The 57671-nt window shown below is 72.0% G+C and carries 45 protein-coding genes (1 of these 45 running past the window's edge); 27 read left to right on the top strand and 18 right to left on the bottom strand.

Features of this window, described 5'->3' with window-relative positions; translation table 11 throughout:
* Positions 1-749, bottom strand: partial view of a glycoside hydrolase family 18 protein gene (locus ACY34M_RS20935; protein ID WP_462719669.1) — the 5' portion only. It extends 508 nt beyond the left edge of the window; the window shows 749 of its 1257 coding nt (coding positions 1-749); it begins with the start codon at positions 747-749; its stop codon lies off the left edge, out of view.
* 309 nt (positions 750-1058) lie between these two features.
* Between ACY34M_RS20935 and ACY34M_RS20930 the strand changes: the two genes are divergently transcribed.
* From ACY34M_RS20930 to ACY34M_RS20920, 3 genes are all read left to right on the top strand, one after another.
* Entirely contained in the window at positions 1059-2222 is a 1164-nt protein-coding gene (locus ACY34M_RS20930) for an acyl-CoA dehydrogenase family protein (RefSeq protein ID WP_462719670.1), read from the top strand.
* 551 nt (positions 2223-2773) lie between these two features.
* Entirely contained in the window at positions 2774-3847 is a 1074-nt protein-coding gene (locus ACY34M_RS20925) for a hypothetical protein (RefSeq protein WP_462719721.1), read from the top strand.
* A 47-nt stretch (positions 3848-3894) separates the two neighbouring features.
* A complete protein-coding gene (locus ACY34M_RS20920; RefSeq protein WP_462719671.1) occupies positions 3895-5013 on the top strand; it encodes a phosphotransferase family protein in 1119 nt (372 codons plus the stop codon).
* A 19-nt stretch (positions 5014-5032) separates the two neighbouring features.
* Here ACY34M_RS20920 and ACY34M_RS20915 read toward each other — a convergent pair whose 3' ends face one another.
* On the bottom strand, positions 5033-5485 hold the full coding sequence (locus ACY34M_RS20915; RefSeq protein ID WP_462719672.1) for a hypothetical protein: 453 nt from the start codon (positions 5483-5485) through the stop codon (positions 5033-5035).
* 232 nt (positions 5486-5717) lie between these two features.
* On the opposite strand from ACY34M_RS20915, the gene ACY34M_RS20910 reads away from it, so the two are divergent.
* The 4 genes from ACY34M_RS20910 to fxsA all read left to right on the top strand — a co-directional run bounded on the left by ACY34M_RS20910 (position 5718) and on the right by fxsA (position 9825).
* Positions 5718-6158 (top strand): Lrp/AsnC family transcriptional regulator, encoded by a 441-nt coding sequence (locus ACY34M_RS20910; RefSeq protein WP_462719673.1) that lies wholly within the window; start codon positions 5718-5720, stop codon positions 6156-6158.
* A gap of 91 nt (positions 6159-6249) precedes the next feature.
* The gene (locus ACY34M_RS20905) at positions 6250-7863 is read left to right on the top strand and encodes an amidohydrolase (protein ID WP_462719674.1); all 1614 of its coding nucleotides are present in this window, start codon (positions 6250-6252) and stop codon (positions 7861-7863) included.
* Positions 7864-8396: 533 nt separating this feature from the next.
* Positions 8397-9170 (top strand): polyprenol monophosphomannose synthase, encoded by a 774-nt coding sequence (locus ACY34M_RS20900; protein WP_462719675.1) that lies wholly within the window; start codon positions 8397-8399, stop codon positions 9168-9170.
* 58 nt (positions 9171-9228) lie between these two features.
* Entirely contained in the window at positions 9229-9825 is a 597-nt protein-coding gene (fxsA, locus tag ACY34M_RS20895; protein WP_462719676.1) for an FxsA family membrane protein, read from the top strand.
* 108 nt (positions 9826-9933) lie between these two features.
* Here the strand turns inward: fxsA and ACY34M_RS20890 are convergent, their stop codons facing one another.
* The 4 genes from ACY34M_RS20890 to yczE all read right to left on the bottom strand — a co-directional run bounded on the left by ACY34M_RS20890 (position 9934) and on the right by yczE (position 13414).
* Positions 9934-10317: an RNA polymerase-binding protein RbpA gene (locus ACY34M_RS20890; protein WP_462719677.1), complete on the bottom strand. Its 384-nt coding sequence runs from the start codon at positions 10315-10317 to the stop codon at positions 9934-9936.
* A 256-nt stretch (positions 10318-10573) separates the two neighbouring features.
* Positions 10574-11929: an MFS transporter gene (locus tag ACY34M_RS20885; RefSeq protein ID WP_462719678.1), complete on the bottom strand. Its 1356-nt coding sequence runs from the start codon at positions 11927-11929 to the stop codon at positions 10574-10576.
* A gap of 46 nt (positions 11930-11975) precedes the next feature.
* Complete coding sequence (locus tag ACY34M_RS20880; RefSeq protein WP_462719679.1) at positions 11976-12743, bottom strand: glycerophosphodiester phosphodiesterase; 768 nt, start codon at positions 12741-12743, stop codon at positions 11976-11978.
* Positions 12740-13414 (bottom strand): membrane protein YczE, encoded by a 675-nt coding sequence (gene yczE, locus ACY34M_RS20875; RefSeq protein WP_462719680.1) that lies wholly within the window; start codon positions 13412-13414, stop codon positions 12740-12742. Before yczE ends, ACY34M_RS20880 begins: the two co-directional genes overlap by 4 nt.
* A gap of 100 nt (positions 13415-13514) precedes the next feature.
* Between yczE and ACY34M_RS20870 the strand changes: the two genes are divergently transcribed.
* On the top strand, positions 13515-15041 hold the full coding sequence (locus tag ACY34M_RS20870; protein WP_462719681.1) for an SCO1417 family PLP biosynthesis transcription factor: 1527 nt from the start codon (positions 13515-13517) through the stop codon (positions 15039-15041).
* 10 nt (positions 15042-15051) lie between these two features.
* Here ACY34M_RS20870 and ACY34M_RS20865 read toward each other — a convergent pair whose 3' ends face one another.
* Positions 15052-16635, bottom strand: coding sequence for a hypothetical protein (locus tag ACY34M_RS20865; protein ID WP_462719682.1), 1584 nt, complete (start codon positions 16633-16635; stop codon positions 15052-15054).
* A gap of 37 nt (positions 16636-16672) precedes the next feature.
* The gene (locus ACY34M_RS20860) at positions 16673-16867 is read right to left on the bottom strand and encodes a hypothetical protein (protein ID WP_266598445.1); all 195 of its coding nucleotides are present in this window, start codon (positions 16865-16867) and stop codon (positions 16673-16675) included.
* Positions 16868-17148: 281 nt separating this feature from the next.
* On the opposite strand from ACY34M_RS20860, the gene ACY34M_RS20855 reads away from it, so the two are divergent.
* From ACY34M_RS20855 to ACY34M_RS20810, 10 genes are all read left to right on the top strand, one after another.
* Positions 17149-17541 carry an ankyrin repeat domain-containing protein gene (locus ACY34M_RS20855; RefSeq protein ID WP_462719683.1) on the top strand — a complete coding sequence of 131 codons (393 nt, stop codon included), beginning with the start codon at positions 17149-17151 and terminating at the stop codon, positions 17539-17541.
* A gap of 280 nt (positions 17542-17821) precedes the next feature.
* On the top strand, positions 17822-19234 hold the full coding sequence (locus ACY34M_RS20850; RefSeq protein ID WP_462719684.1) for a HEAT repeat domain-containing protein: 1413 nt from the start codon (positions 17822-17824) through the stop codon (positions 19232-19234).
* 221 nt (positions 19235-19455) lie between these two features.
* Complete coding sequence (locus ACY34M_RS20845; protein ID WP_462719685.1) at positions 19456-20586, top strand: glycosyltransferase family 4 protein; 1131 nt, start codon at positions 19456-19458, stop codon at positions 20584-20586.
* Complete coding sequence (locus ACY34M_RS20840; RefSeq protein WP_462719686.1) at positions 20583-21734, top strand: glycosyltransferase; 1152 nt, start codon at positions 20583-20585, stop codon at positions 21732-21734. The genes ACY34M_RS20845 and ACY34M_RS20840 overlap by 4 nt, the downstream gene beginning before the upstream one ends.
* Positions 21731-22651: an SGNH/GDSL hydrolase family protein gene (locus ACY34M_RS20835; protein ID WP_462719687.1), complete on the top strand. Its 921-nt coding sequence runs from the start codon at positions 21731-21733 to the stop codon at positions 22649-22651. Before ACY34M_RS20840 ends, ACY34M_RS20835 begins: the two co-directional genes overlap by 4 nt.
* A gap of 42 nt (positions 22652-22693) precedes the next feature.
* Positions 22694-23896: a cysteine desulfurase-like protein gene (locus tag ACY34M_RS20830; RefSeq protein ID WP_462719688.1), complete on the top strand. Its 1203-nt coding sequence runs from the start codon at positions 22694-22696 to the stop codon at positions 23894-23896.
* Between the two features lie 114 nt (positions 23897-24010).
* Positions 24011-24703 carry a GntR family transcriptional regulator gene (locus ACY34M_RS20825; protein WP_462719722.1) on the top strand — a complete coding sequence of 231 codons (693 nt, stop codon included), beginning with the start codon at positions 24011-24013 and terminating at the stop codon, positions 24701-24703.
* Between the two features lie 92 nt (positions 24704-24795).
* A complete protein-coding gene (locus ACY34M_RS20820; protein WP_462719689.1) occupies positions 24796-26322 on the top strand; it encodes a hypothetical protein in 1527 nt (508 codons plus the stop codon).
* 73 nt (positions 26323-26395) lie between these two features.
* Complete coding sequence (locus ACY34M_RS20815; RefSeq protein WP_462719690.1) at positions 26396-27289, top strand: hypothetical protein; 894 nt, start codon at positions 26396-26398, stop codon at positions 27287-27289.
* 36 nt (positions 27290-27325) lie between these two features.
* Positions 27326-31951, top strand: a complete 4626-nt coding sequence (locus tag ACY34M_RS20810; RefSeq protein ID WP_462719691.1) for a coiled-coil domain-containing protein — start codon at positions 27326-27328, stop codon at positions 31949-31951.
* Positions 31952-31958: 7 nt separating this feature from the next.
* Here the strand turns inward: ACY34M_RS20810 and ACY34M_RS20805 are convergent, their stop codons facing one another.
* On the bottom strand, positions 31959-32498 hold the full coding sequence (locus tag ACY34M_RS20805) for a hypothetical protein (protein ID WP_462719692.1): 540 nt from the start codon (positions 32496-32498) through the stop codon (positions 31959-31961).
* 305 nt (positions 32499-32803) lie between these two features.
* Here ACY34M_RS20805 and ACY34M_RS20800 point away from each other — a divergent pair, with 305 nt between their 5' ends.
* From ACY34M_RS20800 to ACY34M_RS20780, 5 genes are read left to right on the top strand one after another with little or no spacing between them, the layout of a single operon-like run.
* Complete coding sequence (locus ACY34M_RS20800) at positions 32804-35536, top strand: sensor histidine kinase (RefSeq protein ID WP_462719693.1); 2733 nt, start codon at positions 32804-32806, stop codon at positions 35534-35536.
* Positions 35533-35970 (top strand): roadblock/LC7 domain-containing protein, encoded by a 438-nt coding sequence (locus ACY34M_RS20795; RefSeq protein ID WP_462719694.1) that lies wholly within the window; start codon positions 35533-35535, stop codon positions 35968-35970. The genes ACY34M_RS20800 and ACY34M_RS20795 overlap by 4 nt, the downstream gene beginning before the upstream one ends.
* Before the next feature lie 9 nt (positions 35971-35979).
* Positions 35980-36375 (top strand): DUF742 domain-containing protein, encoded by a 396-nt coding sequence (locus ACY34M_RS20790; protein ID WP_462719695.1) that lies wholly within the window; start codon positions 35980-35982, stop codon positions 36373-36375.
* 54 nt (positions 36376-36429) lie between these two features.
* On the top strand, positions 36430-40095 hold the full coding sequence (locus tag ACY34M_RS20785) for a hydantoinase B/oxoprolinase family protein (RefSeq protein ID WP_462719696.1): 3666 nt from the start codon (positions 36430-36432) through the stop codon (positions 40093-40095).
* Entirely contained in the window at positions 40076-40678 is a 603-nt protein-coding gene (locus tag ACY34M_RS20780; RefSeq protein ID WP_462719697.1) for a GTP-binding protein, read from the top strand. Before ACY34M_RS20785 ends, ACY34M_RS20780 begins: the two co-directional genes overlap by 20 nt.
* A gap of 100 nt (positions 40679-40778) precedes the next feature.
* On the opposite strand, the gene glpK is transcribed toward ACY34M_RS20780, so the two are convergent.
* The 5 genes from glpK to ACY34M_RS20755 all read right to left on the bottom strand — a co-directional run bounded on the left by glpK (position 40779) and on the right by ACY34M_RS20755 (position 46788).
* Entirely contained in the window at positions 40779-42296 is a 1518-nt protein-coding gene (glpK, locus tag ACY34M_RS20775) for a glycerol kinase GlpK (protein WP_462719698.1), read from the bottom strand.
* Between the two features lie 43 nt (positions 42297-42339).
* A complete protein-coding gene (locus tag ACY34M_RS20770; protein ID WP_462719699.1) occupies positions 42340-43083 on the bottom strand; it encodes an MIP/aquaporin family protein in 744 nt (247 codons plus the stop codon).
* A gap of 313 nt (positions 43084-43396) precedes the next feature.
* Positions 43397-45046: an EAL domain-containing protein gene (locus ACY34M_RS20765; RefSeq protein ID WP_462719700.1), complete on the bottom strand. Its 1650-nt coding sequence runs from the start codon at positions 45044-45046 to the stop codon at positions 43397-43399.
* 96 nt (positions 45047-45142) lie between these two features.
* Positions 45143-46333, bottom strand: coding sequence for a lipid-transfer protein (locus ACY34M_RS20760; RefSeq protein ID WP_462719723.1), 1191 nt, complete (start codon positions 46331-46333; stop codon positions 45143-45145).
* Positions 46330-46788 (bottom strand): Zn-ribbon domain-containing OB-fold protein, encoded by a 459-nt coding sequence (locus ACY34M_RS20755; RefSeq protein ID WP_462719701.1) that lies wholly within the window; start codon positions 46786-46788, stop codon positions 46330-46332. The genes ACY34M_RS20760 and ACY34M_RS20755 overlap by 4 nt, the downstream gene beginning before the upstream one ends.
* A gap of 364 nt (positions 46789-47152) precedes the next feature.
* On the opposite strand from ACY34M_RS20755, the gene ACY34M_RS20750 reads away from it, so the two are divergent.
* Positions 47153-47512 (top strand): STAS domain-containing protein, encoded by a 360-nt coding sequence (locus ACY34M_RS20750; RefSeq protein WP_462719702.1) that lies wholly within the window; start codon positions 47153-47155, stop codon positions 47510-47512.
* Between the two features lie 483 nt (positions 47513-47995).
* Here ACY34M_RS20750 and ACY34M_RS20745 read toward each other — a convergent pair whose 3' ends face one another.
* Entirely contained in the window at positions 47996-48808 is an 813-nt protein-coding gene (locus tag ACY34M_RS20745) for a M15 family metallopeptidase (protein ID WP_462719703.1), read from the bottom strand.
* 71 nt (positions 48809-48879) lie between these two features.
* Between ACY34M_RS20745 and ACY34M_RS20740 the strand changes: the two genes are divergently transcribed.
* Entirely contained in the window at positions 48880-49416 is a 537-nt protein-coding gene (locus tag ACY34M_RS20740; RefSeq protein ID WP_462719704.1) for an NUDIX domain-containing protein, read from the top strand.
* Positions 49417-49461: 45 nt separating this feature from the next.
* Here ACY34M_RS20740 and ACY34M_RS20735 read toward each other — a convergent pair whose 3' ends face one another.
* Positions 49462-51822 (bottom strand): glycoside hydrolase family 31 protein, encoded by a 2361-nt coding sequence (locus ACY34M_RS20735; RefSeq protein WP_462719705.1) that lies wholly within the window; start codon positions 51820-51822, stop codon positions 49462-49464.
* A gap of 213 nt (positions 51823-52035) precedes the next feature.
* Between ACY34M_RS20735 and ACY34M_RS20730 the strand changes: the two genes are divergently transcribed.
* Positions 52036-54009: an acetoacetate--CoA ligase gene (locus tag ACY34M_RS20730; protein ID WP_462719706.1), complete on the top strand. Its 1974-nt coding sequence runs from the start codon at positions 52036-52038 to the stop codon at positions 54007-54009.
* 96 nt (positions 54010-54105) lie between these two features.
* A complete protein-coding gene (locus ACY34M_RS20725) occupies positions 54106-55008 on the top strand; it encodes a hypothetical protein (protein ID WP_462719707.1) in 903 nt (300 codons plus the stop codon).
* Between the two features lie 97 nt (positions 55009-55105).
* On the opposite strand, the gene ptsP is transcribed toward ACY34M_RS20725, so the two are convergent.
* Positions 55106-56776 (bottom strand): phosphoenolpyruvate--protein phosphotransferase, encoded by a 1671-nt coding sequence (gene ptsP / locus ACY34M_RS20720; RefSeq protein WP_462719708.1) that lies wholly within the window; start codon positions 56774-56776, stop codon positions 55106-55108.
* 74 nt (positions 56777-56850) lie between these two features.
* Positions 56851-57300, bottom strand: coding sequence for a PTS sugar transporter subunit IIA (locus ACY34M_RS20715; protein WP_462719709.1), 450 nt, complete (start codon positions 57298-57300; stop codon positions 56851-56853).
* Between the last annotated feature and the right edge of the window lie 371 nt (positions 57301-57671).

Below are 57671 nucleotides of genomic sequence, written 5' to 3'. Positions count from 1 at the left end.
GCGTAGTCGGCGGCGTCCAGCTTGCCGCCCTCGGAGGCGTCGGCCGGGATGGCGGAGGTGATCAGGTAGTCGCCGCCGAACTTCGAACGCAGCGCCGCCATCAGGTTCTTGTAGGCGTCGCGCCCGCTGGTGTCGCAGGTGAGGCCGCAGGCGTTCGGGTACTCCCAGTCGATGTCGATCCCGTCGAAGACGTCGGCCCATTTGGAGTTCTCGACGAGGTCGTAGCAGGACTGGGCGAACCCGGCCGGGTCCTTGGCCGCCTCGCCGAACCCGCCGGACCAGGTCCAACCGCCGAAGGACCAGAGGATCTTGAGGTCCGGGTGCTTCTTCTTCAGCTTCAGCAGCTGGTTGAAGTTGCCGCGCAGCGGCTGGTCCCAGCTGTCGGCGACGCCGTCCACGGACTGGTCCGCGGTGTACGCCTTGTCGGTCGCGGCGTAGGAGTCGCCCATCGCGCACTTGCCGCCCTGGACGTTGCCGAAGGAGTAGTTGATGTGCGTGAGCTTGTCCGCCGAGCCCGAGGTGTCGATGTTCTTCACGTGGTAGTTCCGGTCGTAGACACCCCACTCGGTGAAGTATCCGACGACCTTGGAACCGGCCGCTTTCGGTTCGGCGCCGAGCTGTTGCCGGTCGGTCTGTTGCTGCGCGGTGGCGCTGCCCGCGCCGGCGAGCAGTCCGGCGCCGAGCGCGGCGCAACACGCCGCGGAGAGGAGGGCCTTGAAGGCCCTGCGGGGGAGGTGCGGTCTGAGCATCGTGTCTCCTCGTGGGGGAGGGGAGCGTGGGGGTTCGTGCTGTGGACCAACGCGCCGCACCTTAGAAGGACTAGACCAGTGGGGTCAATGGTACGAACCAATTCCGGCGCCTTCGAAAAACTTGGAGTAAGCGGTCGTTAACTAGTGACGAGGCGCTCCGGATCGGGAATACTCAACACGCCGCGGCCCGTTTGGTCTGCGCTTTCCGTGATCCGGGAGGGCAGCATCGGCCCGGCAGTGACCACCCGGCGTCGCCCGCCCACCCGGCGGTCGTCGCCGCAGTGCCCGCCCAGGGAGGAGAGCGTCGCCATGCCGGAGCCAGGAGTCGAGCGTCAGCTGCCGACGGACGAAGCTCAGGATCTGCTGCGGCTCGTCCGCGACATCGCGCAGCGGGAGATCGCCCCGCACACGAACGAGGACGAGGAGGCGGGCCGCTTCCCTCGCGAGACCTTCCGGCTCCTCTCCGCGTCGGGACTGCTCGGACTGCCGTACGACGCCGAGTTCGGTGGCGGCGAGCAGCCCTACGAGGTCTACCTCCAGGTCCTGGAGGAGTTCGCGGCCGCGCGCCTCACGGTGGGCCTCGGCGTCAGCGTGCACTCGCTGGCCTGTCACGCCCTCGCGAACTTCGGGACGAAGCAGCAGCGCACCGAGCACCTGCCCGACATGCTGGGCGGCGGACTGCTCGGCGCGTACTGCCTCTCCGAGCCGGCCTCGGGCTCCGACGCGGCCTCCCTGCGCACGAAGGCGGTGCGCGACGGCGACGAGTGGGTGCTCACGGGCACGAAGGCCTGGATCACGCACGGCGGCGTCGCCGACTTCTACACGGTGCTGGCCCGCACGGGCGGCGAGGGCGCGCACGGCATCACGGCGTTCCTGGTGCCCGGTGACGCGTCGGGGCTGAGCGCGGCGGTGCCCGAGAAGAAGATGGGCATGAAGGGCTCGCCCACCGCCCAGATCCACCTGGACGGCGTGCGGGTGAGTGACACGCGCCGCCTCGGGGACGAGGGGCAGGGCTTCCAGATCGCCCTCTCCGCCCTCGACTCGGGCCGGCTCGGCATCGCGGCGTGCGCGGTCGGCGTCGCGCAGGCCGCGCTCGACGCGGCGGTGGAGTACGCGAAGGGGCGCTCCCAGTTCGGCCGGCCCATCGCCGACTTCCAGGGGCTGCGCTTCATGCTCGCGGACATGGCGACGCAGATCGAGGCGGGCCGCGCCCTGTATCTCTCGGCGGCCCGGCTGCGGGACGCGGGCAGGCCCTTCTCCAAGCAGGCCGCCATGGCGAAGCTGCTGTGCACGGACGCCGCGATGAAGGTCGCCACGGACGCGGTGCAGGTCCTCGGGGGGTGCGGCTACACGGCCGACTTCCCCGTGGAGCGCCTGATGCGCGAGGCGAAGGTGCTCCAGATCGTCGAGGGCACCAATCAGATCCAGCGCATGGTCATCGCCCGTCACCTCGCCGGTCCTGAATCGCGCTGAACTGCCCGGTGCGCACGGTGGGCGCGATCAGTCGCGCCCACTCCGGGTCCTCGCGCCCCGGCAGCGTCCTGCCGCCCTCGGTCCAGGCCGTGATCATCGCCTGGTAGATCGGGGGATTGTGCGGGCGGGGCCGGGGCGGTTGCGGCTGCGGGGGCTGTGTGGACTGCTGAACCGATTCTGCGTTCGCCGACTCCGCAGCCGCGGATTCCGCGGTGACGGGTACGAGGATTCGCCTGCGTCGTCCTGTGGGCGCAGGTGCCGAGGTCTGCGTCGAGGTCATGCTCCTTCAACGAAAGAGGGATGACGGCGGTCACTGGTTGACGAATTCGAGCGTCAGTTCACGACATACCCGTACGCGTGGTGCGGCCCGGTCGAACGTCTGGCCAGCAACGCCGAGCTGACGTACCGTCAACTCGGCCGCCGGGCAGGCCGCACCCCTCCGGGCGACGTCAACCACCGTGCTCCCAGGGAGGTTTGCCGTGTCCGCAAACGAGGCCGTCGACCGCCCCGTCGCCCTCGACGAGTACCCCGTCCACCAGGTCCCGCTGTCGATGAAGCACGTCGCCACGGGCGACCGCAACGCCTACGACCGGTGCATCTTCCATCTCGTCGACCCCGAGGGCCGGTTCCTGCTCATCCTCGGCCTCGGCGTGTATCCGAACCTGGGTGTGATCGACGCCTACGCCACGCTGCGCGTCGGCGACACCCTGCACGCGGTCCGCTCCTCGACCGCACTGACCGACGAGGCACGGATGCACATGGCGGTCGGTCCGCTGCGGATCCACGTCGAGCGCCCGCTCAAGGACTTCGTCCTGACCTGCGCCGCCGATCCGGACGACCCCGACGGGCTCTCGTACGAGATCAACTGGAGCGCCGACTTCCCGGCCCTGTGGGAGCCGCACCACACCCAGCGCAAGGGGGCGCGGCTCACCCTGGAGGGCAAGCGGTTCGTGCAGGCCGGGCGGTGCGACGGGTGGTTGCGGATCGGGGGCCGCGAGATCCGGCTGAGCGACTGGACCGGGACCCGCGACCGCAGCTGGGGTGTGCGGCCGGTGCCGGGGGAGGAGGGCGGCCGGCTCGCGCAGGAGTACCCCACCGAAGGGTTCCACTGGATCTGGGCGCCGGTCCGCTTCGACGACCGCTTCCTCATGGTGATCACCCAGGAGGACGCCGACGGCTACCGCACCCTCAACGACGCCACACTCGTCCGCGAGGGCCGGCGCGACCGCCAACTCGGCTGGCCGCACACCGACATCACGTACCGCCCCGGCACCCGCCACCCCGAGCGCGCGGTCATCCACCTCATGGACCCGGTCGACCGCAAACCCCTCGAAGTGGGCGTCGAGATCCTCGCGTCCTCCCCGCTCGCCGTCGGCGCGGGCTACCCACCGGCCGACGACTGGCAGCACGGCACCTGGCAGGGCCACGACTGGTGCGACCGGCGCACGTACGACCTCGCTGACCCGGCGGCCCACCCACGGGCCGCGTTCGGGGTCGTCGACCACGCCGCCCGCTTCACCCTCGACGGGCAGGTCGGGCACGGAATCTTCGAGCACGGCAGCTTCGGCCGCCACGACCCGAGCGGCTTCACGGGTTTCGAATCGGTGGCCCCCGAACGGTCGTAACCAACCATCACGGCCCTCGGCGGCCGGCACGGACAGGGAGTTCGGCGATGGCGACAGCGCCCCGACAGCCCAGACCCCGCACCTCCACCCGCGAGCCCGAGGAGATCGCCCGGCGGCTGACCGCGTGGCTCGGCCGCCGACTGCCCGGCGCGAAGGCGGTGAACGTCACCGTCCCCGAGTCCAACGGCATGTCGAGCGAGACCCTGCTCTTCGACATCGAGCACCCCGAACCACCGCTGCGCGCCTGCGCGTTGCGCCTGGCCGCGGACCCCTCGGCGTACACGATCTTCCCGGTGTACGACATGCCGCGCCAGTACCGCACGATGCGGCTGGCGGCCGAGCGCACCGGACTGCCTGTGCCGCGCGTGCTGTGGCTCGAGGAGGACGCGGGACCGCTCGGCGCCCCGTTCTTCGTCATGGAACGGGTGGCGGGCGACGTACCGCCCGACGTCATGCCCTATACGTACGAGGGGAATTGGCTGCACGAGGCCACCGACGGCGAGCGGGAACGCCTGGAGGACGCGAGCATCCGCGTGCTGGCGCGGCTGCACGACGGCGTGCCGGTCGCCGAGGCGGAGTTCCTCGCGCTGCCGGGCGACGGCAGTGCGCTGCGCCGCCATGTGAGCGCCCAACGCGCCTATTACGACTGGGTGGTGGCGGGCAGGAGCCCCTCACCCCTCATCGAGAGCGCCTTCGCGCGTCTGGAGCGGCTGTGGCCGCAGCAGGAGGGCCCCTCGGTCCTCAACTGGGGCGATGCCCGCATCGGCAACATCATCTACGACGAGGACGGGTTCGAACCCGCCGCCGTCCTCGACTGGGAGATGGCATCGATCGCGCCGCGCGAGGTCGACCTCGGCTGGATGGTGTACCTGCACCGCTTCTTCCAGGACCTGACCGAGACCTTCGGCCAACGCGGACTGCCGGACTTCCTGCGCCGCGACCGCGTCGAGGCCCGCTATGCGCGACTGACCGGCCACATCCCGCGCGACATGGACTTCTACACGCTCTACGCGGCCCTGCGGCACGCCGTCGTGATGCTCCGCGTCGCCTACCGGCAGATCCACTTCGGCGAGGCCACCGAACCGGCGGACCCGGACAGCCTGATCCTGCACCACGACAGCCTGCGGGCCATGGTGCAGGGCGACTACTGGGCGGAGCGCCTGTAGCGGACCGGGTGACGCCGGATCAGGCGGCCGCGGCGCGGTGGGACTGGTCCGGCACCCGGATGGGGCGCGAGCCGGGGCCGCCGACGTGCGAGAACGGCTGGGTGCGCCAGTCGAGCCCCTGAGGGAGCGTCAACAGCAGTGCGGCGTCCTGCTCCTGAGCGACCGCCGGATCGCCGGTGGGCAGGGCCTCGGCGACGGTCCTGCCGCCGCCGACGCAGACGGTGAGCCCGAACGGGTCCCACGGCGACGTCACATGGGCGTGCTCCGGCAGCACGTCCTCCTCCGCGAGGAGGGCGATGGCCTTGCCGCAGTCCGGGCAGGCCACCCGGTACATCTCGAACGTCTCGTAGCCGTCCATGTCGTCCCCTTCGGTGTCGAAGAGGTCGCGTTCGACGCCCTCCGGCTGGGGCTCGGTGATCGCCTGTCGGCGACCGCGCGCGCCAGGACGTCCGGAACGCTTCACACTCTGCATGGGATTCTCCCCCTCGGGTGGGCCGGCCGCGGATGTCCATGGTGGCGGCCTCGGCCACAGCAAGCATTTCCCGGCTCTTCGTCCAGGTAATCGCCACATGCCGATGGACACGGCCGGATGTCTGTGGTCTTCGTCACATGTCGAATGGGCTTGCCCCTCTCGCGGTAGACGTATCGCCCATCTCGATCCTTCAGGTATCCGGGAGGATCAAGGGACGGGTAGGTTCAGCGGCATGGAGGAGCTCGACCGACAGATTGTGCAGCTGCTCGTCAAGGACGGGCGGATGAGCTACACAGACCTGGGCAAGGCCACCGGCCTGTCCACGTCCGCGGTGCACCAGCGGGTGCGCCGACTCGAACAGCGCGGCGTGATCCGTGGCTACGCCGCGGTGGTCGACCCGGAGGCGGTCGGTCTGCCGCTCACCGCGTTCATCTCGGTGAAACCGTTCGACCCGAGCGCCCCCGACGACATCGCGGAACGCCTCGCGGGCGTCCCGGAGATCGAGGCGTGCCACAGCGTCGCCGGCGACGAGAACTACATCCTCAAGGTCAGGGTGGAGACCCCCCACGAGCTGGAGAACCTCCTGGCCAGGGTCCGCTCCCTGGCAGGCGTCTCCACCCGCACCACGGTGGTCCTCTCCACTCCGTACGAGGCGAGGCCCCCGCGGGTCTAGCGCCTGTCGTCGCACTCCCGCCCGCGCGCTCCGGAGCGGACACATCCGACCCCGGCGCAGCCCCACCCCGCGGGCACGGGAAAATGTCCCCATGAGCACGCCCCCCACTCCCCGCACCGTTCTCCTGCGCCAAGGCGAGATCCACAGCCCGGCCGACCCCTTCGCCACCGCCATGGTGGTGGAGGCGGGTCATGTCGCCTGGGTCGGCTCGGAAGGTGCGGCGGACTCGTTCGCGGACGGTGTGGACGAGGTGATCGACCTCGAAGGCGCCCTGGTGACCCCGGCGTTCACCGATGCCCACGTCCACACCACGTCGACCGGCCTCGCCCTGACCGGCCTCGACCTCACGGCCGCCCGCTCCCGCGCCGAGGCCCTGACCCTCGTACGGGAGCACGCCGCGGCCAATGCCACCGACCGCGTCCTCCTCGGTCACGGCTGGGACGCCGCCCGCTGGCCCGACCGGACGCCCCTCACCCGCGCGGAGCTCGACGAGGCGACGACGGGCCGCCCGGTCTACCTCTCCCGTATCGACGTGCACTCGGCCGCCGTCAGCACCGCGCTCCTCGACCTCGTGCCCGGCGTCGCGGACCGGCCGGGATTCGATCCGGAAGGGCCCCTGACCCGCGACGCCCACCACGCCGTGCGCGCCGCCGCGTTCGCCGCCGTGGGGCCCCAGCAGCGCACGGAGGCCCAGCGCACGGCGCTCCAGCACGCCGCGTCCCTCGGCATCGGCTCGGTCCACGAGTGCGCGGGCCCCGACATCTCCTCCGAGGACGACTTCACGGGCCTGCTCGACCTCGCCCGCTCCGAGCCGGGCCCGCGCGTCGCCGGCTACTGGGCGGACCGCGACATCCAGCGCGCGCGTGCCCTCGGCGCGCTGGGCGCCGCCGGCGACCTGTTCGTCGACGGCGCCCTCGGCTCCCACACGGCGTGCCTGCACGAGCCCTACACGGACGCGTCGCACCAGGGCACCGCCTACATGTCCGCCGCCGACATCGCCGCCCATGTGGTCGCCTGTACGGAGAGCGGCCTTCAGGCGGGCTTCCACGCCATCGGCGACGCCGCCGTGACCGCCGTGGTCGACGGCATGCGCGCCGCCGCGGAAAAGGTCGGCCTCGCGCGCGTGCGCGCGGCACGGCACCGTGTCGAGCACGCCGAGATGCTCACCCCCGAAACCGTCGCCGCCTTCGCGGAGTTCGGTCTCACCGCCTCCGTGCAGCCCGCCTTCGACGCCCTGTGGGGCGGCGAGGAGGGCATGTACGCCGACCGCCTCGGTGTCGAGCGGGCGCGCACCCTCAACCCGTACGCGGCCCTCCTGAAGGCCGGTGTTCCGCTCGCCTTCGGCTCCGACAGCCCGGTCACCCCGCTCGACCCGTGGGGCACGATCCGCGCCGCCGCCTTCCACCGGACGCCCGAACACCGCGTCTCCGTACGGGCCGCGTTCACCGCCCACACGCGCGGGGGCTGGCGTGCCGTGGGCCGCGACGACGCGGGCATCCTCGTGCCGGGCGCACCCGCGGACTACGCCGTGTGGCGTACCGAAGAGCTGGTCGTGCAGGCTCCGGACGACCGGGTGGCCCGCTGGTCGACCGACCCGCGCTCCGGAACCCCCGGCCTGCCGGACCTCTCGCCGGGGGCCCAACTCCCGGTCTGCCTGCGGACGGTGGTGTTCGGTCAGACGGTCTTCGTACGGCCGGACGAGTGATAACCGGGGCGCCACGGCTTCGATCTTGGCGCGGCACGGTCCTGCGCGACCTGCGAATCCTCGGCGCTGACCAGGGGAGTTCGCGCAGAGGCGCAGGTCGAACGCCTGTTGACAAAGCGCGGAGGTCGACGGGTAGGTTCGGCCGAGTCCACCACCTCCAGGCACGACCGGGGAAGTCCAGGCAGTCGTAGAACGCAGCTGGGTCAGGGGGTGGTGCGCCGCACCGGCGTACCACCACTGGGAGCCAGGCCCAGCGCCCGCGCCACGGGGCGCTGGAACGTTCCAGCCGGTCGGCCAGGTGCGACCCGGGTGGGGCCCGGGCGTTCAGTAGACAACGGCTTGAGGTCGACCCGCAGCCAGCGGGCCCCCGGTCGGCCCGAAGGACGCCCGGCCCCGATCCGCAGTACATGCCGATCCGCAGCGATGCGTTTCGTGTCCCTCCCCCTCGCAGCTCACCCAGGGCGCCTTATCGGCGTGAACTGAGGTGCTCGCTATGGTGGTCCCCCTGTGGACGGAAGTTTTAAGGGGAATCTGTGAACGACGGCGGTGGGCGGACGTTCGGCCCTCTGGGCACGACCTTGGTGATCATCCCGACCTACAACGAGGCGGAGAACATCAAGCCCGTCGTGGGCCGTGTCCGGGAGTCCGTGCCCGCGGCGCACGTCCTGATCGCCGACGACAACAGCCCCGACGGCACCGGCAAACTCGCCGACGAGCTGGCCGCCGAGGACGAGCAGGTGCACGTCCTGCACCGCACCGGCAAGGAGGGCCTGGGCGCCGCCTACCTCGCGGGCTTCGCCTGGGGCATGGAGCACGACTACGGCGTCCTGGTCGAGATGGACGCCGACGGCTCCCACCAGCCGGAGGAGCTGCCCCGGCTGCTGACCGCGCTCAAGGGCGCCGACCTGGTCCTCGGCTCGCGCTGGGTGCCGGGCGGCCGCATCGTCAACTGGCCGAAGTCCCGCGAGTTCATCTCCCGCGGCGGCTCCACGTACTCGCGGCTCCTGCTCGACGTCCCGCTGCGCGACGTCACCGGCGGCTACCGCGCCTTCCGCCGCGAGACCCTGGAGGGCCTCGGGCTCGACGAGGTCGCCTCGCAGGGCTACTGCTTCCAGGTCGACCTGGCCCGGCGCGCGGTGCGCGAGGGCTATCACGTCGTCGAGGTCCCCATCACCTTCGTCGAGCGCGAGCGCGGCGACTCCAAGATGAGCAAGGACATCGTCGTCGAGGCGCTGTGGCGGGTCACCATGTGGGGTGTGGGGGCGCGCGTCGACAAGGTGGTCGGCCGCAAACCGGACGCTCGCTGAGAGCGATCATGATCCCCCGCTTACGCCAATCGGACCCGGTCCCAGGCAGACTGGGAGCATGACCACTGGCACTCCGCCTCGCAATCCGTCCGACGGAGCCCGGCGCTCCCCGCTCCGCCGCTATCTGCCGCTCGCCTTCGCGGCCTGGCTGGTCCTCGAGATCTGGCTGCTGACATTGGTGGCAGGGGCGATCGGCGGCTTCACGCTGGGCATTCTGCTGGTGGCCGGGATCGTGCTCGGCGCCGTGGTGATGAAGTCCGCGGGGCGCCGTGCCTTCCAGAACCTCACCGAGACGCTGCAGCGCCAGCAGAGCGGGTCTCCGGAGGCCGCCAAGCCCACCGAGCAGCGCTCGCAGGGCAACGGCCTGCTGATGCTCGCCGGGCTCCTGCTGATGATCCCCGGGCTGGTCTCGGACGTTCTCGGCCTTCTGCTGCTGATTCCGCCGCTGCGCACGGCGCTGAGCCGGTACACCGGGCGCACGGTCGAGCGGAAGATGGGCGCGTCGGCGGGCCAGGGCCCGCTCGGGGACGCGTTTCAGCAGGCCAGGATGCGGCAGTCCGGCGGCACCGTGATCCAGGGCGAGGTCGTCAGGGACGACGAGCGGCCGGGCCCGCGCGGGGACGACACGGACCCGCGCCCGCCGCTCACGCCCTGACCGACCGGGCGCACCGGCGATCCGGCGCGGTCGCACGACAAACGGCCGGGGGCCGGACACACAGGATGTGTCCGGCCCCCGGCCGTTGTACGCGGTGTCGAACCCGGGTCAGGCCGACTTGCGGTTGTTGCTGCTGTCGCGCGGGTGCACCGCGATGTTCATCGCGCCCGAACGCAGGACCGCCAGGCGCTCCTCGAGGACCTCTTCGAGCTCCTCACGGGTGCGCCGCTCCATCAGCATGTCCCAATGCGTACGAGCCGGCTTGCCCTTCTTCTCCTCAGGGCCGTCACCGTCGACGAGAAGTGCCTGGGCCCCGCAGACCTTGCACTCCCACTCCGGCGGAATTTCGGCCTCCACCGAGAAGGGCATCTCGAAGCGGTGCCCCTTCTCGCATGCGTACTCCACGGCCTGGCGCGGGGCCAGGTCGATGCCGCGGTCCGTCTCGTAGCTGGTCACTACGAGGCGTGTACCGCGAAGAGCTCGCTCACTCATGAATCGTGCCTCCCGGGCTTGTCGCCCACAGGACAGGTGTCGCTGTCGTCGTCATCCGGTCAACGTCCGGTCGGCGGTAAAGATTCCCGGTTTCCGGGTCATGCGTCGCCGTCGTAGCCGCCCCTTGTTGTACCCACCGGTGACCGGTTTGTCACATCTCACGCAGGATGTCACCCAGCGTTTTGCGATCTCGACGTGCAGTAACGGTACGCCTGGCAGGCCAACCGCGTACACTACCGGTCTTTGCCTTCAGGTGCTAAATCCGGGACGGTGTGGAATTGCCCGCGTCGCGCACCGCGCGATGGACCGGAACCCGCGCGAGCAGGACAAAACCGATCACGAAGAAGGCGACAAGGGACACGATCGCGTCGCGATAACTTCCTGTGAGCTGGTACGCGAGCCCGAACACCAGCGGCCCCACCCAGCTCATCCCGCGGTCGCTCATCTCGTAAGCGGAGAAGTACTCGGCCTCCTTGCCCGCAGGAACAAGATGCGAGAAAAGCGAGCGGGACAGCGCCTGCGTGCCGCCCAGGACGAGTCCGATGCCTGCGGCGAGCACGAAGAACCACGCCGGCGCCCCCGCGGGCAGGAAGTAGCCGGCCCCGATCGTCACCGTCCACGCCACAAGGGAACCGAGGATCGTCCGCTTGGCGCCGTACACGCGCGCGAGGCGGCCCATCGCGAGCGCCCCGGCCACCGCCAGGATCTGCACGAGCAGCACCGCCACGATGAGTGTCGACTGGTCGAGCCCGAGCTCCTCGGAGCCGTACACGGACGCCTGCGAGATCACCGTCTGTACGCCGTCGTTGTAGACGAGGTAGGCGAGGAGGAAGGAGAGCGTCAGCGGGTGGCGGCGCATGTCCTTCACGGTGGCCAGCAACTGACGCGGTCCGGAGGCCGTACCACCCGGCGTGGGCTGTGTGCGCCGGTCGCGCAGGCGGCGTAGCGGCACGACGGTGAACGCACCCCACCAGACGCCCGCCGACGCCAGGCAGATGCGCACGGCAGCCGACTCGGAGAGACCGAAGGTGTCGTGTGCCGTGTACAGCACCAGGTTGGCCAGGAGGACCAGGGCGCCCGAGGCGTATCCGAAGGCCCAACCGCGCGAGGACACCGCGTCGCGCTCCTCCGGGGGAGCGATCTGCGGGAGGTACGAGTTGTAGAGCACCATCGACACGGCGAGCGAGGAATTCGCGACGACGAGAAGCAGGCCGCCGAGCAGATAGCGGTCGCCGTCCAGGAAGAACATCCCGGCCGTCGCCGCGGCGCCTATGTAGGCGCAGAGCGCGAGCAACGGCTTCTTGCGGCCCGTCCGGTCGGCGGCCGCGCCCGCGAGAGGCATCACGAAGATCGACAGGATGACCGACAGGGAGACCGAGTACGCGAAGAAGGAGCCCGCGCGGACCGGGATCCCCAGGGGGTGCACAAAGCCGTCCGGGTCCGCCGCCGCCTTCGCGACCGACGTCAGATAGGGGCCGAGGAACACCGTCAGGACGCTGGTCGAGTAGACCGAGCACGCCCAGTCGTAGAAGTACCAGCCGCGCTGTTCGCGCTTGCGCTCCGCAGGCGCGGACGCCTCCTGCGCCGCCTCCGGCGCGATCTCGGTGCCCACCCGTGTCCCCTTGCAGTCCCCGCCGTACGGCGCCGCGGTGTGGCGATCAGACCCACGCCCCCCGGTCCTTGAGGACGTCCCGCAGCGTCTCGATGTGATCGGAAACTATGCCATCGACCCCGAGGTCGAGAAGTCGCCGCATCTCCTTCTGGTCGTTCACCGTCCACACGTGCACTTGCAGCCCGCGCGCGTGGGCGGCCCGTACGAAGCGGTGGTCGACCACCGGCACCCGCCCGTGCCGCACCGGCACCTGGGCACAGACCGCCGAGCGGCGCAGCGCGCCCGGAATCCCGTACGAGCGAAGGCGCAGGCCCAGCACGCCCTTGGTGCCGTACGACGTCGCGAGGCGGGGGCCCGCGAGCGCCTGCGCGCGGGCGACGCGCGCCTCCGAGAAGGAGCCGACGCACACGCGGTCCCACGCGCGCGTGCGGCGCAGCAGATCGAGGAGGGGGACGAGTGCGGGCTCCGCCTTGACGTCCACGTTCCAGCGCACGTCCGGGAAGGACTCCAGCAGGTCCTCGAAGAGCGGCACCGGTTCGCTGCCCGCCACGCGCGCGTGGCGCACCGCGGACCACGGGAGGTCGGCGATCCGGCCGGCGCCGTCCGTGACCCGGTCCAGCGTGGAGTCGTGGAAGGCGACCAGGCGCCCGTCGGACGTCGCGTGCACGTCGGTCTCGATGTAGCGGTAGCCGAGGTCCACGGCGCGGCGGAACGCGGCGACGGTGTTCTCCAGGCCGTCCGCCGCCCCGCCCCGGTGGGCGAGGGCGAGGGGGCCGGGGTGGTCGAGGTAGGGGTGGCGTACGAGCGGGGTCACCGTCGCAGTATGGCCCGCCGCGGCGAGCCGTCGGCGACCGCGGTGGAACCGGCGGGCGACGCGGGGACGGCGAAGAAGCGCAGGAAGAACTGCGCCAGCGGGCCGATCGCCAAGGCGTACAGGACCGTGCCCACGCCGATCGTGCCGCCGAGGGCGAAGCCGGTGACCACGACGGCGACCTCGACGACCGTGCGCATGAGGCGGATCGAGCGGCCGGTGCGCTGGTGCAGCCCGGTCATCAGCCCGTCGCGCGGGCCGGGACCGAACTTCGCCGCGATGTACAGGCCGGTCGCGGCCCCGTTGAGCACGATTCCGGCGATCATCAGCGGGATGCGCACCCCGTAGGAGTGCGCGTCCGGGACTACGGCGAGCGTGCCGTCGATCGCGAGGCCCACCACGAAGACGTTCGAGACGGTGCCGAGGCCGGGGCGCTGGCGCAGCGGGATCCACAGGAGCAGCACGATCGCGCCCGCGATGATCGACACGACGCCGATGGAGATGCCCGTCAGCTCGGCGAGCCCCTGGTGCAGCACGCCCCAGGGCTCCAGACCGAGCCCCGCTTCCACGAGGAGCGCCGAACTCGCGCCGTACAGCGCGAGACCTGCGTAGAGCTGTACGAGCCGGCGGGGGAGCCGGCCGCCGGGCGGCGGAGCGGTCGGTGACGCGGACAAGATGAGCCCCTCTGTGGTGGTAGTGGCCTGACCCGTGACACTCTGTGGCGTGGAATCGGATGCCAACCATGGCCAATTCGAGGAAGGTGGACTGGCTCGCATGGCCCAGTGGACTTCGGCGATCGGCTCGACCCAGCTCGCCCGGCTGCTCACCTCGCAGCAGCCCCGCCCCGCGGGCCCCGGCACCCGCCGCCCGCCCGCCTACCGCGCCCTCGCCGACGGCATCCGGCTGCTTGTCCTGGAGGGCCGCGTCCCGGTGGCCACGCGGCTTCCCGCCGAGCGTGAACTCGCCCAGGCCCTCTCGGTGAGCCGCACCACGGTCGCGGCCGCCTACGAGGCGCTGCGCGGCGAGGGCTTCCTGGAGTCCCGCAGGGGAGCGGGCAGCTGGACCGCCGTACCGGCCGGGAATCCGCTCCCCGCGCGCGGCCTCGAACCCCTGCCGCCCGAGGCGCTCGGCTCGATGATCGACCTCGGCACGGCGGCCCTGCCCGCGCCCGAACCGTGGCTGACCCGCGCCGTCCAGGGCGCCCTGGAAGAGCTGCCTCCGTACGCCCACACCCACGGCGACTACCCGGCGGGTCTGCCCGCCCTGCGCACGATGATCGCCGAGCGGTACACGGCGCACGGCATCCCGACCATGCCCGAGCAGATCATGGTCACGACCGGCGCGATGGGCGCCATCGACGCGATCTGCCACCTCTTCGCGGGCCGCGGCGAGCGCGTGGCCGTGGAGTCGCCCTCGTACGCGAACATCCTTCAGCTGATGCGCGAGGCGGGCCTCAGGCTCGTGCCCGTCGCCATGGCCGACGGCCTCAAGGGATGGGACCTCGACCGCTGGCGGCAGGTGCTGCGGGAGGCGGCGCCCCGGCTCGCCTATGTGGTCGCCGATTTCCACAATCCGACGGGCGCGCTCGCCGACGAGGAGCAGCGCCGCTCGCTGGTCGACTCAGCGCGCGCGGCGGGAACCGTGCTGGTGGTCGACGAGACCATGACCGAGCTGCGCTTCGACGGGGAGGGCGAGGACGGCGCGGACGGTGGGGGCGGGGCGATGCCCCGCCGGGTCTGTGCGTTCGATCCCGCGGGCTCCACGGTGATCACCGTCGGCTCGGCCAGCAAGGCGTTCTGGGCAGGCATGCGCATCGGCTGGGTGCGGGCCGCTCCCGACGTCATCCGCAGCCTGGTCGCCGCGCGCGCGTACGCGGACCTCGGTACCCCGGTCCTGGAGCAGTTGGCGGTGAACTGGCTGCTGAACACCGGGGGGTGGGAGGAGGCCGTCGCGCTGCGGCGCGGGCAGGCGCGCGAGAACCGGGACGCGTTGGTGGCCGCCGTGCGGCGGGAGCTGCCCGACTGGGAGTTCGACGTGCCGAGCGGGGGCCTCACCCTGTGGGTGAAGGCCGGTGGCCTGTCCGGCTCGCGCCTCGCGGAGCTGGGCGAGCGGGTCGGGGTGCGCGTGCCCTCCGGGCCCCGCTTCGGCGTCGACGGGGCCTTCGAGGGATACGTACGGCTGCCGTTCACGGTGGGCGGCGCCGTGGCCGACGAGGCGGCGCTGCGGCTCGCGGCGGCGGCCCGCCTCGTCCGGGACGGTCAGGGCACGGGCGGGGACGTGCCGCGCACCCTGATCGCGTAACCGGTCGCCCTCAGCGCTCGGCCAGCGCCTCGGCCTCGTCCGGCACCGCTTCGACAGGCGTCTGCACGGTCGCCGCATCGGCCGGCGTGCTGCGCTCCGGGAGCAGCGCGGCGACCGCCTGGCGGTGGGCCTCGCTCGTCGCGTCGTCGTACGGGTCCGGGGTGGCGGGGACCTGGAGGCGGTGGATCGGCCCGGTGCCCAGGCGGGCGTAGCCGCGGCCTGCCGGGATGTCGGCGGTGGGCGTCGTCTGCGGCACGGCGCCGAGGACGTCCCGCAGCTCCTCCGGAGCGGCCGGACCGAGCACCACGCGCGCGCGGGTGTGCTGGCGGACCGGCTCGATCAGGGCGTCGAGGCTGTCGAACTGCTCGGCCACGACGACCGTCACACCGGCCGCGCGACCGTGCCGGAGTGGCACCTGGAGCAGCGTCTGCGGGTCCTTGCGGCCGTCCGCGGCCGCCAGGTGGCCGAGAGCGCTGGGCCGGTCGAGCAGGATCCACAGCGGGCGCTTGATGTCGTCCGGGGTGGGGTGCCCGGCCTGACGCGCCCGGTTCGCGGCGATCAGCCGCCGCTCCGTCTCGTGCGCCGCCCATTCGAGGCTGGTCAGCGCGCCGGCGAGCCCGCACTCCACGGCGAGCACCCCGGAGCGGCCGACCAGGCACGCGTAGTCGCCCGTGCCGCTGCCCTCGATGATCAGCACGTCGCCGTGGCGCAGGGCCTGCAGCGCGACGGAGCGCAGCAGGGACGTCGTGCCGCTGCCCGGCTGCCCCGCGATCAGCAGGTGCGGCTCGGTGGAGCGGACGCCGGTGCGCCACACGACGGGCGGCACGTCCCGCTCCTCCTCGCCCGCCATGACCGGCAGCGTGCGCTGGACGCCGGTCCCGTCGGTGAAGCCGAGCACGGTCTCACCGGGCGAGGTGACGAAGGGCTGGGCGGCGATGTCCGTGGGCAGCGGGTCGAGCACGGTCACCGTGAGGTGATTGCCCTCCTCGTCCCACGCGAAGTGGTACTCGCGGCTCCGGCCGAGCTTGGCGTGCAGCAGTTGCTCGATCCGGGCCCGCGACTCCGCCTCCCCGTCCGTGAAGTACGCGGGATAGCGGATGTCGATCCGGTCGACCCGGCCGTCGCCGTCGAAGTCGAACGTCTCGAAGGCCTTCTCCCAGTCGCCCCCGTGCGCGTACAGCGGGCTCGGGTCGTCGGCGACGGAGAAGTACGGTACAAGCGCCTCGTAGAGCGACGAGAGGCGCTGTACCTGCGAATCGTCGGGGCCGGTCTGCTCCGGCGGCTTCGGATCGCGCCCCTTCCATGCGGCCGCCGCCATCAGGGTGATGAGCGCCAGCAGCGGACCGTACGGAATGAACACCACGACGAGGACCACGGCGGCCACCAGGAAGAGCAGCGGTCCGCGCTTCTCCTTGGGGGTGTCCGCCCACTTGTGCCGTCCGGCACTCGCCAGGCGGCGCAGTCCACGGGTGATCGTGATGAGGGGGTGGAGAACGTCGGTGGCGCTGTCGGCGGCCGTCCGTGCCATGTCCCGGCTCCGGGCGATCGAGGCGCTGCCATTGCTCAGAATGCGGGGGAGAGGGCGCCTGGCCACTACGGTCTCCTGAAGGTGTGTGCGGGTGGATGGGCCGTCAGAACTTGATCCCGCCGAGCAGGCTGGCGAGGCTCTGGCCGCCCGCCTTGATGCTCGGGGCGATGGCCGTGCCCGCCAAGTAGAAGCCGAAGAGGGCGCAGACCAGTGCGTGCGAGGCCTTCAGGCCGTCCTTGCGGAAGAACAAGAAGACGATGATGCCGAGCAGCACGACGCCCGAGATGGACAGGATCATGAGGGTTTCTCCTGGTTGGTGGGGACAGTCACCATGAGTTCTTCCAGGCTCACAGCATGTATCTATACGACAAAAGGTGCAAATGGGTGGAAATTCTCAGCTTTCACCCAATCGGCGAACTGCTGGAGAGCCCTCGAGCGTGCTGCCGGACGGTCGTCCGCACTCGTCGTGATCTTTGCCTCGGCGGGGTCGGGTCATGTCCCTGGCCGGGCAGTACGCTGTCGATTCACTCGTACGGCTGCACAGCCGTACCGGCACGTATGAGAAAGGCGGTCCGCCCGATGAGCGAAGCCCCCGACCCGGAGGTCGTGGAGCTGGCCACCAAGATCTTCGACCTCGCGCGACGCGGCGAGACGGAGGCTCTCGTGGGCTACGTGGACGCCGGGGTGCCGGCGAACCTCACGAACGACCGGGGCGACACGCTCGTCATGCTCGCCGCCTACCACGGGCACGCCGAGGCGGTGCGCGCCCTCCTGGAGCGCGGCGCCGACGCCAACCGCGCCAACGACAAGGGCCAGACCCCGCTCGCGGGCGCGGTCTTCAAGGGCGCGGACGACGTGATCAGGGCGCTGCTCGACGGAGGCGCCGATCCGGCCGCGGGGACCCCGTCGGCCGTCGACACGGCCCGGATGTTCGGCAAGGCGGAGCTCGTAGATCTCTTCGGTGCGTCCTGACGCACCGGCTCTGAGCAGGCAGAACGGGGGTGCGGGAAATGTGGTCGCGGTGGGCTGAGCCGCTGGGTCATGATGACGGCGTGATTTACGGACGCGATGCCGGGGCAGGTGGTGCCCACGTGCAGAGCGGGCCGTGAACGGCCCGGTTCCGGGCCTTGGACGAGAGGCAGAGAAATGGGTAGCAGCAAGCAAGAGACGGCGGGCGCTCCGACGTGTTGTCGCGTGGCCAGGTAGGTGAGCATTCCCGGTTGCGTCGACGCTTGATGTGAGGCTGTTTCCCATGTTCGAACCGGTCATAGCGCCCAGCGGTACGCTGCTCGGCCTGCTGCAGCGAGGCCGTGGCGACGGCACGCTGCACGCCCTGACGGCGCCGCGTGACGAGGCGCTCGCGGCTCTCAATCACTGTGTGCTGAGCGACCCCCGCCACGACTGGCAGGTGGAGAACCGCTCGCTCTACTACGCCCGCCTCTACTTCGATCTCCACGGTGAGCTCACGGAGATCGAGCGGCACCTCTTCGACCCCGAAGACCTCCTCGACACCGAGGAGTCCCGTACGGGACTCGCCCTCGCGGTCCTCGGCCACCTCGCCTCCTACGGCAGGCGGGACGCCCTGGAGCTGCTGCGCAGGTACGCCGCGTTCGGCGGCAATTGGGCCTGGGCGCTCGACGAGCTGGCCCTGCGCGACGACGACGCGGGCCTGAGCGCGCTCGCCGAGCCGGTCCTCGCCCGCTTCCCGGCCGAGGACGAGGCCGAGCTTGCCGCCGTCGTGCGCGACGCCTTCGAGCCCCGACCCTGGCGACTGTGGGCCGACGACCCGCGCCCGCACGTGGGACCACGCGTGCGTGCCGCGCAGGAAGCCGGTTCCTTCGACCGCTGGCAGCGGCAGATGCGACCGTCGGGGCCGCGCCCCGAATGGAGCGTGCAGGCCGTCTTCGACTGGGCGCAGGAGGGCTTCGAGCGGGGCGCCGTCCTGTACGTGCCCGCCGCCCGCTGCCTGACCGCGGTGGCCGGCCCCGAGGACCGCGCCGTGATCGTGCGGGCCGCACAGGAGGGGCACGACGGGGCGCGCTGCACCGCGCTGCGCTACCTCGCCGACACCCACGACCCGGCCGTACTGGATCTCATCGAGGCAGCCGTGGAGGCGCCGTCCCGCGCGGTCGTGGACGCCGCGCTCGACGCCTTCGAGCGGATGTGCGGCGTCGCCGTCGTGGAGCGCGCCCGACAGTGGGCGCCCCGGCCCGACGCGCTCGGCGCCGCCGCGGGCCGCATGCTCGCCTGCAGGGGCGGCGCGCAGGACGGCGAACTCGTCCTCGCCTCCCTGCGGGAGGCGGTACGGGGCGACGGCTCCGACGCCCCCACCCTCTGGCCGCTCGTCGACGGGGCGGGCCGGCTCGGCATCGTCTGCGCCGCCCCCGTGCTGCGGCACATCTACCGCGAGACGGCGTCCTCGCACCTGCGCGGGCGTGCTGCCCGCGCCCTCGCCGCCACCGACCCCTCCTTCGGCGCCGGATTCGCCGTCGAGTGCCTCTGGGACTGCGAGGAATCCACGCGTGAGGTCGCCGCGCGGCACGCCGAGACCGGTGACGCCCGCGTCGTCGAGCGGCTGCGTCGCCTCGCCGCCGACCCGGCCGAGGAGGACGAGGTGCAGACCGCGGTCCGCAGCCGGATCGGGCCCGACGCGACGACGTTGTGACGCGCTGATGTGCGGAGTCGTGACGCACCGATCTCCGGCGTTGTGACGCACTGATTTCCGGTGTTGTGACGCACTGTTTTCCGGGAGGTGGCCCCGCGGTGAGGGGCCGCCTCCCCGTCGTTCACCTGCGGTTTTCGGCGGTGGTCAACGCTCACGGACCGTTCCTCGCCAGGAAAGATCCACGTTGACGTGGGCACGTCCGGCGCGGCGACAAAACCCGTATGCGTGTCGTCATCGTGTCCGAGTCCTTCCCTCCCGACATCAACGGTGTGGCGCACTGCGCCCTGCAGACCGCGCGGCACCTCGCCGCCCGCGGCCACGAACCCCTCGTCGTCGCCCCCGCCACCCCCACGGGCCCCGAGACGGACGTGGCGGCGCCCTGCCCCGTCGTCCGTGTGCCGTCCCTGCCGCTGCCCGGCTATCCGCAGGTCCGCGTCGCGCTGCCGGGGCGCCGCCTCGCGCAGACCGTGGCCGCGCACCGGGCCGAACTCGTCCATCTGGCCAGCCCGTTCGTGCTCGGGATGCGCGGCATGGCGGCCGCCACCCGGCTGCGCGTGCCCGCCGTGGCCGTCTACCAGACCGACCTGGCGGGCTATGCGCGTACGTACGTGGGGGCGGGTGAGGGCGCCGCCTGGCGGCGGATCCGCACCGTGCACGCCGCGGCGGACCGCACACTCGCGCCCTCCACCGCCGCACAGGGCGACCTGGAGGCGCACGGGGTGCCGCGGGTGCGACTGTGGCCCCGTGGTGTCGACGCCCTGCGGTTCAGGCCCGAGCGGCGCTGTGAGCTGCTCCGTGCCGAGCTGGCGCCGCGCGGCGAACTGCTCGTCGGGTACGTGGGCAGGCTCGCGCCCGAGAAGCAGGTGGAGCTGCTCGCGCGGGTGTGCGGACTCGACGGCGTACGGGTCGTCGTGGTGGGCGACGGGCCGAGCGAGGCTTCCCTGCGGGGCGCGCTGCCCGGCGCGGTCTTCCTGGGGCGGCGCACCGGCGACGAACTCGCCCGGATCTTCGCCTCCTTGGACGTGTTCGCGCACACAGGGCCCTACGAAACGTTCTGCCAGACCGTGCAGGAGGCCATGGCGAGCGGCGTGCCGGTGATCGCCCCGGCGGCCGGCGGACCGCTCGACCTCGTCGCCCACGGCACGACCGGACTGCTCGTGCCGCCCGGTGATGCGGACGCGGTGCGCGACGCGGTGTGGGCGCTCGCCGGTGATCCGGGGCTGCGCGCCGCGTACGGGAGCGCCGGCCGTGCCGCCGTGGCCGGGCGCAGTTGGGAGGCCGTGGGCGACCTCCTGGTCGAGCACTACGAAGAAGTGCTGCACGCGCGCGCCGCGGGGACGGTGGCGGCATGAGCGGGCGGCTGCGGATCGTACGGCTCGCGAACTTCGTCGCTCCCGCCTCCGGTGGACTGCGCACCGCGCTGCGTGAGTTGGGCGCCGGGTACCTGGCGGCCGGGCACGAGCCGGTGCTGATCGTTCCGGGGGAGCGGATCTCGGACACGGACACCCCTCAGGGGCGCGTCATCACGCTGCCGGGGGCGCCGCTCCCGGCGAGTGGCGGCTATCGCGTCCTGACCGACCGGCAACGCCTGGCGCGGCTCCTGTCCGACCTGCGCCCCGACCGGCTCGAGGTGTCGGACCGGACGACCCTGCGCTGGACCGGCGAATGGGCGCGCCGCGCGCGGGTGCCCGCCGTGATGGTGTCCCACGAGACCGCACACGGAGTGCTGCGCACCTGGGGCCTGCCCGAGCGCGCGGCACGGCGGGCCGCCGACGTGCTCAACTCCCGTACGGCGCACGCCTACGCGCGCGTGGTGTGCACCACGGAGTGGGCCGAACGCGAGTTCGTACGGATCGGGGCGCGCAACGTGGTGCGGGCGCCGCTCGGCGTCGACCTGGCGCGGTGCCTGCCCGGGGCGCGGAGCGAGGCCGTGCGTGGCCGGTACGCGCGCGTGGGCGAGGTGCTGCTCTTCATGTGCACGCGACTCTCCGTGGAGAAGCGGCCGGGCATCGGACTCGACACGGTGGCACGGCTGCGCCGGTCGGGCGTGCCCGCCCGACTCGTCGTGGCGGGGGACGGGCCACTGCGGGCGCGGCTCGAACAACGCGCGCGGGCGCGACGGTTGCCGGTCACCTTCCTCGGACACGTCGGCGACCCGGCCGCGCTCGCCGCCCTGCAGGCCACGGCCGACGTGTGCCTGGCGCCCGGGCCCGCCGAGACGTTCGGGCTCGCCGCCCTCGAAGCGCTGGCCTGCGGCACACCGGTCGTCGTCAGCGCGTCCTCGGCGCTGCCCGAGGTGGTCGGCGGGGCCGGGGCGGTGGCCGATGACACCGGCGCGGCGTTCGCGGCCGCCGTCCGGGACGTCCTCGGGCGGCCCGAGCGGCGACGCAGGACGACCGCACGCGCGCGTGCGGAGTGCTTCGGCTGGGACGTGGCTGTCGCCGCCTTCCTGGCGGCGCACGACGCTCCTGCGCGGGTACCGCTTCGGGGCGCGGCATGAAGGCGCTCCGGTTCGCCGCGCTCGGGGACTCGCTCACCGAAGGGATCGGCGACCCGGTCGACGGCGCGTGGCGCGGCTGGGCCGCACTCCTCGCCGACGGCCTGGCGCCCGCCGAAGTGCCCGTGGAATTCCGCAACTTCGCGGCCAGCGGGGCGCAGACCTCCGACGTGCTCCTGCGGCAGCTGCCACGCGCGCTGGAGTTCGCCCCCGACGTCGCCTCCGTCGTGGTCGGTGTCAACGACACCCTGCGCGCCACCTTCGACATCAACGCCGTGGCCGCCCGCCTCGACGCCGTGTACGGGGCGCTCGCCGGGCGGGGCACCGTCCTGCTCACCGCGTGCCTGCCCGACCCCGGCGCCCTGTTGGGCCTGCCGGGGGTCCTGGCGCGCCCTCTCGCGCGTCGCCAGCGTGCGGTCAATTCGGTCGTCCACGCCCTGTCCGAACCCCACGGGGCCGTCCACCTGCACGCCGCCGACGCCGACTGGGTGGCCGACCGTGCCCTGTGGAGCGCGGACCGGCTGCACCCCTGCGAGCGGGGGCACCGCCGGTTCGCGGCCCGCTTCCACGCCGTGCTCGCCGAGGCGGGCCGGGCGACCGGCCCGGCGCCGGACGTCGAGCCCGAACGGCCCGCGCCGACCCGCGCCGCGAGCCTGTTGTGGCTGGCCACGGCGGGCACCGGATGGGTCGCCCGCCGCTGCGCCGACCTGGTGCCCCAGCTCCTGGCGCTCGCCGCGGACGAGGTGCGGCACGGGATGCGGGGCACCAGCGCGCGACTCGACGTGCGGGCGTCGGCCGGGGCCGCCGCGGCGCTGGCCTCGGTCCGGGGTCTGGAGGTGCCGCAGTGGCATTGCGATCATGTGGCGGGAGCCGCGGCAGCGGCTCCGGGGACGAGCCGGCCGTGCGAGGTCTGCCTCTGACCGGGAGGCCCCGCACCGCCCACGCACGACAGGAGTTGACCCATGGCTCTCGACATCGCCGCCATCCGCGCACAGGTGCCCGCTCTGAAGTCCGGCACGGCCCGCTTCGACGCACCGGGCGGCACCCAGACCCCGCAACCCGTCATCGACGCCGTCGCCGCGGCCCTCACCGGGCCACTGGCGAACCGGGGTCAGACCACGGAGGGCGAGCGCAACGCCGACGGGATCGTCGTCGAGGCGCGCGCTGCGCTCGCCGACCTGCTCGGCACCACGCCGGGGACCGTCGTGTTCGGGCGCAGCGCCACGCAGCTCGTCTACGACCTGTCCCGCATGCTCGCCAAGACCTGGAGGCCGGGCGACGAGGTGGTCGTCACCCGGCTCGACCACGACTCCAACATCCGCCCGTGGGTCCAGGCAGCCGAGGCGGCGGGCGCCACCGTCCGGTGGGCCGACTTCGACCCGGAGACGGGCGAGCTGCGGCCCGAACACCTCCAGGCGGTGCTGTCGGAGCGCACCCGGCTCGTGGCCGTCACCGCCGCCTCCAACCTGATCGGCACCCGGCCCGACCTGCCGGCCCTGGCCGCACTCACCCACGAAGTGGGCGGGCTCTTCCACGTCGACGCGGTGCACTACGCCTCGCACGTCGCGGTCGACCTGGCGGCGCTCGGCGCGGACACCCTGGTCTGCTCGCCGTACAAGTTCCTCGGCCCGCACCTGGGCGTCCTCACCGGCCGCGCTGAACTGCTCGAATCGCTGCGGCCCGACAAGCTGCTGCCGTCCAGCGACGCCGTGCCCGAACGCTTCGAACTCGGCACCCTGCCCTACGAATTGCTGGCCGGCGCGCGGGCGGCCGTGGACTTCCTCGCGGACCTGCGCGTGGGTGGGCAAGGCAGCCGCAGGGAACGCCTCGTCGCCTCCTTCGCGGCCCTGGAGGAGCACGAGGACGCGCTGCGGCAGCGCATGGAGCAGGGGCTCGCAAGCCTCGGCGGCACCACGCTCTACGCGCGCGCGAAGCGGCGCACCCCGACCCTGCTGTTCACCGTCGAGGGCCGTGGTCCGGCCGAGATCTCCCGGCACCTGGCCGAGCACGGCATCGACGCCCCCGCCGGTTCCTTCTACGCCCTGGAGGCCTCGCGGCGGCTCGGGCTCGGGGACGCGGGCGGTGTCCGTGTGGGCCTCGCCCCCTACAGCAGCGCGGAGGACGTGGAGCGGCTGCTCACGGCTCTGGAGGCGGTCGTGTCCTGAGGTGATCGTGTCCTGAGACAGGTGTGTCCCCGGGCGTTCGCGGGGCGTCGTTGAACGATCCATCGATACGACGTTGTCTCGTTTGCGGAACTGCGCTTGAATTCGGCCGTGGCCATGGACGAACTCAACGCCCTCGCGGACGACCGCGCACTGCTGGGACGCACCAGCACCGCGGAGCGCGTCGCGGACATCCTGCGCAACCGGATCGCGGAAGGCTACTTCCCCTCCGGCACCCGGCTGTCGGAGGACAGCATCGGAGGCGCCCTCGGGGTGTCGCGCAACACACTCCGGGAGTCGTTCCGGCTGCTCACCCACGAGCGGCTGCTCGAACACCGGCTGAACCGCGGGGTCTTCGTGCGGGTCCTGAGCGTCGACGACGTCGAGGACATCTACCGGACGCGTCGCATGGTCGAGTGCGCCGTCGTACGGTCCCTCGGAGACCCGCCGTACGCCCTCGACCGCGTCGCCGAAGCCGTCGCCGACGGGCACCGGGCCGCCGAGCGGCGCGAGTGGAAGGCCGTCTCGACCGCCAACATCCACTTCCATCGGGAACTCGTCGCCCTGGCCCGCAGCGAGCGCACCGACGAACTGATGCGCAGTGTCCTCGCCGAACTGCGACTGGCCTTCCACGTCGTGGACGACCCGCGGCGCCTCCACGAGCCGTACCTGGCGCGCAATCTGCAACTCGTGGAGATGCTGCGCGAGGGCCGCAGGGACACGGCTGAGACACTTCTCGGCGAGTACCTCGACGACTCCCGCGACGGGCTCGTCAAGGCCTACCGGCAGCGGATGCCGCAGGACGGATAGCGGTCTTCGGCGGCCCGCCGCGGGCGGGCCCGGAAGCCGTCGCATCTGCGCCGTTTCGACCGTTGTCAGACCCAGCGCCTACTCTGTGCTCCGTGACTTCGCCTGCCAGCACGGAATCCGTTCCGCCCCAGCTCAGCGCGGGGCCGCGCCCCGCACCGGGCCCGGCCGCCGACGAGGGGCTCGCGCGCCGCCTTCGCGCGCTCGCGTGCACCGCGCCGCTGCACGACCTGGACGTGCGCAAGGCCAATCTCGCGGGCGAGTACTCCACGTACGGGATGGCGGAGGTGGCGCTGTCCGCCATCGATCTCGTCACACTGAACATGGACTTCGACACCGGCGCCGACCACGAGCAGATAGTGGCCAGGCTCGTGCCCCGCATCGCCGCCCAGGCTCCGCAGCGCCCCACCGGTGAGCACGAGCGGGTGGCCCGCTGGGTCCTGGAGAACCTGATCAACGTCGGCAGCGTCGACCGCGGCTTCCGCGCCGTGTACGGCACGTTCGCGCCGGATGGCTCCTATGTACGGCGCGACTACGACTTCAAGCTGATCGAGGAGGTCCCCGGCTACGGCGGCAGCGTCTACCTCCGCACGACCGACGAGGCGGTCAACGTACTGGTCGGCGCGCTCGACACGGACGTCACCAGCGCGCAGATCGCCGCCGAGGTCAAGCTGGAGGTGCTGATCAGCCGCGGCCGTCTCGCGGACGCGCAGCTCGCCGCCGAGCAGGCCAGGTACAGGACCGTGCAGTACTCGGAGACGCTCCGCAAGGCGCTGGACGCGACGCGGCGCAATGTCCGCGCCGTCGACTGGCTGCAGGCCGTGCCGGACATGATCGCCGAGGCGCTCGACCACGTGGCGGACCGCTACCGGCACGAGAACGCGATCCTGACGAACATCCGCAAGGCCCGTGACGAGTCGGAGGACCCGGAGCAGAAGCGCCGCGCCGCCGAGCTCGTCGACATCGTCAAGGACTGCATCCGCCGCCACACGCAGCTGCAGTCCCGCCTCCTGGAGGCCGGGCCGCTGTTCCGCGCCGAGCAGGACCGGCAGGCCTTCACGACGCCCTCCGCGCGCGCGGGACTCGACCTGTACGGGCAGCTCCTCGCACCGCTGCTGCCGCTGCCGGTGGAGAGCGCGAGCCGGGCGACCGACGCGTTCTTCGCGCGCGGCACCGGACTGCGTACGCCCGTGTCCGTACGCGTCGGGGACCTGGTCGACATACTGCTCACGCCACCCATGGAGCGCGAGCACCTCGGCGCGGAGATGCCCGAGCCGGACCTCATCGCCACACCGGACGACAGCCGGTTCAGCGAGGAGCAGCTCGCGGGCGCCATGGAGCTGCTCGACCTGCCGGCGGACGCGCCGCGGCGGCTGTCCGGACTGCTCGCCGACGCCCGCAGGCGCGATGCCGAACTGCCCTATCTGGTGGCCCTGCTGGCGGTCCACGCCGCGAGCCCACCCGTCGGCACCGCCTACCGCCAGGGCGAGGAGAAACTGCTGTTCGCCGTGGACGACGGCACCGAGCTCGACGACCCGGAGTTCGGCGGCGCCGACCTCATCGTGGGCACGGCCCTGCTCGACGCGGTCGGGATGGCCACCGACCGGACGGAGGCCGCCTGATGCCGCCCCGCGTCCCCGTCGCACACGCAGCACCCATGAACTTCTCCGCAGCACCCATGAAGGAGCACCACCCGTGACCGAGTACGCCGAAGAGCACGCCGAATGGGGCGAGCCCGACGCCTCGGGCTCGGCCAGGACCCCGGCGCCCGTCACCCCGGCCGACGCCGCCGACGCCGCCCGCCTCGTCTCCTTCGGCCTCCAGCCGAAGCTGCAGCCCTCCCGTGACCAGGAGTACGGCGAGCTGCTGCGCCGCTACCGCGAGGACCCGCCGTTCGCGCGGCTCGCCGACGCCGTCGCCACCGGGCTCGGGCTTGTCGTCCTTGAGGTGTCCCCGCGCGCGGGCATGGCCGTGACCGCCGCCGAGGACTCCGTGTTCGCGGTCCGGATGGGCGACTACGCGCGCAAGGCCGCCGCCGACTCCACCGACCGCTTCCTGCACGGCCTCGCCCATCTCGCGGTCGCCGCGCTCGCCTTCCCGCGCCCCGAGGACCTCGCCGACGACGGCTACATCGGCCGTGTGAGTGTCAACGGCGTGGACGCCTTCGTGCGGCAGGCCTGCCGCAAGCTGGAGGAGCGCGCCGAGGAGACCGGCGAGAACACCGACCCGGCGACCGAGACCCCCGGTCTCGAAGCCGCCTGGCGGATCTGGGCCCGGCGCAGCTCCACGGGAGCCACCAAGGACACGCGCCGCCTCGCCAGTTCGACGACCGGCATCGTCGGCAAGGCCGTCGCGTTCCTCACCGACTCCGGCTTCCTGCAGAGAACCGGCGACGACTCGGGCGGCACCTACCGCACCACCGCGCGCTACCAGCTGCAGGTGCGCGACATGGCCGGCCAGGCCGCCATGGCCGAGCTTCTCGACCTCGGAGTCGTGCCCGTCACCGACGGGTCCGCGAGCCTGGTGCCGCCGATGGACGAGGACGCCGCCGCGCTCGCCGCCGACGCGGGCCTGCCGTTCCACTCCTGACCTTCTGAACTTCCGTTCCTACCACGAGAGTCCGCCATGTACGAGCTGTCCCGGGTTCGCCTCTACTCCATTGGGCCCGCAGGTGCGCGCTACGCCGACACCGTGCTTGACCTGCGGGGTGTCGGCGAGCCCGTGCCCGACCCCGCGCCCACCCAGGCGGAGTTCTTCGAGGACGAGCCCGTCGGGCCGCCGCGCCGCCCCGCGCCGGCCGGCGTGCTCTTCCTGGAGAACGGCGGCGGCAAGTCGGTCCTGCTCAAGCTGATCTTCTCCGTCATGCTGCCCGGCCACCGGAACACGCTGGGCGGCGCCAGCTCCGGCGTGCTGCGCAAGTTCCTCCTCGCCGACGACTGCGGACACGTCGCCCTGGAGTGGCAGCACACGCTCACCGGCGAGTGCGTCGTCGTCGGCAAGGTCAGCGAGTGGCGGGGACGGCAGGTCTCGAACGACCCGCGGAAGTTCGCCGAGGCCTGGTACTCCTTCCGGCCGGGCCCCGGACTGAGCCTCGACTCGCTGCCGGTCGCCGAGTCCAGCGCCGTACGTCCCGCCGCCGAGGGCGCCTCCGGCGCGCAGGGGCGCCGCCGCACCATGAAGGGCTTCCGCGACGCGCTGACGGAGTCCGGCAAGGCGTACCCGCACCTGGAGGTGCACTGGGAGGAGATCCACGACCGGTGGAACGAGCACCTCGGCGACCTCGGCCTCGACCCCGAACTCTTCCGCTACCAGCGGGAGATGAACGCGGACGAGGGCGAGGCCGCAGGCCTCTTCGCCGTCAAGAAGGACTCCGACTTCACCGACCTGCTGCTGCGCGCCGTCACCGACACCCGTGACACGGACGGCCTCGCCGACCTGGTGAGCGGGTTCGGGAACAAGCTGGGACGGCGCTCCGAGCTGATCGCCGAGCGCGACTTCACCGCCGGCTCCGTCGACCTGCTCACCCGCATCGTGGAAGCCGCCGACACCCGGGCACGCGCGCGTGACGTGCACACCGCCGCCGAGCGCCGCACCCGCACGCTCGCCCGCCGCCTGTCCGCCCGCGCGGCCGTCGAGCGCGGCCGCGCCGGGGAGTTGGCCCAGCAGGTCACCGCCGCAGCGCACACCGTCACCGAAGCGGAGTCGGCGCGCGAGCGCAGCTCCCTGATCGCCGCCGAACTCGCCTACCGGCACGCCTCCCTGGCGCTCGCCGGAGCCGAGAAGGCCGCCGCCGCGCAGAAGCGCGAGCTGGCCGACGCGCGCACCCTGTACTCCGCCTGGCAGGCCGCCGAGGCCGTCCTGCGCCACCGCGCCGCCGCGGACCGCTCCGCGCGCGTGGCCGTCGCCATCCGCGAGGCCGAGCGCGACGCGGCCCCCGCGCTCGCGGCCCGCGCCAAGGCCGCCTCCGAACTCGTCCGGGCCCTGCACGGCGCCGCCGAGCAGGCCGAGACCCGTGCGAACGAGGAGGAGGAGCGCTCCGCCGTCCTCCAGGAGGCCGGCGAGACCGCGCACCGCGACGCCACGGCCGCCGCCACCGAGGCCCAGCGCGCCCGCAGTGAACTCGGGCACCTGCGCCAGCGGCTGACCGAGGTCGAGCAGGAGACCACCGAGGCCGTGCGCGCCGGGTGGATCGACGACAGCGCGCCCGACGCCGACCCGGCCCGTGCCGCGCTGGCCGCGGCCGACGCGGAGAAGACCACCGTCGCCGCGTGGGACACCGCGCGCGAGGCCGCCCGCCGGGCCACCGAGCACGCGCGCGAGGCCGCCGCCGTCGAATCGCGCGCCGAGCTGACGGCGGCCCGCGCCGCCGATGCCGCGAGCGCCGCGGAGCAGGCCCACCGGGCGGAGGAGCGGGCGGCCGCCGCCCTCGCGGGGGAGGAACGACTGGCCGAACTGCTCGGCGTGGGCGGGCAGTCCGACGCCTCCGAGGCCGGTGAATCCGGGGTAGGCGAGCAGTCCGCCGAGGGGTCCCACGCCGCGCTCACCGCCGAAGACCTCGACCGCGCGGCCGACGACCTGAAGACGCTGCTCGACGACACCGTGACCTCCGCCGAGCGGCAGCTGTTCGAGCTCCGCACGGCCGCGGCCGACGACTCCCGGATCCTCGGCGCCCTCGGCGACGGCGGTCTGCTGCCGCCGGGCCCCGATGTGCTGGCCACCGTCGAGTTCCTCGGCGAGCACGGCATCCCGGCCCTGCCGGGCTGGCGCTACCTCGCCCAGTCCGTCGACCCGGCCGACCACGCGCGCGTGCTCGCCGCCCGGCCCGAGCTGGTCGACGGTGTCGTGATCACCGACCCGGCGGCCCACGAGCGCGCCCGTGAGGCGCTCGCCGGTGCGGCCCTGCTGCCCCGCTCCGCCGTCGCCGTCGGCACCGCCGCCGCGCTGCTCGCCCCGACCCCGGCCGAGAGCGCGTCCGACGAAAGCGGCTCCGGGGTCTTCCTGGTGCCGCCGAACCCCGCCATGCACGACGAGCACGCCGCCGACGAGGAGCGGCAGGCGCTGCGCGAGCGCGCGGCCCGGCGCGACGAGGACATCCGCACGCTCGCCGGCCGCCTCGCCAAGGACCGCGAACTGGCGGCGCGCCTCACCTCCTGGCGCTCCGGCTGCCCCACCGGCCGCCTCACCGAACTCGCCACCGCCGCCCACGAAGCCCGTACGTTCGCCGAGGAGTCCGAGGCCGAGCTGGCCGAGGCCCGCACCGTGCGCGCCGAGGCCGACGAGACCGCCGCCGAGGCGACCCGCGTGCGCGACGAGCGCCAGGAAGCGGCGCAGAAGGCCCGCCGCGCCGCCGACGCGCTCGCCGGACTCGCGTTCCGTCTGCGCGAGCGCGCCGGCTGGCAGGCGAAGGTCCGCGAACTCGCCGACGAGGCCGTCGAGTCGGAGGCCCGCGCCCAGTCCTGCCTGGAGCACGCGCGCTCCGCCGACGAGGACCGCCGCGCAGCTCAGCGCTCCGCCGACGACGCCCGCCGCACGGCCCGCACACTGCGTGCCGAGCGCGCGGAGATCGCCGGTGCCCCCGACGACGTACCGGAGGGGGAGCCCCCGCAGGCGTCGCTGCCCGCGCTGCGCGAGGCCTACCGGGCCGCGTCCCAGGTCTACGAGAAGGTGGGCGTCGGCGCCGACCTGAGGGCCGAGCAGGCCCGCGCGGAGTCCGACGAGTCCGCTGCGCTCGCCGAGCTGGACCGGCTCAGCAACAAGGTGCGCACCCGCGCCGCCGCCCTGCTCGAAACCTCCGAAGGTGCCGACGGCCCCTCCCGGCAGGCCGCCGCGGCCCGCGCCGAGGAGCTCGTCCAGCTCCTGGAGACCCGCGCCTCCACCGCCAGCGAGCAGCTCGGCCGACTGCGCGGCGAGGCCGAGCGGCACGCGCCCGAGGACGGCGACGCCCACACGGAGCTGCCCGAGGACCTCGTCCCGTCCGACACCGAGCACGCGCAGACCCTGCTGCGCACGGCCACCACCGAACTCGCCACCCGCACCGACGCGTTGAGCACCGCCCGCGCCGCCCACGCCGAACTCCTCGACGCGCACCGCGCCGCCGAGGACGGGGCCGGCGGCTTCGACGAGACGGCCGCGCTCCTGCGCGACCTGCTGCGCGACCACGCGGACCCGGCCGACGAGCAGGACGAGCCCGAGCCCTACCCCGGCGCCCTGGAGGAGGCCCGCCAGACGGCGGCCGAGACCCGGCGCTCGCTGCGCGGCTGCGCCGCCGACCTGTCCGCCGCCGAGGCGGCCGTCCGCGAGGCCAGCGACATCCTCGTACGGCACGCGAACTCGACGCGGTACGAGCAGGTGCGCACGCCCGCCCGCCAGCAGATCCGCGAACTGCCCGCCTCGGCCCTGCCCGAGCACGCGCAGAAGTGGGCCGACGCGTTCGCGCCGCGACTGCGCGTCCTCACCGACGAGCTGGCCCAGCTGGAGCGCAACCGCGACTCGATCGTGGACCGGCTGCGCGGCCTCGTGGAATCCTCGCTCGCCACCCTCCGCTCCGCGCAGCGTCTGTCCCGGCTGCCCGAGGGGCTCGGTGAGTGGTCCGGACAGGAGTTCCTGCGGATCCGCTTCGAGGAGCCCGACCAGGCCACGCTGATCGAGCGGCTCGGCGAGGTCATCGACGAGGCGACCCGCGCGGCCGTGAAGAAGAACTCCGACCTGCGCCGCGACGGCATGTCCCTGCTGCTGCGCGGCGTCAGCGCGGCGCTCCAGCCCAAGGGCGTCGCCGTCGAGATCCTCAAGCCGGACGCGGTGCTGCGCGCCGAGCGCGTCCCCGTCGGACAGATGGGCGACGTGTTCTCCGGCGGTCAGCTGCTCACCGCCGCCATCGCCCTGTACTGCACGATGGCCGCACTGCGCTCGAACGACCGGGGCCGAGACAAGCACCGTCACGCGGGCACGCTCTTCCTCGACAACCCGATCGGCCGCGCCAACGCCACGTACCTGCTCGAACTGCAGCGCGCGGTGTCCGACGCGCTCGGCGTGCAACTGCTCTACACCACCGGTCTGTTCGACACGACGGCGCTCGCCGAGTTCCCCCTCGTGATCCGTATGCGCAACGACGCGGACCTGCGGGCGGGACTGAAGTACATCAGCGTGGAGGAGCACCTGCGTCCCGGCCTGCCGCAGCAGGACCCCGAGGGGGAGACGGTGCACGGCGAGATCACGGCGACGCGGATGTACAAGCGGCCCGTCGACGCCTGACCGCGGCTCAGCTGTGGGTCAGCTGCCTGGACCCGCCGCGCCCGCTTATGTTGACCGAGTCGGGCCGGGCGACGCCGCGCCGCGACCTCGCGGCGCGGCGGGCCCGGCGGCGCTCCTTGCGCAACTGCCGGGCCGTGCTGGCCGGGACCGAGACGACGCCGTGCCGCTGGTTCCACACCTGGCGTGTCACCCAGACGTCCAGGACGCCCCACGTCGCGACCACCGTGCTGCCCACGCTGCTGAGCACCATGGGGAACGCCAGCCAGGAGTCGGCCAATGTGCAGAACACGGCGATCATGGCCTGGATCAGGGTGAGCGCGACGATGAGGACGGCCCGCACCGCGGACGTCCGTACGGGATCGGGCATGCGACGCCGCCGCGCCGGCTCCTCGACCCACAGTCCATTTCGCTCCGCCGTGCCCATTGCCACGTCACTCCCCACCGCTCTTGGGTCCGTCGACGACCCGCAAGCCGATGCCCCCGCACCGGCACTGCAACAGTGACTGCCCGAATTGCCGCGCTTCACGCCGTCGAGCCGGCTTCCCATGAGGAAGACGAACGGCGGGCCGGGAGGATTCCCCTTCCGCTGAACGCGCTCGGTCCGGACGGAAACTGCGCAGAATTCCAGCCAACTCTACGTCCAGGTAGGCGGATTGCGGTCTGTTGCCAGTACTGGGATCGAGCCATGGAAATCTTCTTCAATACCGGACAATTGCTGATCTGGGCACCGTACTTCCCCAGGACAGCATCCGGACAGGTCTTCGAGTTGCTCCTGTCTCAGTAGTAGGCTCGCGCCGTTTGTTGACGCACATGTGTGCCCCTGAAGACTGAGGGGTCGATCTGGGGGAGGCCATGCGCTTTCGCGGGAAGTCCATCCGCCGGAAGATCGTGGCGTTGCTGCTGGTTCCGTTGCTGTCCCTGACGGCCATCTGGGCCTTCGCCACGGTGATCACGGGGCGCGCCGCCGTCCAGCTGATCTCCGCGGGCAAGGCGGTCGACACGGTCGCCTACCCCCTGATCGCCACCAGCCGCACCCTGCAGGCGGAACGCCGCGAGACGCTCGTCTACCTCGCCGACCCCCGCGCCTCCGACGCCCAGTCGGCGCTGCGGGCCAAGCGGACCTCGGCCGACGAGTCGATCACCCGCATCAAGGAGACGGCGCGCGACGGCGACACCCGCGACGACCTGGACGCCGACGCCCGGGCCTCGCTCGACAACGCGGTCCAGGGCCTCGGCGACATCGCGTCGCTCCGCCGGAACGTCGACGAGGGCACCGTGACCCGCGCCCAGGCCCTCGACTTCTACAACCGCCTCATCGCGCCGACGTACGACTTCCTGCTCGACCTCACGGCCCTCGACAACGCGAAGGTGGAACGCGAGGCGCGCGCCCTCGTCGGCGTGATCAGGGCCCGCGAACTCCTGTCCCAGGAGGACGCCCTGGTCGGCTCGGGACTCGTCGCCCGCCGGTTCACCCAGCAGGAACTGCGGCAGGTCTCCGACCTCGTCGCCCAGCGCTCCCTCCTCTACGAGAGCAATCTCGCGCTCCTGCCCGACAGCGAGCGCTCCCGCTACCAGCGGTACTGGAAGAGCCCCGACACCAACCCGCTGCGCACCGCGGAGGAAGCGGTCGTGAACGGCTCCCCCGGCGCACCGCGAGGCGTCACCGCGCGGAGCTGGGACAAGGCGGCCCCGCCGGTGCTCGCCGAACTCGTCGACCGGGACACCGCCGCGACCGAGCGCTACCAGGACCGGGCCCGCCCGGAGGCCATCGGCGTCCTGCTGCGGGCCGGGGTCGCCGGAGTACTCGGCCTGTTCGCCCTGCTCGCCTCCCTGTACCTCTCCGTACGCATCGGCCGCGGACTCGTCCGTGACCTGCGGCGGCTGCGCCTGGAGGCGCACGAGGCCTCCGGTGTGCGGCTGCCCGGCGTGATGCGCCGCCTCGCCGCCGGCGACGAGGTCGACGTGGAGACCGAGGCGCCGCGCCTGGAGTACGACAGGGACGAGATCGGTCAGGTCGGCCAGGCGCTGAACACCCTGCAGCGGTCCGCCGTCGAAGCCGCCGTGAAACAGGCCGAGCTGCGCCGCGGCGTCTCCGAGGTCTTCGTCAATCTCGCCCGGCGCAGCCAGGTCCTGCTGCACAAGCAGCTGACCCTGCTCGACACCATGGAGCGCAGGACCGAGGACACCGACGAACTCGCCGACCTGTTCCGCCTCGACCACCTCACCACCCGGATGCGCCGCCACGCGGAGGGACTGGTGATCCTCTCCGGCGCCGCTCCGTCCCGGCAGTGGCGCAGGCCCGTCCAGCTCATGGACATCGTCCGCGCCGCCGTCGCCGAGGTGGAGGACTACGAGCGCATCGAGGTACGGCGGCTGCCGCGGATCGCCGTCACCGGACCGGCCGTCGCCGACCTCACCCACCTCGTGGCCGAACTCGTGGAGAACGCCACGGTGTTCTCGCCGCCGCACACCGCCGTCCAGGTGCTGGGCGAGCGCGTCGCGAACGGGTTCACCCTGGAGATCCACGACCGCGGCCTCGGCATGGCCCCCGACGCGCAGCTCGACGCCAATCTGCGCCTCGCCGAGACACCGGAGTTCGAGCTCTCCGACACCGACCGGCTCGGCCTGTTCGTGGTCAGCCGCCTCGCCCAGCGGCAGAGCATCCGCGTCTCCCTCCAGCCGTCGCCCTACGGCGGCACCACCGCGGTCGTCTTCATCCCGGACTCCCTGCTCACCGACGCCCCCGACACCGAGGGCGCGGGCTTCCGTCTCGACCGGCCGAACGCGGTCCGCCGCACACCCCCGTCGGTGACCGGGTCGAAGCCGGGCGCCGCGGCCGGGCTGCCCGGTCTGCCCGCCTCCGTGCTCGACGGTCCGGTCGAGCTGGAAGCCCCGCTGACGACCTCCGACATGACCGACTTCCCCGGAGCCCTGGGCGACGACGACAGTGAGCGCGGCGACCTCTTCCGCCCTCGCCGCGCCATGAAGGGACCGTCCGGCGAGCAGCACCAGCAGGCCGAGGACGACGGCACGGCCGCCTCCCACCGCCCGGACGGGCCGCGGCCGTTGCCGCGCAGACGTGTGCCCAAGCTCGTCAGCTCGCACGGCAGGCCCGTCACCCACAGTCGGCCGGGCGAGTCCGACCAAGCGCCTGCCGAACCGGGCGAGCACGACGACCGGAGCGACGGCGAGGGACGCGGCGACGCCCTGCCCGAGCTCCCCAGGCGCCGCTCCCGCGCCGCCGAGGAGACCGCAGCCCCGCCGCGTACGCCCGAGCCCGCGGCAGACCCCCAGCAGACCGGCGCAGAGCCCAGCACCACCCCTGGTGGCCTGCCCCGCCGCGTCCGCCAGGCCAATCTGGCCCCGCAGTTGAAGGACGGCCCCGACCTGCGGGGCGAGAACGCGGCTTCGGCCGACGACAGGACACCCTCCGCACAGCCCACCGACCGGGACGCCGACGAGGTGCGCAGCCGTATGGCCTCGCTCCAGCGCGGCTGGCGTCGTGGCCGCGCGGAGAACACCGCGGGCGATGAGCGCGCCGACGGTACAGCACGAGGAACGAATTCTGAGGGGGACGGTCGATGACCGCGCCGAAGGCCAATGAGCAGCCCACCACCGGTGTTGTCGGCGAGCTGAACTGGCTCCTGGACGATCTGGTCGAGCGCGTTGCCGGCATCCGCAAGGCGATGGTGCTCTCCGGCGACGGGCTGCCTACGGGCGTCTCCGAGGGGCTCAGCCGCGAGGACAGCGAACACCTCGCCGCCGTGGCCTCCGGATTCCACAGCCTCGCCAAGGGAGTGGGCCGGCACTTCGACGCGGGTGGCGTCCGGCAGACCGTCGTCGAGCTCGACGACGCCTTCCTGTTCGTCACCGCGGCGGGGGACGGCAGCTGCCTCGCGGTGCTGGCCGACGCGGAGAGCGATGTCGGCCTCGTCGCCTACGAGATGACCCTGCTGGTCAAGCGGGTCGGAGTGCACCTGGGGACGGCCCGGCGCACGGATCTGCCCGCCGGAGGGTAGTGGGTTGGCATGAGACCAGACGGCCAGGAGACGCATCACTGGTTCGACGACGACGCGGGCCCCGTCGTCCGCCCGTACGCCATGACGCGCGGCCGCACCACCAGCGCCGCCCAGCACCGGCTCGACCTGATCGCCGTCGTCGTCGCCGAACGGCGTGAGGGCGACGTGGCGAGGGACCAGACGCTGTCGCCGGAACACGTCGACATCGTCGGGCTCTGCCAGGACAGCCCGCAGTCCGTGGCCGAGCTGGCCGCGGAGCTCGACCTCCCCATCGGGGTGGTCCGCGTGCTCATCGGAGATCTCGTCGACGAAGAACTGGTCCATGTGACCCGGCCCGTCCCACCGGCCGAGCTGCCCGACGCGGGTATTCTCCGCGACGTGATCGACGGCCTCAGAGCGCTCTGATCCGACAGCGGAGCCTGCAGGGCACAGGAACGGGGCGTACGGCGGGAGGCACACGTGGCAGGCTGGCAGTTCTGGATCGACCGAGGCGGCACCTTCACGGACGTCGTGGCCCGGCGGCCCGACGGCCGCCTGGTCACGCACAAGCTGCTCTCCGACCACCCCTCGCGCTACGCCGACCCGGCGGTCCACGCGATCCGCGAACTCCTCGGCGACGACGCGGCGCAGGCCTCCGGGAGCGGCCCCGGCGAGCTCGTCGACGCCGTCCGCATGGGCACCACCGTCGCCACCAACGCCCTCCTGGAGCGCCGCGGCGAACCGACCGCCCTCGTCATCACGCGCGGCTTCCGCGACGCCCTGCGGATCGCCTACCAGAACCGGCCCCATATCTTCGCCCGCCGCATCGAGCTTCCCGAACTGCTCCACGAGCGCGTCATCGAGGTGGACGAGCGCGTGGACGCCGGGGGAGAGGTGATCACCCCGCTCGACCTCGGCTCCCTCGAGACCGAGCTGCGCCGCACCTACGAGGACGGCATGCGCGCCGTCGCCGTCGTCTGCCTGCACAGCCACCTCCACCCGGAGCACGAGCGGGAGATCGGCGCCCTCGCCGCGCGCGTCGGATTCCCGCAGATCTCGCTGTCCAGCGAGGTCAGCCCGCTCATGAAGGTGGTGCCGCGCGGCGACACGGCCGTGGTCGACGCCTACCTGTCGCCCGTCCTGCGCCGCTACGTGCAGCAGGTCGCCGAGCAACTCCCGGACGTACGGCTGATGTTCATGCAGTCCAACGGAGGGCTCGCCGAGGCCGGGCAGTTCCGCGGCAAGGACGCCATCCTGTCCGGCCCCGCGGGCGGCATCGTCGGCATGGCCCGGATGTCGGAGCGCGCCGGCTTCGACCGCGTCATCGGCTTCGACATGGGCGGCACCTCCACCGACGTCTCGCACTTCGCGGGCGAGTACGAGCGCGTCCTCACCACGCAGATCGCCGGAGTGCGGCTGCGCGCGCCCATGCTCGACATCCACACCGTCGCGGCGGGCGGCGGCTCGGTGCTGCACTTCGACGGCAGCCGCTACCGGGTCGGCCCCGACTCGGCCGGCGCGGTGCCCGGACCGGCCTGCTACCGCGGCGGCGGCCCGCTCACGGTCACGGACGCCAACGTCGCCCTCGGCCGCGTCCAACCGGCCTACTTCCCCCACGTGTTCGGCCCCGAAGGCGACCAGCCGCTCGACGACGGCCTCGTGCGCGACCGCTTCGCCGCGCTTGCCACCGAGATCCGCGAGAGGACCGGCGACGACCGCACCCCGGAGCAGGTCGCCGAGGGCTACCTCCAGGTCGCCGTCGCGAACATCGCCAACGCCGTGAAGCGCATCTCCGTGCAGAAGGGCCACGACGTCACGCGCTACGCCCTCACCACCTTCGGTGGTGCGGGTGGCCAGCACGCGTGCAAGGTCGCCGACGCGCTCGGCATCAGGACGGTCCTCGTACCGCCCATGGCCGGAGTCCTCTCGGCGCTCGGGATCGGGCTCGCCGACACCACGGCCATGCGGGAACAGTCCGTCGAAGCGGCCGTCGACGCCTCCTCCATGCCGCACATCCTCAAGACGGCAGACGACCTGGAGAGCGCCGCACGCGAGGAACTGCGCGCGGAGGACGTCCCGGAGGAGCGCATGCGGATCGTGCGCAGGGCCCAGCTCCGCTATGACGGCACGGACACCGCGCTCACCGTGGAACTCGCCGAACCCGACGTCATGACCCGCGCCTTCGAAGAACGCCATCGCGCTCACTACTCCTTCACCCTGGACCGACCGCTCGTCGTCGAATCACTCTCCGTAGAAGCCACTGGCCTGACCGATCCCCCCGATCTCTCCCACCTCGCACCCCGCGCCACGACCCCGGCCGCCCCCGCCACCGTCCACCTCCACACCGGTGGAGCCTGGCGGGACGTGCCCCTCCACCACCGGGCCCAACTCCCGCCCGGTGAGCAGGTGCGGGGACCGGCGATCATCGCCGAGGACGGCGCCACGACCGTCGTCGACGAGGGCTGGCAGGCGGCCCTCGCGGACGACGGCCACCTGATCATGGAACGCTCGGCGATTACGGAGAGTTCCGATCTCGGCACGGAAATCGATCCGGTGATGCTGGAGGTCTTCAACAACCTCTTCATGTCGATCGCCGAACAGATGGGCGCCCGCCTCGAGTCGACCTCGCAGTCCGTCAACATCAAGGAACGCCTGGACTTCTCCTGCGCCCTCTTCGATCCCGACGGCAGCCTGGTCGCCAACGCCCCGCACATTCCCGTGCACTTGGGCTCGATGGGCACCAGCGTCAAGGAGGTCGTCCGCCGCCGCGGCACGACCATGCGCCCCGGCGACACGTACGCCGTCAACGACCCGTACCACGGCGGCACGCACCTGCCCGACGTCACCGTGATCACCCCGGTCTTCGACACGGACGGTGACCGGATCCTGTTCTACGTCGCCTCGCGCGGCCACCACGCCGAGATCGGCGGCATCGCACCTGGCTCCATGCCCGCGAACAGCCGCACCATCGACGAAGAGGGCGTGCTCTTCGACAACTGGCTGCTCGTGGAGGCCGGCCGGTTCCGCGAGGAGGAGACGCTGCGCCTGCTGACCGGGGCGCCGCACCCCTCCCGCAATCCGCAGACGAACCTCGCCGACCTGCGCGCCCAGATCGCGGCCAACCAGAAGGGCGTCGACGAAGTCGCCCGCATGATCGAGAACTTCGGCCTGGACGTCGTGCTCGCCTACATGAAGCACGTACAGGACAACGCCGAGGAATCGGTACGACGCGTCATCGACGCCCTGGAGGACGGCGAGTTCGCCTACGAGACCGACGCGGGCGCGGTGATCCGTGTGCGCGTGGGCGTGGACCGCGCGTGGCGCCGCGCCACCGTCGACTTCACCGGCACCTCCGCCCAGCTCCCCACGAACTTCAACGCCCCGTTCGCCGTGGTCAACGCCGCCGTCCTGTACGTCTTCCGCACGCTCGTGGGCGACGACATCCCGCTCAACGACGGCTGCCTGCGCCCGCTGGACATCGTCGTGCCGCCCGGCTCCTTCCTCTCGCCCCAGCCGCCCGCCGCGGTCGTCGCGGGCAACGTGGAGACGTCACAGGCCATCACCGGAGCCCTCTACGGGGCCCTGGGCGTGCAGGCCGAGGGATCCGGCACCATGAACAACGTCACCTTCGGAAACGAGCGCCACCAGTACTACGAGACGGTGGCCTCCGGCTCCGGCGCGGGCGACGGCTTCCCCGGAGCACCCGTCGTACAGACCCACATGACCAACTCCCGGCTCACCGACCCCGAGGTTCTCGAGTGGCGGCTGCCCGTCCTCCTGGAGGAGTTCGCGGTGCGCCGCGGCAGCGGGGGAGCGGGCCGCTGGCGGGGTGGCGACGGGGCCGTGCGGCGCATCCGGTTCCGTGAGCCCATGACCGTCTCCACGCTGACCCAGCACCGCAGGGTGCCGCCCTACGGGATGGCGGGTGGCGCCCCCGGAGCGCTCGGCGCCAACTTCGTGGAGCGCGTGGACGGCACCGTCACCCGCCTCGACGGCAGCGACACGGCCGACGTGGCCCCCGGAGACGTACTCGTCGTCGAAACGCCCGGAGGGGGCGGCTACGGGCCGCCAGGAACGGGTAGCAGCACCCGACACAGCGACACCAGTGAGGCAGGAGAGACAAGCCATGATCTTCGGGCGTTCTGAGCGCCGCAAAGCACCCGTCGAGCCGGTGACGCTCAAGATCCTGGTGGCCGGCGGCTTCGGTGTGGGCAAGACGACTCTGGTCGGCGCGGTCAGCGAGATCCGGCCGCTGCGCACGGAGGAACTTCTGACGGAGGCGGGCCGCCCCGTCGACGACATCGAGGGCATCGAGCACAAGAACACCACCACGGTGGCGATGGACTTCGGCCGGATCACACTCCGCGACGACCTGGTGCTCTACCTGTTCGGCACGCCGGGACAGGACCGCTTCTGGTTCCTGTGGGACGAGCTGGCGACCGGCGCCCTGGGGGCCGTCGTCCTCGCGGACACCCGCCGCCTCCAGGACTGCTTCGCCGCTGTCGACTACTTCGAGAAGCGCTCCATACCGTTCATCGTCGGCGTGAACTGCTTCGAGGGCGCCGACCGTTACCCCGAGGACGCGGTCCGGCAGGCCCTCGACCTCGACCCCGAGGTGCCGGTGATCCTGGGCGACGCGCGCGACAAGGAGTCGGTGAAGGAGCTCCTCATCGGCGTCGTCGGGCACGCCGCGACGGCGGCCGAGCGCAGGCAGCCCGCGGCGACCTGAGCACGCGCCGCGGCGGCCCGGACCCCCACCGACCGGGGTCCGAACCGCCGCGTACGCGCGCGTGGAGGGCTGAACGCCACTACGCGCGTGGGGAGATGGTCTACGCGCCGTCCTCGTGCCAGCCGAAGCTCTTCTCCACGGCCTTGCGCCAGTTGTGGTACTCGCGGTCCCGGACGTCCGCCTCCATCGCGGGGGTCCACTCGGCGTCGCGCTGCCAGTGCGCCTTCAGCTCGTCCAGGTCGTTCCACACGCCCGTCGCGAGCCCGGCCGCGTACGCGGCGCCCAGGCACGTCGTCTCGGAGACCCTGGGGCGGATCACCGGCACGCCCAGGACGTCGGCCTGGTGCTGCATGAGCAGGTTGTTCTTGGTCATGCCGCCGTCGACCTTCAGGGTCGTGATCTGCACCCCGGAGTCCTGGTACATCGCGTCGACGACCTCACGGGTCTGCCAGCTCGTCGCCTCCAGGACGGCACGCGCGAGATGCGCCTTGGTGACGTACCTGGTCAGGCCGGTGACCACGCCGCGTGCGTCGGAACGCCAGTACGGAGCGAACAGACCGGAGAACGCGGGCACGATGTAGGCCCCGCCGTTGTCGTCCACGCTCGCCGCGAGCGTCTCGATCTCGTCGGCGGTCTTGATGATGCCGAGCTGGTCGCGGAACCACTGCACCAGGGCGCCCGTGATCGCGATCGACCCTTCGAGGCAGTACACGGGCGCCTCGGAGCCGATCTTGTACCCCATGGTGGTGAGCAGGCCGCTCTTCGAGGGCACCGGCCGGTTGCCGGTGTTGAGCAGCAGGAAACTGCCCGTCCCGTAGGTGTTCTTGGCGGTTCCGGTGTCGTAGCAGGCCTGCCCGAACACGGCCGCCTGCTGGTCGCCGAGGGCCGAGGCCACCGGCACACCGGCCAGCTGACCGACCGCCGTGCCGTACACCTCGGCGGACGAACGGATCTCGGGGAGCAGTGACTCCGGGACGTTCATCGCCGACAGGATCGAGGGGTCCCACTGGAGGGTCTCCAGGCTCATCAGCATGGTGCGCCCGGCGTTCGTGACGTCGGTGACGTGCACGCCGCCGTTGGTGCCGCCGGTGAGGTTCCAGATCAGCCACGAGTCGATCGTGCCGAAGGCGAGCTCCCCGCGCTCCGCCCTGGCCCGCAGGCCCGGCACGTTGTCGAGCAGCCAGGCCGCCTTGGGCCCGGAGAAGTAGCTCGCCAGGGGCAGTCCCGTCGTCTCGCGGAACCGGTCCTGCCCGTCGGCGCCGCCCAACTCGTTGCACAGCGCCGACGTGCGCGTGTCCTGCCACACGATCGCGTTGTGCACGGGCTTGCCGGTGGCCCGGTCCCAAAGGACCGTCGTCTCGCGCTGGTTGGTGATCCCGAGGGCGCTCAGTTGGTCCGCGCGCAGCCCCGCCTTGGCGATGGCCCCCGCGACCACGGCCTGCACCTTGGACCAGATCTCGGTGGCGTCGTGCTCGACCCAGCCCGGCTTGGGGAAGATCTGGCGGTGTTCGCGCTGGTCGACGGCGACGATCTCGCCGTCCTGGTTGAAGATGATGCAGCGGCTCGAGGTGGTGCCCTGATCGATGGCGGCGACGTACTTCACGGAAGTGTCGGGCATGGCTACCCCTTCGTAAGAAGACGGTCGAGACTGCTTCTGCGCTTCAGAACGCTGCGTTGTAGATGACCCCCGCCAGCGCACCGCCGATGAGCGGCCCGACGACCGGGACGAGGGCGTAACCCCAGTCGGACGTCCCCTTGTTGGGAATGGGCAGCAGCTGGTGCACGATGCGCGGGCCCAGGTCGCGGGCGGGGTTGATCGCGTAACCCGTCGGCCCGCCCAGGGACAGACCGATGCCGACGACCAGGAGCGACACGACCAGTACCTGGATGCCGGACTCGCCGAGCCCCTTGGTGAGTCCGAACGCGAGGATGGGCAGCACCAGAGCGATCGTCGCGATGATCTCGGTGATCAGGTTCGCGGCCATGTTCCGGATCTCGGGGATCGTCGAGAAGATGCCGAGCGTCGGGGTCGGACCGTCCTCCGCGGACCCGTCGGCGGAGTCGACGTTGGCGTTGAACTGCGCGAGATAGACCAGGTAGGTGAGGACGGCGCCGATCATCGCGCCGACCATCTGGCCGAGCAGGTAGATCCAGACCTTGTCCCACTTGCCGGTGTCGATCGCGATGCCGATGGTGACCGCGGGGTTGATCTGCCCGCCCGACAGCGGAGCGGCCGTGTACGCGCCGGCCAGCACGCCGAAGCCCCAGCCGAACGCGATGACGACCCACCCGGAAGCCTTCGCCTTGGAGTGTTTCAGGGTGACGGCGGCGCAGACTCCACCGCCGAACAGGATCAGGATGGCGGTGCCGATGACCTCACCGACGAAGATGTCTCCGTTGCTCATGGCGGCTCCTAGGCCCTCGCCCGGGGCAGTGCTCCCCGGTCCTCCGTGCAGGGTGCGTTTCCATGGCTGGTTCCGAACCACGGCAACCGAAGGCGGGAGAGACCCGCGCCCCGCCCGGCATCCGTGACGAGCGTGCCCACTCAGCCGGAACCACAGGTGGGGGAACGGCCCTGACCTGCCACAACCCAGCAGGAGAGCACACCTGGGGCAGGTGGGGCCCCGAGCAGCGGTGGGCCGATTTGCGGCGATGCCGACTGACATTCGGAAGTGTTCACCGGCGGTACTGGAGCGTCAAGGTCGCGGACGGCAACGGTTAACCGGGGGCGGACGCTCCCCTCCGGTCGGGTGCACAAGCCGTGGCGCGGGCGCCGCGGCGCACGTCGAAATCCTCGCGCCCCGCCCGGCCGCACACCCAACTCGCCCCGGAGAGCGCCTTCGCGGCCTTCTTAAGAGGAGCGAGAAGTGCGGCCGCCTGCCGGTGGTCGGCCACGCTGCCGGTCGGGCACACCACCGTGGCCAGCGACAGCGTCACGGCCCTGCCGCCCGCCGACCAGGGAGCGTCGAGCACCGCTGCCGCCAGCGGATCGAGGAACTCCGGGTCGGCCAGGACCAGGAAGTCGTCGCCTCCGATGTGCCCCACCCGCACGGCCTCCGACTCGGTACGCGCGAGGGCCCGTCCCACCGAACGGATCAGTTCGTCGCCGGCCGCGAAGCCCGCACCGTCGTTGACCTGCTTGAACCCGTCGATGTCCAGCCAGCTCAGGGCGAAGCCCCGCCCGTGCGCCACCCAGCGGTCCAGCTCGCCCGTCACGGCGTCCGAACCCGGCAGCCGCGTCAGCGGGTTGAGCCCTGCGGCCTGCTCGACCCGGCTCTCGGCAAGCGCCCGTACGAGGTCGGTGAGGCGTACGACGCCCACGCACCGCCCGTTGTCGTCCACCACGGCGACGTCGTCGGCGGTACGGGTGTGCTCGCCGTCCGCCACCACGTCGAGCACCTCCCAGGCCGTCGCGGTGACGCCCACCGTGCGCGGCCGGTCACCGAGCCGCGCGGCGGGCCGGTCCGCGTACAGGGCGTGCCCGTACCGCGTGGACAGCGACAGCAGGAAGCGGTCCCGCTGCACCGACCGCACCGGCACCCCGGCCGCGTCGACGAGCAGCACCCCGGACACCTCGGCCGCCCCGGTCAGCCGCCGCCGCACCTGCTCCGCGGACGCCGACTCCGGCAGCAGCGCCGCGGGCCGTACGAAGTCCCGCACCGGCGGCCCGGTCGTCCGCGACGTGCCCGTCGCCGGCGGCAGTTCGGGCATGTACACCTCGGAGATCGGCAACCGGGACGGCGGCGCGAACAGGTTGCCCTGCGCGAGCTGTGCCCCCGCGTGCCGGGCCGCCAGGCACTGGGTCTCGGTCTCCACTCCCTCGACGGCGAGCAGCGCGCCGAGCTCCTCGCACAGCGTCCGCATGGCCCGCACCGTGGCCCCGCGCGACAGCAGCGAGGCGTCGAGCTTGATCAGGTCGGGTGCGAGGTCGTCGAGCAGTCGCAGGGGGACGTCTCCGTCGCCCACACCGTCGGCACAGATCCGGAAGCCCTCCTTGCGCAGCGCGGCCACGCCCTCCAGGAGAGCCCGGTGCGGCACGTGCGTGAACGGCGGGCCCACGTCGACGGTCACCTCCCACGGCAGCCGGCCCACGTCCCGCACCGCGCGCCGCAGCGCGTCGAGCCCGCCCAGGTCGGCGAGCGTGCCCGCGAACACGTTCACATGCAGCGGCAGCAGGGCCTCGCGGCGCGCGGCGTCCCGGATCGCCCACGCGGCGAGGTCCCCGTCGAGCTCGGGCTCGCGATGCGCCCGCGCGAGCACGTCACCCGACTCGGGGCGGGCGAGTATCTCCAGGGCCGCAGCCGAACCCGTGGCCAGATTGACCACGGGCTGGAAGGCGAAGCGGAGGCTGTCCGACCAGGTGTGCACGCCAGCATGATGGCCTCACGCGGGCGCCACCAGGGCCGGTTCACACGCTGTTCACGCAGCATTCCCGTGCCGCCACGCTGCGTACGGCTGCGGTGGTCAACGCACCGCCACGACCGACGAGCCGTGACCGAAAAGGCCCTGGTTGGCCGTGATCCCGGCCCTGGCCCCCGCCACCTGCCGGTCGCCCGCCGCGCCCCGCAGCTGCCAGGTCAGCTCGCAGACCTGGGCGATCGCCTGTGCCGGAACCGCCTCCCCGAAGGATGCGAGTCCACCGCTGCTGTTGACGGGTATTCGGCCGCCGGGGGCGGTCGCGCCGTCCCGCAGCAGCTTCGCGGCCTCACCCTCGCCGCAGAGCCCGAGGTCCTCGTACCACTGCAACTCCAGGGCTGTGGACAGGTCGTAGACCTCCGCCAGGGACAGGTCCTCGGGGCCGATCCCCGCTTCCTCGTAGGCGGCGCGGGCGATCGAGGCACGGAACGCGGGACCTTCGGGGGCGACGCCGGCGGCCGAGTCCGTGGCGATGTCCGGGAGGTCGAGCACGGTGTTCGGATACGTCGGCGTCACCGTCGACACGGCCCGGATGCGGACAGGGTCGGCGGCTCCGTGCCGCCGCGCGAACTCCATGCTGGACAACACCAGCGCCGCACCGCCGTCCGACGTGGCGCAGATGTCGAGCAGGCGCAGCGGATCGGCGACCACGGCGGAGGCGGCGACCTCCTCGGGCGTCACCGTCTTGCGGTAGCGCGCGTTCGGGTTCAGCGCGCCCGAGGCCGCGTTCTTCACCTTGACCCGGGCGAAGTCCTCCAACGTGTCGCCGTGCACGGCCATGCGCCGGCGCGCGTACAGGCCGAAGTACGTCGGGTTGGTCGCCCCGAGCGCACGGAAGCGCAACCAGTCGGGATCGTCGGGCCGGTCGCCGCCCGCGGGCTTGAAGAACCCCTTGGGTGCGGCGTCGGCGCCCACCACGAGCACGACGTCCGCCATCCCCGAAAGGATCTGCGCCCGCGCGGTGTTGACCGCCTGCGCACCCGACGCGCAGGCCGCGTACACGCTGGCCACGCGCGCGCCCTGCCACCCGAGGGCCTTCGCGAACGTCGCTCCCGCCACATAGCCGGGATAACCGCCGCGCACCGTGTCCGCGCCGACGATCGAGCCCACATCCCGCCAGTCGACCCCGGCGTCCGTGAGCGCCGCCCGCGCCGCCGCCACCCCGTACTCGACGAAGCTGCGCCCCCACTTCCCCCAGGGGTGCATGCCCGCGCCGAGAACCGCCACGTCCCCCGTCATGCCGTCACCCCCGTCGGCCGCCAGTGCCACGTCGTCCACGTCGTCCCGGTCTCGTCGTCCCCCTCCTCGTTGAGCACGCCCGGTACGACTTCCACCTCCATGCCGACCGCGAGATCGGTCACGGACACGCCTGGAGCCCCCTGTCCGAGCACGACCAGACGCTCCGCCTCGAGCTCCACAGCGATCAACGCGTAGGGCTGCCAGGGAAGTTCCTCGTCGGACACGTACGGCTTCGGTGGTCGATACCTGGCGTCCGTGTACGACCAGACGCGTCCGCGCCGCGACAGCGGCAACTCGACCAGATCGCCGCCCGCGCACGCGGGATTGCGGCAAGCCGCGTCCTCGCGCGGGAAGAACACCGACGCACACGCGGAGCAGCGTGTGCCCAGGAGGCGGAAGTCGTCACCCTCTTCGGTGAACCAGTCGACCACGACAGGTGTGCGTGTACGCGCCACAGTTCCTCCCCGGCACTGAATCTGACGGAACGTCAGAAGTGTGGCACGGGGAGCCGGGCGACGGCAGGGGTCCCGCAGAACCGGGACCGTATGCGGAGATGTGGCGCCGGGGGCGTCAATCCTGGCGCGTGAGCCTGCGCTACCACTGGGTATCGTGAGAGTGACGTCGCCTGTCCGTGCCGGAAGTTGATGTTCATCAGTGGCACGATTCCTGTGATTGTCCCGTTGGAGGCGTCGGGAGGAATGATGCGGCGACGGAGGTCGACCAGTGCGCGGCGTTTCGCCGGGCCGCCGTTCGGGCGAGACGGCCGTGAAAGCTGAATGGAGCCAGTGGGATGCCGGCTCGCGGATGTTCTTGAGGCGCATGCCCGTCCGCCCCAGCGCCTTCATGACCCTTGCTCTGGAGGGTGAGCTCGACACGGGCAGCATCCCGGCGTTCTGTGAGCTCACCTCCCAGGTTCTTGCCGAGGGCAGCCGGCATCTGCTCGTGGACCTGTCCGCGGTGACCCGCTGCGACCGCGCCAGCTTCTTCACATTCCTGGGGATCCGCCAGGCCGTTCACCACGCCGGCGGCAGCCTCACCCTGGTCAGCCCGAGCCACTGCGTTCAACTCGCCCTGCACGGCAGCGGCCTGCGGGATCTGCTGCCCCTGCACGACCCTGGCGTGGAGGGCGGCCGCCGCCGGAGGCCGAAGGAGTGGGACCGGCCCCGGCGGCGGCCGTGAGCGCGAGTCGGCCGGACTCCCCAGCGGGCGTTTTCGCGCTCGTGGCCCCCGACGGCCCGGGGTGTGCGGGAGGCCACCCCAAGGGGAGTGGGCCGCTGGGGATGCGTACTGAGCCGCGCGCGGTCGGCGTGGGGGCGACTTCAGGGCGGCTGCAAGCCATGATTCAGCCGCTGTCCAATCGCGGCCAATTCGCACTGTAACCGAATGCTGACGGCGCGTGAACCCAGGGCGGCTGAAGACGGGATGCAAGAGCCCGCCGGGGCCGCGCTGCGCCGACTCACGACGCGACCCCGGCCCCTGCCCCACTGCGCGACTGCCGCGGGGGAACTCCCGCGCCCCGCTGCCGCAGCGGGCACCCGCGCGAGGAGGCGATGGGGGAGCCGGCGCCCCTCGCGCCCGACAGCCGTCGCGGACCTCTCGCGCCGGCGGCGGCCGTCCCCGATTCTCCCGAGTGCCCCCGCATGTTCAGGTCATGCCGGGCCTTCAGCGGCCCGCGAGGGACCGCTGTGAAATGGGGAAGTCGAAGTAGGTGTCCGGGAACGTCTCGGGCTTGAAGGTGAAGTGCCACCACTCCTCCGGGAGGTTCACGAATCCCTGCTTTTCCAGACTGTTCCGAAGGAACAGTCTGTTCGCCAACTGCTTCGACGTAATCGTGGCTTCCCCCGTCTGCCCCGCTTGAGGGTCGAAGCAGTCGAACCCGGTCCCCATGTCCAGCGAGTTGTCGGGGAAGCGTTCCGCCTTCGGCCCATAGCAGGGCGTGAGCTTCTCTCCGGGCACGTAGGGGCGCGTGGGCCGGGCGGGGAGCTTCACCACGGTCAGATCGAGCGTGGAGCCACGGCTGTGGCCCGACTTCTCGGCGATGTAACCGTCCGCGAACAGGCGCGTCTTGTCGACCCGCGGATAGAACTCCGCCTTCATCCGCTGGTCGTCGAGGTCCTTCGCCCAGCGGACGAAATGGTCGACCGCGCGCTGAGGTCGGTAACAGTCGTAGACCTTCAAGGAGTAGCCCTCCTTCAGGAAGGCGACCTGCGCCTTGTGGAGCGCCTGCGCGGCAGGTCTCGTGACGACGCACATCGGCTTCTTGTAGCCGTCGACCGGCTCCCCCATGAAGTCGTGCTCGGTGAAGTAGCGCATTTCCTGGATGATCGTGGGATCCACGTCGTGCAGTGCCACGAATTCCTTGGGCGCCTTCGGCTCGGGCGCCGCATGGGCGACCGAGGGGGCGGCGGCCACGCCGAGAAGCGCGGCGGCGGACAGGACGGCGAGTTTCCGCAGAGCGGTGGAAGCGCGAGTCATGGATCAGCGTCTATCAGGCGCGGGGCACGCCGGGGAAGACCGCGACCGAGTGATCGGATACAGTCCGCGCCGTGTCCGCATCAACGTCCTCCACGGTCAACCCCGTTCCGGATTCCCACTGTTCGAGCTGTGGGGCCGCCTACGGGGCCGAGGTGCGCGGCTGGCCCCGCACCTGCCGGGCCTGCGACTCCGTCGCCTACCGCAATCCGCTGCCGGTGGCCGTCGCCCTGCAACCGGTGTACGACACGGTCGGCACGGCGCTCGTCGCGATCACCCGGACCATCGCCCCCGCGCGCGGGGAGCCGGCTTTGCCCGGCGGCTTCGTCGACGACCGGGAGGACTGGCGGCACGCCGTCGTCCGCGAACTCCAGGAGGAGACCGGCATCGTCGCCGCGGCGCGCGACGTACGCCTCGTGGACGCCATGAGCGCCCCGGACGGCCATCTCCTGCTCTTCGGCCTGCTGCCCGAGCGGCCGGCGGGGTTCCTGCCCGCCAGCGAGGCCACCGACGAGACGGACGGCTGGCACCTCCTGCGCCGCCCGACCGAACTGGCATTCCCCCTGCATACGTTGGCGGTCAAGGCCTGGTTCGAAGGCCGCTACCCGTAGCCCGAATCCCGGTAGCCCGAGTATCTGCAGCTCGCGGAAGAGCGCTCACAGACCGCGCACGCGCACCGGGTACGGCGGTGTGGCCTCGCCGCCCTCCCGGTCCGCCTCGACGACCACACGCCCGTTGCCCCAACGCACCCGGAACCGCTCGACCTCCGGCTCCTCCCAGCCGTCCCCGGCGTCCCGTACCGCGTGGCCGCCGCCCGTACGCCCCGGAGCCGGCGCCCACGCCTCCAGGACGATGCCGCCGCCCGGATCGCGCACAGGAAGCACCGACCCGCCGCGCACGAGCACCGGAACACGCGACAAGGGCGCGTCCACCGTGATCTGTCCGGGCCCGTCGAAGGCCTCGCCGGTCGCCGTGTCGTACCAGCGCCCCGGCGGCAGCCGCACGGTGCGGCGGTCGACTCCCTCGTCCAGGACAGGAGCGACCAACAGGCAGTCACCCAGCATGAAGGCGTCCTCGCAGTCCCGCAGAGCCCGGTCCTCCGGAGCGCCCCACCACAAGGGCCGCACATACGGGGCACCGGTGCGCCGGGCGAGATGAGCCAGGGTCACGAAGTACGGGTGGTGACGGCGCCGCTCCTCCAGCGCCACGCGCGCGTGCCCGAGCACCTCCTGCCCGAACAACCAGGGCTCGCGCCTGCCCGCCGCCCGCAGCGCCGAGTGCGTACGGAACAGCGGCATGTAGGAGCCCAGCTGGAACCAGCGCAGGAACAGCTCCGGTGACGGCCTCCCGTCGAACCCGCCGACATCGGGCCCCGAATACGGCACCCCGCACAACCCCAGCCCCATCACCAAGGAGAGCGACGAACGCAGCCCTGCCCACCCGGTGGCGACGTCCCCGGACCACGTCCCTCCGTAGCGCTGCAAACCCACCCAGCCGGACCGGGAGAGCAGGAACGGCCTCTCCTGAGGCTGCAGTTCACGCAGCCCCTCGTAGCCCGCCCGTGCCATGCACAGCGCGTACACGTTGTGCGCCTCCCGATGATCGCCGCCCCGCCCCTCGACCGCGTGACGGGACGAACGGGGGAGCGTGGGCTCACCGAAGGCGGCGAGGGCCACCGGCTCGTTCCTGTCGTGCCAGAAGCCCGAGAAACCCTGCGCAAGCCGCTCCTCGTACAGGCCGCCCCACCACTTGCGCACCCGCTCCGCCGTGAAGTCCGGGTACATCGACTCACCGGGCCGTACGACTCCGCGCACGGGGCGCCCCGCGGCGTCCCGCACAAACGCGTCGATCGCCTGCCCACCGTCGTACAGCGCGTCGCCCGTCCGCGCCTTGACCGCCGGGTCGACCGCGGACACCAACCGAACGCCCTCGCCGCGCAGCTGCTCTGCCAGCCGGGGCAGGGAGGAAAACCGTTCACGGTCGACGGTGAAGTCCTGCCGCGCCGAGAAATGGCCGACGTTCAGATGAACGGCCTCCAGGGGCAGATCACGCTCCCTGTAGTCGGCCACGACGCGGCGCACCTCCTGCTCGCTCCCGAAGTCCCCACGCGCGTGCTGGTGACCCAGCGCCCAGCCCGGCGGCACGACCGGAGCACCCGTCAACTGGGACCAGACGTGGAGCACGCGCGCGGGTGTGCCCACCACCACCCAACAGCGCAGCGGGCCACCCTCCATGCGCAGTTCGGACGTGCCGGCGCAGTCGTGCCCCGAGCCCGCGCCCTCGCTGCCCTCGCGCAGACTCACGGCGCCGTCCCACGTGTTGTCGTGGAACACCAGATGGGTACCGGCGTCCGCGACCACCACCTGCACCGGCATCGTGAGCGACAACGGATCGTCCTGCCGACCGAACGAACCGCCCGGATCCGTGTTCCACAACCGGTACGTCCCGTCACGCAGCCGCGGGCCCGACGCACGCCCCCCGAGGCCGAAGAAGCGCGCGTCCGGGGCGACCCTGGACCGCTGCGCCCAGCGGGCCTCACCGCCTTCCTCCGACTCCCACCACCGGGGCGGCAGATCACGGCGCAGCAGCACCCCGCCCGGCGTACGCACCTCCAGGGCGCCGTGCCGCGAGACCACGACGGTCACCCGCTCGGACACCACCCGCCAGCCGCCGTCCTTGTCCGGCTCGAGCACCGCCCGCGGATCCGCCTCCGGACAGACCCCGTCCATCGCGTACGAAGGCTCAGGCTCGGCGCCGTCCCAGCCCCAGAAGAGGGCGCCGCTCACCGTGACGGTGATGCGCAACCGGGATCGCGTGAACCGCACAAGACCGCCGCCCGGCTCGGGCGTCGCCCCGACCACGGAGCCGGGCACACGCGCCCGCTCGATCCCGCGCCGCGGCAGTCCCTCGGAGTCCGCGCGCAGATGCCGCCACGACGCCCGCACGGCGCGCAAACCCCGGCCCGATCCCACGGCGGAGACCGCCTTCGCCAAGCGCACCACGTCACGACCATCCATGCTGCTCACCCTGCCACCGCGGCGCACGCGTGCGTGCCGCGTTCAACTGCCGTTCACCCGTGGTGCCAGCACATCTACAAGAGGCCGACTATGTGGGATACACCCTGGTGCCGAAGTCGATCACGTGGCATCGTCCTGTCAGCCGTGTCCTGCGCACTCTCCGCGGTGCGCGCCCGGGACACACACGCCGCACGTACTTCCTGGAGCCGCATCATGTCCACCGTGAACCCGTCACCGCTCTGGCAGCCCAACCGGCAGCAGATCGCAGACGCCCAGATCACACGGTTCCAGGCCTGGGCGGCCGAGCAGCACGGCGCGCCCGCGGACGGCGGCTACGAGGCGCTCCACCGCTGGTCGGTCACCGAACTCGAAACCTTCTGGAAAGCCGTCACCGAGTGGTTCGACGTGCGCTTCACGCACCCCTACGCGCGCGTGCTCGGCAACCGTGCCATGCCGGGCGCCGAATGGTTCCCCGGAGCCACCCTCAACTACGCCGAGCACGCCCTGCGCACGGCGGAGGACCCCGCGCGCGCGGACACCGCCGCCATCATCCACGTCGACGAGACCCACGAACCCCGCCCCGTCACCTGGGCTGAGCTGCGCCGGCAGGTCGGCTCCTTGGCCGCCGAGCTGCGGGCCCTCGGCGTGCGCCCCGGCGACCGCGTCAGCGGCTATCTGCCCAACATCCCCGAGGCCGTCGCCGCCCTGCTCGCCACGGCCGCCGTCGGAGCCGTGTGGACCTCCTGCGCCCCCGACTTCGGCGCACGCAGCGTCCTGGACCGCTTCCAGCAGGTCGAGCCCGTCGTCCTGTTCACGGTCGACGGCTACCGTTACGGCGGCAAGGAGCACGACCGCCGCGACACCGTACGGGAACTCCGCTCCGAGCTGCCCACCCTGCGCGCGGTCGTGCACATCCCGCTCCTTGGCACCAAGGCCCCGGAAGGCGCCTTGGAATGGTCGGACCTCACCTCGGCGGACGTGGCACCGGTCTACGAAGACGTGCCTTTCGAACACCCCCTGTGGGTTCTCTACTCCTCCGGTACGACGGGCCTGCCCAAGGCCATCGTGCAGTCGCAGGGCGGCATCCTCGTCGAACACCTCAAGCAGCTCGGCCTGCACTGCGACCTCGGCCCGGACGACCGCTTCTTCTGGTACACGTCCACCGGCTGGATGATGTGGAACTTCCTCGCGTCCGGCCTGCTCACGGGCACGACGATCGTCACCTACGACGGCAGCCCCGGATACCCCGACACCGGCGCGACCTGGGCGGTCGCCGAGCGCACCGGAGCGACCCTCTTCGGCACCTCCGCCGCGTACGTCATGGCCTGCCGCAAGGCCGACGTGCACCCCTCGCGCGATCACGACCTCTCCCGCATCAAGTGCGTCGCCACCACCGGCTCCCCGCTCCCGCCCGACGGCTTCCGCTGGCTCCACGACGAGGTGCGCGAGGACCTGTGGATCGCCTCCGTCAGCGGCGGCACCGACGTCTGCTCCTGCTTCGCCGGAGCCGTACCCACGCTCCCCGTCAACATCGGCGAGCTCCAGGCCCCCGGCCTCGGCACCGACCTCCAGGCCTGGGACCCCGCGGGCAACCCGCTGACCGACGAGGTCGGCGAACTCGTCGTCACCAACCCCATGCCGTCCATGCCGATCCGCTTCTGGAACGACCCCGACGGCAGCCGGTACCACGACAGCTACTTCGACACCTACCCCGGAGTCTGGCGCCACGGAGACTGGATCACGCTGACCTCGCGCGGCTCCGTCGTCATCCATGGCCGCTCCGACTCCACCCTCAACCGCCAGGGCGTCCGGATGGGCTCGGCCGACATCTACGAGGCCGTGGAGCGTCTCCCCGAGATCCGCGAGTCGCTCGTCATCGGCCTGGAACAGCCCGACGGCGGCTACTGGATGCCCCTCTTCGTCCACCTCGCGCCGGGCGCCGTGCTCGACGACGCGCTCCGCTCCCGCATCAAGCAGGTCATCCGCGAACAGCTCTCGCCGCGCCACGTCCCCGACGAGGTCATCGAAGCCCCCGGAGTCCCGCACACCCTCACCGGCAAGCGCATCGAGGTACCCGTCAAGCGCCTGCTCCAGGGAACCCCGCTGGAAAAGGCCGTCAACCCCGGCTCCATCGACAACCTCGAACTCCTGAAGTTCTACGAGGAGATCGCCCGCAAGCGGGCCTGACCTCCGAAGCCGCCGGCCCGCTGTCACCGAAAGTCGCGTTGTCAGTGCCCATGATTACTCTGAGTGAGCATCGTTCGAGCGCACTCAGGGGGAATCATGGGGCACACACAACCCAGCAGGCAGGTCGGCATGCGGCGCGTCCTGCGCCGTGAAGTGGTGGGAACGATCGGTCTGTTGGCCGACGAGCAGGACTTCGCGGCGATGCGGCGCTACCGCAGCTTCACCTTCGACGATCACACGACGTACCTGCGCCAGGTGGAAGGACTCCTCAAATCCCTGGCCCTGGCAGGCGGGTTCACCTCGGTCACGCTCTTCGACCCGGCCGAGTTCACGGAATTCTGCCGGTCGGAGGGCCTGGACCCGGACACCGCGGCCAGCCGCACCCGATTCACCGCGGAACTCGCGACGACCGGCCCCGCAGTCGCCTACCAGGGGCAGCCCATGGCCGACCTCGTCCCCGAGCTGGTCGAAGAGGCCGTCCGCCAGGCGACCTGGGAGTACGCGACATCCGTCCTGTCCCGGACGGGCCTGTGCGTCACTTGCGGTCAGGACATCGGACGGATGGCCTTTACCAGGGCCTCGTACCTGGTCGCCCGGGTGATCGAGGCGATCGGGGAAGGCACCCACCACTGGGTGTGCAGCGTGCTCACCGACCGGGAGTCACTGCACGCCGTGCTCCACGTGAGCGCCTCCGAAGCCGACACGGTCAAGGTCGACGAGTCCGCGGCCATGGAGGTCACGGCGATCCTGGCCCTGGCGATCGTCACTCGTCGCGCCAGCGCGGTCATCGTGCGCAGCTCGGTCACGGGGGAGGAGGACCGGATCCACGGCTGGCACCTGAAGGACGAGCGACTCCAGCCGATCCCAGCGGGACGGGTCTTCGACGCCTACTGCACCGACGCGGACTCGGGGGACCTCTCCGCTCCGGAGCCAGGAGTCAACTACTGCACCGCACCAGAAGTGGACGACACGCAACCCGACGGGAGGCATCGCCACTGAAACCCCGCGGGCACGCGCGAAGGGCGCCCCGCCCACAGACGGAGCGCCCTTCGAAGGCACTGCTGGTGACCGCCGGCGCGCGGTCAATCCTGCGCTGTCACTCGCCGGACAGCACGGCCTGAGCGGCGCTGCGCGCCTCCTCGGCGGACTCCGCGGCCCGCGCGGCGGCAGCCGCGCGCTCGCACTGGGCCAGCGTGTACTTGCCGAGCGTCGCCCGCACGTACGGAATCGAAGCCGCACCCATGGAAAGCGAGGTGACACCCAGACCGGTCAGGACGCACGCGAGCAGCGGGTCGGACGCGGCCTCACCGCAGACGCCACAGCTCTTGCCCTCGGCCTTCGCCGCCTCGGCGGACAGCGAGACCAGGTCGAGCAGCGCGGGCTGCCACGGGTCCTGCAGACGCGACACGGCGCCCACCTGACGGTCCGCGGCGAACGTGTACTGGGCCAGGTCGTTGGTGCCGAGCGACAGGAACTCGACCTCCTGCAACACCGACCGGGCACGCAGCGCGGCAGACGGAATCTCCACCATCGCACCGAACTTCGCCTGCAGCCCGGCCTCACGACAGGCATCGGCGAACGCCTTGGCGTCGGCACGGTCGGCCACCATCGGCGCCATGACCTCGAGGTAGACGGGAAGCCCCTCGACGGCCTTGGCCAACGCGGTCAGCTGCGTGCGCAGCACCTCGGGGTGGTCGAGCAGCGTCCGCAGACCCCGCACGCCCAGAGCCGGGTTCGGCTCGTCGCCGGGCGTCAGGAAGTCCAGCGGCTTGTCGGCGCCCGCATCGAGGACGCGCACGACGACACGGCCCTCGGGGAACGCCTCGAGCACCTGCCGGTACGCCTCGACCTGCTTCTCCTCGGACGGCGCGTTCTTGCTGTCGTCCAGGAAGAGGAACTCGGTACGGAAGAGACCGACACCCTCGGCACCCGCCTCGACCGCCGCGGGCACGTCCGCCGGGCCGCCGATGTTGGCGAGCAGCGGGACCTTGTGGCCGTCGGACGTGGCACCGGGACCGGTCGAGGCGGCCAGTGCGGCCTTCCGCTCGGCGGCCGCGGCCTCCATCGCGCTCCGCTTCTCCGCGCTGGGGTCCACGAAGATCTCACCGGTGCTGCCATCGACAGCGACGACGCTGCCCTCGGCCAGCTCGCCCGCACCGGGGAGCGCCACGACGGCCGGCACGCCCAGGGCGCGAGCCAGGATGGCGCTGTGGCTGGTCGGCCCACCCTCTTCGGTGATGAAACCGAGCACGAGAGTGGGGTCGAGAAGTGCGGTGTCCGCGGGCGCGAGGTCGCGCGCGATGAGCACGTACGGCTTGTCGCTGTCGGGAACGCCGGGCATGGGCACGCCGAGAAGCCGGGCCACGATGCGGTTCCGCACGTCGTCGAGGTCCGCGACGCGGCCCGCCATGTACTCACCGGCACCGGCGAGGAGCTCGCGGTAGTGCGAGAACGCGTCGTAGATACCGCGCTCGGCGGTGCTCCCGACGGCGATACGACGGTCGACGTCCGCGATCAGCTCGGGGTCCTGGGCGATCATGGCCTGTGCTTCGAGCACCGCCTGGGCCTCACCACCGGCCAGGTTGCCGCGCGCCATCAGGTCGGCCGCGACGGCTTCGACGGCCTGGCGGGCGCGCCCCTGTTCGCGCTCCGCATCCTCGGCCGGAATCTGCTTGGCCGGCGGCTCGAGCACCGCCGTTCCCATGTGCCGAACCTCGCCGATCGCGACACCGTGGCTCACGCCGACGCCTCGCAGCGTTGTCTCCATCTCACCGTCTCCGATAGTGCGACGAGCGCTGCCGCCGCGTTGATTGTCCTGCCGACCGTCCGTGACGGAGCGTGTCACTTCCAGCCGAAGAGGGCGTCGCCCGCCTTGATGTCCTTGTCCTCGACCACGTCGGAGAGAGACTCCGCCGTGGCCTCAAGGGCGACGACCGGGCAGATCGGCGACTTGCCGGCGGCCTCGACGGCGGCCGGGTTCCAACGGACCACGGACTGACCGCGCTGCACGGTGTCGCCCTTGTTGACGAGCAGCTCGAAGCCCTCGCCGTTGAGCTGGACGGTGTCGATACCCAGGTGCGTCAGCACGCCGTGGCCCTCTTCATCCACGACGACAAAGGCGTGCGGGTGAAGGGACACAACGATGCCGTCCACCGGGGCAACAGCGTCAGACGCCTCGCGCGCGGGGTCAATGGCGGAGCCGGGGCCGACCATCGCACCGGAGAACACCGGGTCAGGAACGGCGGAGAGCCCGATGGCGCGTCCGGTGAGCGGGGACGTCACACTGGTCATGGCAAGCCTCCCAGGGGGCGGAGATTCAGGGTCGCCGTCACTGCCTGTCCTGGACGGCGTACTGATCAGAAGCGTAAGTCATAAAAAGTCCCGGTTCCCTACGAGAGGTCCCGGTTGGCGGACGTAGAGGCCGCGGGCAAACGATTTGCGCCGAAGCTCGGGCCCGATGTACTGTCGTACCCCTGCCTGGGGGCAGCCGACGCAACTGAGCGTCCAACACCCCGGCAGCATCTATCAAGTCCTAAGTTGCAATGCGAACCGTAATTCTGCATGTCTGCAGAGGCGTGGTCAGCGGGCCGAGAAAAGACTGATAGTGTTTGACCTCGCCGAAAGGGCCGCGAAAGCGGAATTCCTGAAGGCACGCGTCAAGT

The sequence above is a fragment of the Streptomyces sp. EDA2-14 genome (assembly GCF_054963755.1).
Note: the sequence above shows the minus strand (reverse complement) of the source record. Positions and strands in the feature narration are given on the sequence as shown.

Bases quoted from the DNA above. Each gene is read 5' to 3' on its own strand.
- ACY34M_RS20795 (WP_462719694.1), top strand. From the start codon at position 35,533: ATGACCGCGCCGAAGGCCAATGAGCAGCCCACCACCGGTGTTGTCGGC.
- ACY34M_RS20800 (WP_462719693.1), top strand. From the start codon at position 32,804: ATGCGCTTTCGCGGGAAGTCCATCCGCCGGAAGATCGTGGCGTTGCTG.
- ACY34M_RS20715 (WP_462719709.1), bottom strand. From the start codon at position 57,300: ATGACCAGTGTGACGTCCCCGCTCACCGGACGCGCCATCGGGCTCTCC.
- ACY34M_RS20845 (WP_462719685.1), top strand. From the start codon at position 19,456: ATGCGTGTCGTCATCGTGTCCGAGTCCTTCCCTCCCGACATCAACGGT.
- ACY34M_RS20780 (WP_462719697.1), top strand. From the start codon at position 40,076: ATGATCTTCGGGCGTTCTGAGCGCCGCAAAGCACCCGTCGAGCCGGTG.
- ACY34M_RS20805 (WP_462719692.1), bottom strand. From the start codon at position 32,498: ATGGGAAGCCGGCTCGACGGCGTGAAGCGCGGCAATTCGGGCAGTCAC.
- ACY34M_RS20735 (WP_462719705.1), bottom strand. From the start codon at position 51,822: ATGGATGGTCGTGACGTGGTGCGCTTGGCGAAGGCGGTCTCCGCCGTG.
- ACY34M_RS20830 (WP_462719688.1), top strand. From the start codon at position 22,694: ATGGCTCTCGACATCGCCGCCATCCGCGCACAGGTGCCCGCTCTGAAG.
- ACY34M_RS20905 (WP_462719674.1), top strand. From the start codon at position 6,250: ATGAGCACGCCCCCCACTCCCCGCACCGTTCTCCTGCGCCAAGGCGAG.
- ptsP (WP_462719708.1), bottom strand. From the start codon at position 56,776: ATGGAGACAACGCTGCGAGGCGTCGGCGTGAGCCACGGTGTCGCGATC.
- ACY34M_RS20840 (WP_462719686.1), top strand. From the start codon at position 20,583: ATGAGCGGGCGGCTGCGGATCGTACGGCTCGCGAACTTCGTCGCTCCC.
- ACY34M_RS20810 (WP_462719691.1), top strand. From the start codon at position 27,326: ATGTACGAGCTGTCCCGGGTTCGCCTCTACTCCATTGGGCCCGCAGGT.
- ACY34M_RS20915 (WP_462719672.1), bottom strand. From the start codon at position 5,485: ATGCAGAGTGTGAAGCGTTCCGGACGTCCTGGCGCGCGCGGTCGCCGA.
- ACY34M_RS20825 (WP_462719722.1), top strand. From the start codon at position 24,011: ATGGACGAACTCAACGCCCTCGCGGACGACCGCGCACTGCTGGGACGC.
- ACY34M_RS20730 (WP_462719706.1), top strand. From the start codon at position 52,036: ATGTCCACCGTGAACCCGTCACCGCTCTGGCAGCCCAACCGGCAGCAG.
- ACY34M_RS20745 (WP_462719703.1), bottom strand. From the start codon at position 48,808: ATGACTCGCGCTTCCACCGCTCTGCGGAAACTCGCCGTCCTGTCCGCC.
- ACY34M_RS20930 (WP_462719670.1), top strand. From the start codon at position 1,059: ATGCCGGAGCCAGGAGTCGAGCGTCAGCTGCCGACGGACGAAGCTCAG.
- ACY34M_RS20835 (WP_462719687.1), top strand. From the start codon at position 21,731: ATGAAGGCGCTCCGGTTCGCCGCGCTCGGGGACTCGCTCACCGAAGGG.
- ACY34M_RS20725 (WP_462719707.1), top strand. From the start codon at position 54,106: ATGGGGCACACACAACCCAGCAGGCAGGTCGGCATGCGGCGCGTCCTG.
- ACY34M_RS20750 (WP_462719702.1), top strand. From the start codon at position 47,153: ATGCCCGTCCGCCCCAGCGCCTTCATGACCCTTGCTCTGGAGGGTGAG.
- ACY34M_RS20790 (WP_462719695.1), top strand. From the start codon at position 35,980: ATGAGACCAGACGGCCAGGAGACGCATCACTGGTTCGACGACGACGCG.
- ACY34M_RS20920 (WP_462719671.1), top strand. From the start codon at position 3,895: ATGGCGACAGCGCCCCGACAGCCCAGACCCCGCACCTCCACCCGCGAG.
- ACY34M_RS20770 (WP_462719699.1), bottom strand. From the start codon at position 43,083: ATGAGCAACGGAGACATCTTCGTCGGTGAGGTCATCGGCACCGCCATC.
- fxsA (WP_462719676.1), top strand. From the start codon at position 9,229: ATGACCACTGGCACTCCGCCTCGCAATCCGTCCGACGGAGCCCGGCGC.
- ACY34M_RS20910 (WP_462719673.1), top strand. From the start codon at position 5,718: ATGGAGGAGCTCGACCGACAGATTGTGCAGCTGCTCGTCAAGGACGGG.
- ACY34M_RS20925 (WP_462719721.1), top strand. From the start codon at position 2,774: ATGAAGCACGTCGCCACGGGCGACCGCAACGCCTACGACCGGTGCATC.
- ACY34M_RS20870 (WP_462719681.1), top strand. From the start codon at position 13,515: ATGGCCCAGTGGACTTCGGCGATCGGCTCGACCCAGCTCGCCCGGCTG.
- ACY34M_RS20860 (WP_266598445.1), bottom strand. From the start codon at position 16,867: ATGATCCTGTCCATCTCGGGCGTCGTGCTGCTCGGCATCATCGTCTTC.
- ACY34M_RS20855 (WP_462719683.1), top strand. From the start codon at position 17,149: ATGAGCGAAGCCCCCGACCCGGAGGTCGTGGAGCTGGCCACCAAGATC.
- glpK (WP_462719698.1), bottom strand. From the start codon at position 42,296: ATGCCCGACACTTCCGTGAAGTACGTCGCCGCCATCGATCAGGGCACC.
- ACY34M_RS20760 (WP_462719723.1), bottom strand. From the start codon at position 46,333: ATGACGGGGGACGTGGCGGTTCTCGGCGCGGGCATGCACCCCTGGGGG.
- ACY34M_RS20890 (WP_462719677.1), bottom strand. From the start codon at position 10,317: ATGAGTGAGCGAGCTCTTCGCGGTACACGCCTCGTAGTGACCAGCTAC.
- ACY34M_RS20850 (WP_462719684.1), top strand. From the start codon at position 17,822: ATGTTCGAACCGGTCATAGCGCCCAGCGGTACGCTGCTCGGCCTGCTG.